We start from the raw sequence: 56,466 nt of genomic DNA on the forward strand, positions 1-56,466 counted from the left end.
CACCGTATTGCGGGAAGGCTACGGCCTTTCCAACTTCCGCTCCGACGCGCTCGCCGGGCTGACGGTCGCCATCGTCGCGCTGCCGCTGTCGATGGCGATCGCGATCGCCTCCGGCGCGAGCCCCGCCCAGGGGCTCTATACCGCGATCATCGGCGGCTTCTTCGTCTCCGCGCTCGGCGGTAGCCGCTTCCAGATCGGTGGCCCGGCCGGGGCCTTCATCGTCCTCGTCGGGGCGACGGTCGACGCGCACGGGATGGACGGGCTGATCCTCGCGACGCTGATCTCGGGCCTCGTTCTTGCTGCGATCGGCTTTTTGCGGCTCGGCACCTATATCAAGTTCATTCCCTATCCGGTCACGGTGGGCTTCACCGCCGGGATCGCGGTGATCATTTTCGCGAGCCAGATCGCGCCGCTTCTCGGCCTGTCGATCGCTGGGGAGGAGCCGCGCGCGCTCCTCGACAAGCTTCCCGTCCTCTTCGATGCGCTGCCGACCATCAATCTGCCGACGGTGGTCGTCTCGGTCGCGACGATCGCCATCATCGTCGGCCTCAAGCGCTATCAGCCGCGCTGGCCGGGGATGCTCGTCGCGGTCGGAGCGGGCGCGATCGCGATGGCGCTGTTCGACCTTCCGATCGCGACGATCGGCAGCCAGTTCGGCGGCATCCCGATGGGGCTGCCGGCCCCGCACCTACCGACTTTGTCGTTCGAGAAGGTAGTGGCGGTTCTGCCGAACGCGCTCGCCTTCGCGCTCCTCGGCTCGATCGAATCGCTCCTCTCCGCCGTCGTCGCCGACGGCATGACCGGCCGGCGGCACCGCTCGAATTGCGAGCTCGTCGCCCAGGGTGTCGCAAACGTCGCCTCGAGCCTCTTTCACGGCATCTGCGTCACCGGCACAATCGCCCGCACCGCCACCAATGTGCGCGCCGCCGCCCACGGTCCGATCGCCGGGATCCTGCATGCCGCCTTTCTCCTCGTCTTCATCGTCGCGGCGGCGCCGCTCGCGGCCTATATCCCCCTCGCATCGCTCGCCGGTGTCCTCGCCGTGGTCGCCTGGAACATGGTCGAGAAGCAGGCCTTCATCACCCTCGTGCGCGCCTCGTGGGGCGATGCCGCGGTACTCCTCGTAACCTTCGGGCTCACCGTCTTTCGCGACCTCACGGAGGCGATCGTGGTCGGCTTCGCGCTGGGATCGGTCCTCTTCATCCACCGCATGTCGAAGACGACGGCGGTGGAGACCGCACCTTTCGTGACCGAGGACCAGGCCGACGCCGAGGGGGGACGCACACCCTATCGCGAGGCGGAGGCGACCGACCCCGATATCGTCGTCTATCGGATCACGGGTGTTTTCTTCTTCGGCGCGGCGGCCTCGATCGGCTCGGTCCTCGACCGGATTTCCGACCGCAGACGCGCCTTGATCGTCGACTTCGCGGCGGTCCCGTTCGTCGATTCCACCGCGGCGAACACCATTGAGGGGCTTGCCCACAAGGCGAAGCGCCAAGGGGTCGCGCTCATCCTGACGGGCGCGTCGGCGGCGGTGCGCAAGGCGCTCGAGGCCCACGGGCTGACGCCGCCATTCGTGCGGTACGAGGCGAGCGTCGAGCTGGCGCTCGCGGCGCTTCATCCGCGAGCGGAAGCGGCCTGACGGCGGACGTGGCCGAGGGGGGTCTCGAGAAGGTGATGGGTGCGGGACGGCCGGAGCGCTCCGACGTCACCAAGAAACAGGGGGAGCGCCTGTTCCTCGGAGCCCGCCATCGCTGATCGATGCCCTGAGACGGATGGCGGCCGGGCGCAAGGCACGCGCCGCTGCGCGTCGCTCTTCGGCCTTGCCCCCGACCGCCATCCGCCTCTGATCGGGCATCAGCGATGGCGGGCTCCGAGGAACAGGCTAAGCGGCGCCCGTGTTTCCGGGGAGGGGGCGAGGCCGTGCCCCTCAGGGGGCGGCGGCGCCGTTAGACGAAGCCGCGCTCTGTGAACGCGTAGGTGACACCGTTCTCGGTGAAGGCGGGGACGCACATCGCGGCGACCAGCGGGGCGACGGCCTCGGGCGGCTCCAGCGTGTTCGGATCCTCGCCGGGGACGGCAGCGGCGCGCATCCGGGTGCGGAGCGGGCCGGGGCTGAACAGATTGGCGCGGATCGCGGTCGAGCCGGTTTCCGCGACATAGGTTTGCACCAGCGCGTTGAGCGCGGCCTTCGAGATCGAATAGGCGCCCCAATTGGCGCGCAGCTTGGTCGCGGCGCCGGAGGTGATGAAGACGCAGCGCGCAGCGTCGGAGCGGCGAAGCGCCGGGTCGAGCGTGCGGATGAGGCGCCAGTTCGCCGTGAGGTTCACGTCGATCGCCTCCTGCCAGACCTTCGCCGGAATATGGGCGAGGGGGGAGATGCGGCCGAGCACGCCGGCATTGCCGACGAAGACATCGAGCTTGCCCCAGCGTTCGAAGATGGAGGCGCCGAGACGGTCGATGCCTTGCCCGTCGGTGAGGTCGAGCGGGACGAGGGTGCCTTCGCCGCCGATCGCCTTCAGCTTGTCGTCGAGGGCTTCGAGATCCTCGATCTTGCGGCCGACGGCGATGACGTGCGCGCCATGGCGGCCGAGCTCGAGGGCGATCTGCTCGCCGATCCCGCGCGTTGCGCCGGTGACGAGGGCGATCCTGCCGCCCAGCGGCGACAGGTCGAAGGTCGCGAGCGGATCGCTCACTGCGCGTTTTCCAGGAAGGACAGCTGAGAGTGGGGGAGTTTTTCCATGCGGTCGGTCAATTGGGTCGGATAATCGCCGGTGAAGCAGGCGTCGCAATATTTCGGGCTTTCGAGGTCGCGCCGCTCTTCGCCGGCGGCGCGATAGAGGCCGTCGATCGACAGATAAGCGAGGCTGTCCACCCTGATATAGCGGGCGAGCTCCTCGACACTCATGCGTGAGGCGATGAGCTTCGACTTTTCCGGGGTGTCGACGCCGTAAAAGCAGGAATCGGTCGTTGGCGGGCTTGCGATGCGCATGTGCACCTCGGCGGCCCCCGCCTCGCGCACCATCTCCACGATCTTGAGCGAGGTGGTGCCGCGCACGATGGAATCGTCGACGAGGACGACGCGCTTGCCGGCGAGCACCGGCCGGTTCGCATTGTGCTTCAGCTTCACGCCCATATGGCGGATCTGGTCGGACGGCTCGATGAAGGTGCGGCCGACATAATGGTTGCGGATGATGCCGAGATCGAAGGGCATGGCCGAGGCTTCGGCGAAGCCGATCGCCGCCGGGGTGCCGGAGTCCGGCACGGGGACGACGACGTCGGCCACGGCGGGTGCCTCGCGGGCGAGTTCGGCGCCGATGCGCTTGCGGACCGAATAGACGTCGCGGCCGGCGACGGAGGAATCGGGCCGGGCGAAATAGACGTACTCGAAGACGCAGAAGCGGTCGGCGCTCGGCGGGAAGGGGCGGATCGATTCGAGGCCGCGATCGGACAGGATGACGAGTTCGCCCGGCTCGACATCGCGCACATAGCGCGCGCCGATGATGTCGAGGGCGCAGGTCTCCGAAGCGAGGACGAAGGCGCCCTCATAGTCACCGATGACGAGCGGGCGAATGCCGAGCGCGTCCCGGCAGCCGATCATCATCGACGGGGTCAGCGCGACGAGCGCGAAGGCGCCCTCCACCTGCCGCACGGCGTCGACGAAACGCTCGATGAAGGTGCCCTTGGTCGAAGTCGCGAGCAGATGGATGAGCACCTCGGTGTCCGAGGTGGATTGGAAGATCGAGCCGCGCTCGCGCAATTCCTTGCGCAGGCGATGGGCGTTGGTGAGGTTGCCGTTGTGCGCAACGGCGAAGCCCCCCATCGCGGTCTCGGCGAAGAGGGGCTGGACGTTGTGGAGCGCGGGCTCGCCGGTCGTCGAATATCGATTGTGTCCGATGGCACAATCACCCTTCAGACGAGCGATGACATCCTGGCTGGTGAAGTTGTCACCGACGAGGCCCATGTGGCGCTCGACCCGGAAGCTGCCGCGATCGCAGGCGACGATCCCGGCGGCCTCCTGGCCGCGATGCTGCAAGGCATGGAGGCCGAGCGCCGTGAGGGCGCTCGCACCTGGATTGCGGAAGACGCCGAAGACGCCGCACTCATCGTGGAAGCGGTCGCCCTCGCGAATATCGATGAGGCGGCGTATGGCCAAGTTAGTTCTGCACTCCGTTGCTGGTGGCGGGCGCTGTCGTCGTCCCGCTCGGAGCAGAGGTTTCCGGCGTCGTCGTGTCGGTCGGGGCGGGCGTCGTGGTCTCGCCGGTGGCGGGAGCCTCGGTGCTCGTTCCGGTCGCGCTGTCGTCTCCGTTATTGTTGGAGTCGATGAGCTGGTCGATCTGCTGCTGGTTGGTCTCGGTGCCCGGGGTCGGTTCCGTCGGCGTCGTCGGAGCGGGGCTCGTGGACGGGGCGGTCGTGGTGTCCGGAACGGTGGTCTCGGGGGTCGTCGTCTCGGGCGACGGCGTCGTGGTGCCCGGCGTCGTGACGGGGGACGGGGTCGACGTGGTCGGGGTCGAGGTGGCCGGGGTCGTCGCCGTGCCGTCTTCCTCGTCGAACGCGCCGCGGATTGCCGCTTCCGGGTCTTCGGGGATGGCCGCGATCAGCGTGTCGCCCCACTCGGACAGCTTTTCATAGCTGACGGCGGTCGTGACCCATGCCGGGCGGTTCTGCTCGTCGACGAGCCAGTTGAAGAAGATGACCGCCACGATCACCAGAAGAAGGCCGCGCGCCGCACCGAAGATGAAGCCGATCAGACGATCGAGCGCACCGACGGGGCTGTCCATCACGAAGTCGGAGATCTTCATGGTGATGAGGCTGACGATGATCAGCGACACCAGGAAGATCGCAGCGGCCGAGATGCCGACGGCAATCGTGCGATTGTCGACATATTCACTGATGAAGGGGAGGAGATCCTCGTAGAAGAGGTAGGCCAGGATCGCCGCGGCGACCCAAGCGGCTATGGACAAAACTTCGCGGACGAAGCCACGGAACATGGCGAGAAGTGCCGAAATGAGCACTACGGCAATTACCACGCCGTCCAGGATCGCGATATTCATCAATCGTCTCCAGAGAAGGTGCTCTGCCGCTCGTCGGCAAAGCCAGCCGGTGCGATCCGGTGGACCAAATTGACGAGCAATGCAACCTCGCTCGTGGCGCAACCGTCGACCTCGCCCGCAGCTTGTGGTGGCACGATCGCACCTTGAAAGCCGAGTTTGGCCGCTTCCTTTAAACGTCCCGTGGCGTGGGGCACGGCTCGAATGCGCCCCGAAAGACTGACTTCGCCGAAATATACCACGTCCGCCGGCAGCGCGACGCCCGCGCGCGAGGAAATCAGCGCTGCGGCGACGGCGAGATCGGCGGCGGGCTCGGCGATGCGAAGTCCTCCTGCCACCGCGAGGTAGATATCATGGGTCGATAAAGCAAGGCCACAGCGGGCTTCGAGCACCGCGAGCACCATCGAGAGGCGGGCCGAGTCCCATCCGATGACGGACCGTCTCGGGGTGCCGAGGCGGGAGGGGGTCACGAGAGCCTGGATTTCCACAAGAAGTGGTCGCGTCCCCTCCATTCCGGCGAAGACGGCCGCCCCCGGAGAGGAGACATCGCGCTCGCCGAGAAAAAGCTCGGACGGGTTCGCGACCTCCGACAGCCCGCCGCCGGTCATCTCGAAGACGCCGAGCTCGTCGGTCGGGCCGAATCGGTTCTTTGAGCCGCGCAGGAGGCGGAAGGCGTGGCTCGGGTCGCCCTCGAAGGTGAGGACGGCGTCGACCATGTGCTCGACGACGCGGGGGCCGGCGATCTGGCCGTCTTTGGTCACGTGGCCGACCAGGATGACGGCGGCGCCCGACAGCTTCGCGTAACGGATGAGCGCTTGGGCGGAGGCGCGGACCTGCGTCACCGTGCCTGGGGAGGCGTCGGCGATCGAGGTGTGGAGGGTCTGGATGGAATCGATGACGACGAGCGTCGGCGCCGGTCCCGCGCTGAGCGTTTCGAGGATCGTCTCGACGCTCGTCTCGGCCGCGAGCGCCACCGGGGCGGCGCCGGCGCCGAGACGGCGGGCGCGGAGCTGAACCTGTGCCGTCGCCTCTTCGCCGGTCACGTAGACGACGGCGTGCCCGGCGCGCGCCAAAGAGGCGGCGGTCTGGAGGAGGAGGGTCGACTTGCCGATGCCCGGATCGCCGCCGATCAGGATCGCCGAGCCGGGCACGATGCCGCCGCCCGTCACCCGGTCGAACTCGGCGATGCCGGTGACGATGCGCGGCTCCTCCGCGATCGGCGCGTCGAGGGTCGACAGTTCGAGGCGGCGGCCTTTGGTGCGTGAGGCCTTGCCGGTCGCGGCGGTCATGATGTCGGCCGTCGCGGCCTCTTCGACGATGGTGTTCCACTCCCCGCACGTGTCGCAGCGGCCGGCCCAGCGCGTCGTGACGGACCCGCAATTCTGGCAGACGAAACGGCCTTGTCGGCGGGCCATCGTCAGAGGGGGCCGTAGCGGCGCACCGCGCGTCGCGACAGGTCGGTGAGGAGCTCGTAGCCGATCGTGCCGTCCTTCTGCGCGACGGTCTCGAGCGGCACATTGCGGCCGATGAACTCGACATAGTCGCCGCGCTTTGCCGCGATGTCGGTCACGTCGAGCGCGACGAGATCCATCGAGACGCGGCCGACGAGGCGCGTGATATGGCCGTTGACGAAGACGGGGGCGCCGTTCGTCTCGTTCGTGCCGCCGGCGGCGCGCAGATATCCATCGGCATAGCCGAGCGAGGCGATCGCGATGCGCGAGGCTCGCCGCACCCGTTCCGCCGCTCCATAGCCGACGCTGTCGCCGGTCTCGACCTCGCGGACCTGGACGATGCGGGCTTCGAGCCGCACCGCGACTTCGAGGGGGGCGAGGTCGGGGGAGGCGGTGCCGCCATAAAGGGCGATGCCGGGCCGCACGAGGTCGTAATGGGATTGCGGCCGGGTGAGGAGGGCGGCGGAGTTCGCGAACGAGGCGGGCACGTCCTTGAAGGCCGAGCGGGCGGCGCGGAAGGCGCTTTCCTGAAGCGCATTCAAAGGGTGATGGGGCGTGTCGGCGCAAGCGAAATGGCTCGCGATCATCACCGGACGCCGCGTCACCTGAAGAGCGTCCGGCAGGGCGACGCCGAGCCGGTTCATGCCCGTGTCGATGTTGAGGACGAAGGGGAGATCGTCCGGCCACGCATCGAGCGCGTCGAGCGAGGAAATGAACGGGATGAGACCGGCCTCGCGCGCGGCGGGCGGGTCGAAGACGCCATTGAGGATGTAGATCGTCGCGTCGGGGAGGAGGCGGCGCAATGCGAGCCCTTCGCTGACGAGGGCGACGCAGAAGGTGCGGCAGCCGACTTTCGCGAGGTGAGGCGCGATCTCGGCCATCCCGAGACCGTAGGCGTCCGCCTTCACGGCCGCGCCGCATTCGGCCTTGGTAAGGGCGGCGAGGCGCTTGTAGTTGCGCGCGACCGCCTGCGGGTCGATCGCAAGGCGCGAGGGGGCGCCCTCGAAGTCTGTTTCGGCGAAGTCAGATGTGGCCACGGCCGCTCCCGTCTCCCAAGTGGTGACAGCGCGTCAATCGCGACGCTGCGTCAAGACGGCGCTGCCACCGCGCGGCGGACTTGTCCACCGATCCGGCGCGGCGACGACAGGGCCTTTCGCCACACCTCAGCCGACCAGTCCGAGGAACACCGCGCCCGCGAGGCTGACGCCCACGAACAGGCAGGTGATGAAGGCGAGATTGCTGCCGAGCACGAGCTGGTTGCGCGGCACGCGAAAGACCGCCGTGGCCGTGAGGAGCGCCAGCGAGCCGAGGCCCGTCACCGAACCGATATACCAGCCGAGCAGCACGAAGATCGCGAGCACGAGATCTTGCATCGGGTTGCCCGTGCCGATGTCCTGATAGATGGCGAGGACGATGGTCGCCGGGACGATCATGTGGATCCCGAACAGCGGGACGAGGCCGATGAGGAGCCCGCCGGCGACGATCAGCGGATAGATCGGAAGATGCTGCGCCTCTAGCCCGGCGAGCAGGCCTTCGAGCGCCGGAATGTCGAGGATCAGCGCGGCGAGGATCAGAGCGAGTGTGAAGAGGGTGAGCTCGCCCTTCAGCCGGTCGAGCGAGAAATAGGTGTTGGTGACGGTGGTCTTCAGCGTGCCGGGGCCCATGGTGAGGGCCCAGAGGGCGCAGAAAGGGAGGAGGACGAGCGTGGCGTTCGCGAGCGTCGGCTTGTCCCAGACCGCCCCCATCAGGACGATCGCGGCGGTGAGGCCGCAGATCGGCACCAAAATCGGCCGCACGGCGACGAGAATCGCCCCCATCGCCGACGGCCGCATCCGCACCTCGCCGAGTTGCAGGCTGCCGATGAAGGTGACGAGGGTGATCACGGCGCCGGCCAGCGCGATCTGCCAGAAGGGCAGCGCCGGCAGGTTGGTCGTCACGGTCGCCATGCCGATCGTGAACGGCGACCACAGGATGATGAGCGAGGAGCCGCGCACCGAAAGCTCCGCCGCCCGCCGCCGCTCACTCGTCGGCGCGTCGCCGACGAGGGGGGCGAAGAAGGACATCACCCCGACGAGCAGAACCGAGCCGAGAAGGTGATTGACGAGGAGGATGCCGCCGCTTCGATCCGTGACGTCGACGGCTGAGAATCGATTGCGCACCGTCTCCAGCGCCGGGTGCGCCGCGATGGTGCTCCTCAGGAAGAAGAGCATCACGAGGAAGGAGGCGATGAGGGTCGCCATCCACAGCCGGTCGAGCGCACGCGCCGGGTCGGCGCCCAGCGCCACCGCGCCGATGCCGAGGATGACGAGAAAGATCGCCCCGGCGCGCGTGAAGGCGTCGATCTCGAGGAAGGCGAAGACGAGGAAGACGAGAAGCGCGCCGATCGCGATCATCCCCGCCACGGACGAGCCCGTCAGAAGGTTGACGAGCTCGCAGGCCCAGACGAGCGCCGCGCAGACACGCATGAAGGCGCGTGCATGCGGACGCCGGCCGTGCCCGGCGGAAAGGGGGACGTTCATCGTCGAAGCCTCGGTGCGATGAGGGGCCGCCGGCGATCGGGCGGCTCGCGTGGTCCCCGATTATCGCGCGCCTCGGCCTTGGATGGGAAGGGGGGGAAGCAAAAATGCTTTGCCCCCGACCGTCATCTCCGCCTCAGGCGGCCGCCAGAAGATCGCGCAGATCGAGCCGCTGATTGCCCATCGCGACGGAGCCGTCCGCATCGACGGGCCACGCCTCGCGCGGCCGGTCCCAATAGAGTTCGACCCCGTTCTGATCGGGATCGCGCAGATAAAGTGCTTCGCTGACGCCATGGTCGCTCGCCCCGTCGAGCGGCACATTCGCGGCGGTGAGACGGCGCAGCGCGTCGCCGAGAGCGGCGCGCGTCGGATAGACGATGGCGACGTGGAAGAGGCCGGTCGTGCCGCGCGCGGGCGGTGATCCGCCTTTGCTGTCCCACGTGTTGAGACCGATATGATGGTGATAGCCGCCGGCGGAGAGAAAGGCCGCCTGATCGCCATAGCGTTGCATCAACTCGAATCCGAGAATGCCGCAATAAAAGTCGATCGACCGTTCGAGATCCGCCACCTTGAGGTGGACGTGACCGATCCTGACGCCGCCATCGACCGGCGTGGGCGTCCGGTCCGGGTCGATGGGTTTCAATCTGTCCACCATGACTGTCCTCTTCTCCGGTTGTGATCGTCTCCGCGAGCATGCAAAGCCGCCCGCCTAACATAAGATGCGAAAATCTGGCGTGAATGCACGACGCGCTGCGATTGTGCAGAGCCTATATTGCGTCTCTGCAATCGGGCCGGCCCATATGCGGATATGCTGCGATGCTCGGCCAGCGTGGGGGCGCTTGGCGCGCTGGGCGATCCATGCTCAACAGGGCGGGCCACTCTCAACTGGGAACGAGGCCCGTGAAGTCCGCAGACCGAACCACCTGAATGATCCCCGCGCCACGGCTCGGGGCATGGACGCGGTGCCCCCGGCATCCGCGAGTTTTCTGCGTGCGCGCAGACAGTCAACTCATTCAGAGATCTGCACATGGACAACCCCTTTGAAAGCCCCTTCCGGGGTGTGACCCTCGACAGGCAAGTCACCAATCCGAACATCGTGGTCGGCCGGTACAGCTATTATTCCGGCTATTATCACGGCCACGGCTTCGATGATTGCGCGCGCTATCTCCTTCCCGACGACGGGGTGGATCGGCTCGTGATCGGGAGCTTCTGCTCGATCGGATCGGGCGCGGCCTTCATCATGGCGGGCAATCAGGGCCACCGGGCCGACTGGATCAGCACCTTCCCCTTCTACTGGATGTCCGAGGAGCCGGCCTTCGCGGCGGCCGAAAACGGCTTCCGGCCCGCCGGCGACACGGTGATCGGCAACGATGTGTGGATCGGGTCGGAGGCGATCGTGATGCCCGGCGTGACGGTCGGGGACGGCGCGGTGATCGGAACCCGTGCGCTCGTCACCCGTGATGTCGAGCCGTACGCCATCGTCGGCGGCAATCCGGCGAAGACGATCCGCAAACGGTTCGATGACCGTGAGATCGGGTTGCTGCTCGAGATGAAGTGGTGGGACTGGCCGATCGATCGGCTGACGGCCGCGATGCCGCTCATGACCAGCGGCGACGTCGAGGCGCTTCATCGCCATTGGGCCGCGACGATCCGGGGCTAAACGAAAGCGCCCGCGTTCCGGTCGGAACGCGGGCGCGATCATGGTCGCTCGTCGCCGCGCCGCTCGGTCTGACCCGAACGGCGCAGCGGATCGCGGATCAGGCGGCGGCTTTGTTCGCGCCGTTGATCGTCTCCCAAAGAATCGCCGGCGTCGCCGGCATGTCGATCTGGTCGATGCCGACATTGCGATGAAGCGCATCGATGATCGCGTTCATCACCGCGCTGCACGAGCCGATCGAGCCGGCTTCGCCCGCGCCCTTGATGCCGAAATGATTGTGCGTCGACGGTACGTTGCGCGTCTCGAAATGGAAGGACGGCACGTCGTCGGCGCGCGGCAGGGCATAGTCGAGGAGGGAGGCGGTGAGGAGCTGGCCTTCCTCGTCATAGACGGTGTGCTCGAGGAGCGCCTGACCGATACCCTGAACGACACCGCCATGAACCTGACCCTCGAGGAGCATCGGGTTCACCGTCACGCCGAAATCGTCGACGATCGTGTAACGCTGAAAGGCGACTTTGCCGGTGTTCGGGTCGATCTCGACCTCGCAGATGTGCGAGCCGTTCGGGAAGGTGCATTCGGTCTGCACGATCTCGCCTTCGCCGGACAGGCCGCCGGCCTCCTTGGCGAGCTCGGCGAGCGTCACCGCACGGTCGGTGCCGACGACACGGACCGAGCCGCCCGAAAGTTCGAGGTCGCCCGAGGAGGCCTCGAGCTTGTCGGACGCGAGCGACTTCAGCTTTTCGGCGAGATCGCCTGAGGCGACGTCGACCGAGGGAAGGCCGAGCGGGATCGAGCGCGAGCCGCCGGTGCCGCCGCCGGTCTTCACCTTGTCGGTGTCGCCCTGGATCATCGAGATCTCGGAGGGGTCGACGCCGAGCTTGTCGGCGATCACCTGGGCGTAGGCCGTCGCGTGGCCCTGACCGTTGCTCTGGGTGCCGATGAGGAGGGTGAGCTTGCCGCTCTCATCGAGCTGGACCTCGGCGCGCTCCGAGCCGGGGAAGGCGCAGGCCTCGATATAGGTCGAGATGCCGATGCCGCGGAAGACGCCGCGGGCCTTGCTCTCCGCCTCGCGGGCGGCGAAGCCGTTCCAATCGGCCTGTTCGAGGGCGCGGGTCATGTGGCCGTCGAACTCGCCGGTGTCGTAGAGGCGGCCGGAGGCGGTGGTGTAGGGCATCTGTTCCGGCTTGATGAAGTTGCGGCGACGCAGCTCCAGCCGGTCGATCCCCGTCACCCGCGCGGCCTGATCGACGAGACGTTCGATCGTGTACGAGGCCTCGGGACGGCCGGCGCCGCGATAGGCGTCTGTCGGCAAGGTGTTGGTGTAGATGCCTTTGATGGTGACGTGCATCACCGGAATCGCGTAGACGCCCGGGCTCATCGTCGCCCCGCCCCAGGGAATGAAGGGGCCGAACTGGGCGAGATAGGCGCCCATCGCCGCCTTCAGCTCGACGCGGAGGGCGGTGAACTTGCCGTTCTCGTCGATCGCCACCTCGGCCGTCGTGACATTGTCGCGGCCCTGGCTGTCGGCCATGAAGGATTCGGTCCGCCCGCACACCCATTTGACGGGCTTGCCGAGGCGCTTGGCCGCGACGAGCACCAGCGGATACTCGGCATAGACGAAGATCTTGGTGCCGAAACCGCCGCCGACATCGGGCGTCACCACCTTGAGGGCGGCCTCGTCGATCTTCAGCACTTCGGAGATGACGTCGCGCATCCCGTGGCCGCCTTGCGTGCCGGCGGTCAGCGTATAGCGCCCCGATGCGGTGTCGAATTCACCGATCGCGCCGCGCGTTTCCATGTAGTTCGCGACGACGCGGTTGTTGATGAGCTCGACCTTCGCGGTCTTGTGCGCTTTCGCGAAGGCGGCGTCGGTCTCGGCCTGGTTGCCCTGGCCGTAGGTGAAGGCGAGGTTGGAGCCGTGATCGGGCCAGACCAGCGGCGCATCCGCGGCGAGCGCGGCGGCGGTGTCGGCGATGCTCGGCTCGCTGTTCCAATCGACGTCGATCAGCTCGACCGCGTCGTTCGCCGCCTCGACGCTGTCGGCCACCACGAACGCGACCGGGTCGCCCACATGATGCACCCGGTCCTTGGCGAGGACGTTGCGCGGCTTGATCGGCGTCGGCGAGCCGTCGACCTGCGGGTTGGTGAAACGGCAGGGAAGGGGGTTGAGATCGGCGATATCGTCCGCCGTCAGGACGAGGTGGACGCCCGGCGCCGACCGGGCCGCTTCGATGTCGTTGATCTTGAACGTACCGGCCGCGATCGGTGACCGCAGCAGGACGGCGTGGAGCGTTCCCTCGGGCTGAACGTCGTCGACATAGCAGCCGTGCCCAGTGATCAGTGCGTTGTCTTCGAGCCGCGTGATCCGTGCACCGATCCCGAACTTCGCCAACGTCATGTCGTTCATGGAGCTTATCCCGCTCGATTGGGTGATTATGATTTAGAAGGATCCTAGCCTGCGGTTGGCGTGGCCGCCACCCGCGGACAAGGTCTTTCGCCGCCGCGCGACGCACGCGCCGCGGTCGGGCGATGGGCGACCTTAACCTTTGGCTGTGAGATACGCCAGGAGCTGCATCGTCGACGCGTCGGCGTCGAGGGGCGCGTCGCCGGTGATCGCCGGGAGGAGCGCGCCCGCGAGCTCCTTGCCGAGCTCGACGCCCCATTGGTCATAGGAATTGATGTTCCATAGGACGCCTTCGACGAACACCTTGTGCTCGTAGAAGCCGAGAAGGAGGCCGAGCGTCGCGGGGTCGAGCGTCCGGTAGGCGAAGGTGTTCGAGGGGCGGTTGCCTGGAAAGACGCGGTGGGGGGCGATCCGGTCGGCTTCCGCCTCGTCGAGGCCCTTGTCGAGGAGCTGGGTCTTGGCCTCGTCGAGGGTGCGGCCGCGCATCAGCGCCTGGGTCTGCGCGAGGGCGTTCGCCATCAGCTTGGCGTGATGGTCGGACAGGGCCTCGTGCGGGTGGGCGGCGATCAGGAAGTCGCAGGGGATGACGTCGGTCCCCTGGTGGATGAGCTGGTAGAAGGCGTGCTGGCCGTTGGTGCCGGGTTCGCCGAACACCACGGGGCCGGTGGGGCCGGTGACGGGGGAGCCGTCGCGCTGGACCGATTTACCGTTCGATTCCATGTCCACCTGCTGGAGGTGGGCGGCGAACTCGATCAGCCGCTGGTCGTAGGGGAGCACGGCCTGGGCGGTATAGCCGAAATGGCGGCGATACCAGTGGCCGAGCAGGCCCATCATCACCGGGATGTTGTCGCCGAACGGGCGGGTGCGAAAATGCGTGTCCGCCGCCGCGCCGCCGGCGAGGAAAGCGCGAAAATGGCGCGAGCCGATCGCGATCGCCACCGAAAGGCCGATCGCCGACCACACCGAATAGCGCCCGCCGACCCAGTCCCAGAAGCCGAAGATCCGATCGGGCGAGATGCCGAACGCGGCGACCTTGTCGAGCGCGGTGGAGATCGCGGCGAAGTGGGCGCCGACGGCCTCCTCGCCGAGCGCGTCGACGATCCAGGCGCGGGCGGTGGCGGCGTTCGTCATCGTCTCCTGGGTGGTGAAGGTCTTCGAGGCGATCAGAAAGAGGGTGCGCGCCGGGTCGAGATCGGCCAGCGTGTCGGCGATATCGGCCCCGTCGACATTCGCGACGAAGTGCACCTTCGGTCCGCCGTCTCGGTAGGGCGACAGGGCACGAACCGCCATGCGCGGGCCGAGATCAGAGCCGCCGATGCCGATATTGACGATGTCGGTGAAGCCGCCGTCGTCGGCGGCGGTGACGGTCCCGTCGCGAACCCCGTCGGCGAAGGTGAGCATCGCCCGCAAGACACCCGCGACATCGCCGGAGACATCCCGCCCCTCGACGGTGAAGGGGCCGGGATTGCGCAGCGCCACATGAAGGACGGCACGGCCCTCGGTGAGGTTGATCGCCTCGCCGGAGAACATCTTGTCGCGCCACTCGGCGAGGCCCGCCTCCTCGGCCCGTGCGAGGAGGAGGCGTTTCGTCTCGTCGGTGATGAGGTTCTTGGAATAGTCGAAGAGGAGATCACCCTCGGTGATCGAGAAGCGCTTCGCGCGGTCGGGGTCGGACGCGAACGCCTCGCGAAGATGGAAGCCGGCAAGGCTCTCGCGATGGGCCGATAGGGTCTCGATCAGTGCCATTCTCGTCCTCCGGCAACCCGCTCCGCTCCGGGCGGACACGGGATCGACAATCTGGTCCGTGTCCTCCTCTCCCGGTCGGTGGCCGCTCCGGTCAGTTGGACGCGGCGATCACTTCCGGGGAGAGGCCGTTCGCCCGCTGAAGGTTCTCCCAGAACTGGCGCACGCTCGACTCCCAGGAGAATTCGAGGGCGTACTCGCGGCAAAATGCCGGCGAAATCTCCAGCGCGTCGAGCGAGGCCTGGCGCAGATCCTCGCTGAGGACACCCGCTCCCGAATCCCCGATCACGTCGATCGGCCCCATCGTCGGATACGCTGCGACGGGGACCCCGCATGCGAGCGCCTCCATCTGAACGAGGCCCAACGTGTCGGTGAGGCTCGGAAACACGAACACGTCGGCGGAAGTATAGTGCGCGGTCAGCTCACGTCCCGTCTTGTTGCCGGTGAAGACGACATCGGGATAGCGGGCCTTGAGCTGCGGCAAAGCCGGCCCGTCGCCGACGACGAGCTTGGTGCCCGGCAGATCGAGATCGAGAAAGGCCTCGATATTCTTCTCGACCGACACGCGGCCGACATTGATGAACACCGGCTTCGGCAGGTCCGGCAGCGCCGGCGGCACGCCCGGATTGAACGTCTCGGTGTCGACGCCGCGCACCCACCGCACGAGCCGCTTGAAGCCGCGATCGGCGAGGTCCTGCTCCAAGGTGGTGTTGGAGACCATGCAGCCGACACCGGCATTGTGGAAGGAGCGCACGAAGGCATAGGACCAGGACAGCGGCACCGGCGCGCGTGCCCGCACATATTCGGGAAAGCGCGTGTGATAGCTCGTCGTGTAGCCGATCTTGTGACGCTTGCACCAATAGCGCGCGATCATGCCGAGCGGGCCCTCGGTCGCGATGTGCACATAGTCCGGCTTGACGGCGCTGATCGCGCGATAGACGCGGCCCGGCCAGGACACGGTGAGGCGGATCTCAGGATAAGTGGGCATCGGCACCGTGCGATAGTCGCTCGGGGTGATCATCGTCACTTCGATGCCGAGTTTTTCGAGCTCGTGGCGCGTCGTGTCGAGCGTGCGCACCACGCCGTTGATCTGAGGGTGCCACGCGTCGGTGACGAGGGCGAGACGGGTCATGCGGCCTGCGGGCGCTCGTCCGCAACGATGCTGAGTTCGGCGCGCTGACGCACGCGCGTCCAGCGGATCAGCTCGAACGTTCCGTCTTCGTGCTCGCCGATGGCGGTACAGGATTCAACCCAGTCACCCGTATTCACGTAATGAGTTCCATGCATGTCGTGCATCACAGCATGATGGATGTGGCCGCAGATCACCCCGTCCGCACCGCGGCGCTTCGCCTCGGAGGCGAGGGCGGTCTCGAATTTGCCGATGAAGGAGACGGCGTTCTTCACCTTGAGCTTGGCCCAGGCCGACAGCGACCAATAGGTGAGGCCGAGCTTGCGGCGGACGATATTGACCCAGGTGTTCAGCGTCAGCGCGGTGACATAGGCCCAGTCCCCGAGGAGGGCGAGCCACTTGGCGTGCCGCACGACGACGTCGAACTGATCGCCATGGATGACGATGTAGCGTTTGCCGTCCGCCGTCACATGGACGATCGAATCGACGACTTCGACGCCGCCGAAATGGGTGCCGAGATAGTCGCGCAGGAACTCGTCGTGATTGCCGGGAAGATAGACGATGGAGGCACCTTTGCGCCCCTTGCGCAGGATTTTCTGCACGACGTCGTTGTGGCTTTGTGGCCAGTACCAGGTCTTTTTCAGACGCCAGCCGTCGATAATGTCGCCAACTAGGTAAATCTTGTCGGCATCGTGATGGCGGAGAAAATCGACGAGCAATTCAGCTTGGCAACCCCGGGTTCCGAGGTGGATATCCGACAGGAAAAGTGTGCGAAACTTGCGGACGTTGGGCTCGTCCGCTGTGTTGCTTTCCGCCATTGATTCGTGCCGCTTGCCGTTGCCGAGGGAGGGCTAGCACAGTTCGCCCCGCGTTGCACATGGTGTGGCACGAACGTCCTTCAATCAATAAAGGTCGTGTGGTCGTTAGGAGACTCCATGCCCACACGTCGCGTCCTCGTCCATATCGGTCTGCCCAAGGCGGCGAGCACGTCGCTCCAGGCGACGCTGGCCGCAAGTCGCCCCGCCTTCGGTGAAAACGGCATCGCCTATCCCGTGCTCGGCGGCGGTGGCACGAAGGACCAGCGCCCCTTGCGCGGGGCGATCGCGGGCGACCCGGTCGACCGCGCCGCGACTGTGGACGGAATCGCCCAGTGCGCCGACGCCCACACGCTGATCCTGAGCGGCGAAACCCTTTCAGGTGGCGATCCGGCCGGCCTTGCCTCCATTCTCGAGGAAGGGCCGTTCGCGGGCTGCGGTATCGAGGCCTTCGCGATCGTGCGCGATCCGGCGAGCTGGCTGAATTCGATGTACGCCTTCCGCGCCATCCAGTTTCTGGAGACGGCCGCCTTTCCCCATTTCGTCGCGGCCGCGCTCAAGGAAGGCCACGGCGATTTCGGCGCAACCTTCGCGAAATGGGCGGCCACGCGAGCGGCGGGCGGCACGGTCGCGTCCTTCACCCCGTTGCCGCTGCGCTCCAAGATCGACAATCGTTCGGTGATCACGCGCCTCGCCGAGCTCTGGGATTTCGGCCCGGATCTCCTCACGGAGGAGGAGCCCCGCAACGAAGCGGCCGATCCGCGCACCGTGGAGGCAGCGCGGCGCCTTGCTCGGCGCGGCCTCAAATCGCGCGACCTCCCGACACGCAGAAAGGCGCGGGCGCTCTTGCAGAAGGCGGCGCGCGCCTATGGCTGGGCGGAGCGCTTTTCCGGCCTCAACCCCGCCCTCACTGCGCGCATCGCCTCCCGTACCCGCGCCAACGACCTGTTCGCGCGCACCCATTGGGGCGAGAATTGGAACACGATTTACGCCATGCCCGACCCGGCGCGGCTCGCGCCGCAATTTGCCGAGTTGGGCGAGCGGACGGAGACCGAGATCGCCGAGGTGGTTGAAAGTCTCTCCGAGCAGTTGGCGCTCAAACGGCAAAGTGTGTTTGGTTGGCTTCGGTCCTGAGATCTTTGGAGACAGTCCGGTGTTCGAAAGCGTCTTGATCGCCAATCGGGGCGAAATCGCCGTTCGGATCATGCGCACCGCGAAGCGTCTTGGGATCCGAACGATCGCGGTCTATTCTGAGGCGGACAAGGGGGCGCTCCATGTCCGCGAGGCGGACGAGGCGATCCTCATCGGGCCAGCGGAGGCCCGCCGCTCCTATCTCGACAAGGATCGGCTGATCGCGGCCGCCAAGGAGGCGGGCGCGGCGGCGATCCACCCCGGCTACGGGTTCCTGTCGGAAAATGCCGAATTCGCCGAGGCGTGCGAGGCGAACGATCTCGTGTTCGTCGGCCCGCCGGCCGAGGCGATCCGGGCGATGGGGTCGAAATCGGGCGCGAAGCTCCTGATGGAGCGGGCGCGTGTTCCCGTCGTCCCCGGCTATCATGGCGAAATGCAGGATCCGGCCTTTCTGAAGCGCAAGGCCTATGAGACCGGCTATCCGGTGCTGATCAAGGCGGTCTCCGGCGGTGGCGGCAAGGGAATGCGCCGCGTCGACAAGGCGATCGACTTCGAGGAGGCGCTCGCCGCCGCAAAGCGCGAATCGGGCGCCTCGTTCGGCGATGAGCGCGTCCTCGTCGAGCGCTTCATCCATCGCCCGCGCCATGTGGAGATCCAGGTGTTCGCCGACCGGCACGGCAACGCCGTCTCCCTCCACGAGCGCGACTGTTCGGTTCAGCGCCGTCACCAGAAGGTGGTGGAGGAGGCGCCAGCCCCCGGCATGACGCCCGAATTGCGCGCCAAGATGGGCGAAGCGGCGGTGCGGGCGGCGAACGCCGTCGGTTATGTCGGCGCCGGAACGGTGGAGTTCATCGTCGAAGGGGGCGAGCAGCTCTCCGAAGAGCGCTTTTATTTCATGGAGATGAACACGCGCCTTCAGGTCGAGCATCCGGTGACCGAGATGGTCACGGGGTTCGATCTCGTCGAATGGCAATTGCGCGTCGCAGCGGGCGAACTTCTGCCGCTCGAGGAGGAGGTCGCCGCGCCGCCGAAGGGGCATGCGGTCGAGGTGCGGCTTTATGCCGAGGATCCCGACCAGGGCTTCCTGCCGTCCGCCGGCCGGCTCGCCGCCTTCCGGGTGCCCGGCGGGGTGCGCGTCGATAGCGGGGTCGAGACCGGCGACACGGTGAGCTCTTTTTACGACCCGATGATCGCCAAGCTCATCGTCCACGGTGAGGACCGGGCCGACGCGCTCGCCAAGATGGCGGACGCGCTCGACCGGTCGGTCGCGATCGGTCCGAAGACCAATCTCGCCTTCCTGCGCGCCGTCGTCACCCATCCCGAATTCGTCGCCGGACGGCACGATACCGGCTTCGTCGATCGCGAGATCGACAATCTGACCGGCGGCGCGGTGAGCGCGAAGGCGATCGCCGATGCGGCCGCCTCGCTGCTGACGCCGGCCGAGGCGCCGGCGGCGGGCTGGGCCGATCCGTTCACGATCGACGACGGCTTCCGGATCTCCGGCGAGGCGGCGGCGGGGATCGCGATCCTCGTCGATGGTGCCGAGCGGGTCGCGCATTTAAGGCCGGGAGAGGGCGGTCTCATCCTCAGCGTCGATGGGGTGGTCGGCGAGGCGGGGTCCGACCATGTGATCGAGGCGGACGGCGACGCCTTCGCCGTCCAGGGCGGACGCGCGGTGCGGGTGCGCATCGTCGATCAGCTCGCCCGTGTCGCCGAGGACGACGTCGCCGCCGACCGTGCCGTCGCGCCGATGCATGGGCGGATCGTCGCGCTGTTCGTCGCGCCCGGCGATCTCGTCGAGCGGGACACCAAGCTCTTTTCGATCGAAGCGATGAAGATGGAGCACACGGTGAAGGCGGGGTCGGACGCCCGGGTCGTCGAGGTGCGGTTCGCCCCCGGCGATCAGGTCGAGGAGGGGACGGAGGTCATCGTTCTCGGGTCGGCGGACGAGCCGGTCCCCGCAATAAGGCTGGCCGCGACGGATGCGGAGGCCGAGCCGGAGCCGTCGCCGGAGGAAGTCGCGGATATCGACGAAGACGTTGCCGGACCCACGACCGACGAGGGGTTCATGGATCCGGCCGAAGCCGGGCTCGCCGACGTCGATGCGGTCTATGCCGACGCCTATACCGATCCGGCCGGAGAGACGGGCACCGCCGGCCCCGACGATGGCGAGGCGCCCGCCGAGCCGTCGGACGAACCCTCTCGCTCGCTCTACGACGATCGGTGAGGCTGGCGCCGAACGGCGGCCCGGCGCACGCCGCGGTGGATGAGCCGGTGGATAGCCTCGCCCACCACCGGCGCCGATCTTGCCGCGGGCGGCGGAGAGAGGCATCTCGTCATCCATGACGGTGCATTTGCTCAAGCTCTGCGTTGGCGTCTCCTCGGTTGACGAACTGAAGGACATCGTCGCCGACCGGGCGGCCGAGCGTTTGGCCTCCGGGCTCGAGCCGGCATCCTGGGCGAAGACGCGCATGGCCCCCAAACGCGCCGACGAGGTGATCGACGGCGGCAGCCTTTATTGGGTGATCAAGGGCGCGATTCAGGCGCGTCAGCCGGTCCTGTCGATCGAGCCCTTCACCGATGCCTCGGGTATCGGCCGCTATCAAATCTTCCTCGCTCCTGTCGTCACCCCGGTGCGGCCGCGGCCGTGCCGTCCGTTCCAGGGCTGGCGGTATCTGCGCGAGGGCGATGCGCCGGCCGATTTCGTGATCGGTGAGCTCGACGATCAGATGCCCGCCCAGATGCGCCGCGAGCTGATGGAACTCTGCCTGATCTGAGTTCGCGGCGCGGCATTCTGCTCGGGCAAATCGTCATCTTCGATCTTCTCCCGTGGCGGCGATCGCATCCGGCCTTATCTTATGGGCTGTGAGCAAGAACCCCACATATCGGCCGCCTTCGGAGAAAACCGGAACAGCGGCCACGAATCGCTCGGAGCGCGGCGAAATCGACGCGTTTCTGGCACGTGCCCGGACCATGGCGCCCGCGACCGGCGGCGCGCGCGGCAGGCTGATGTTCGCGCTCGACGCGACGATGAGCCGCCAGCCCACATGGGACCGCGCCTGCGCGATCCAGGCGGACATGTTCAGCGAAGCCGGCTCCGTCGGCGGGCTCGACGTGCAACTCGTCTATTTTCGCGGTTTCGGCGAATGCCGCGCCTCCAAATGGGTGTCGGATGCCGGCACGCTCGGCGGCCTCATGACCCGGATCGAGTGTCGGGGCGGCCTCACCCAGATCGGCAAAGTCCTGTCGCGCGCGATCGATGAGACGCGCAAGGCGCCGGTGCAGGCGCTCGTCTATATCGGCGATGCGATGGAGGAGGATATCGACCGATTGTGCAAACGGGCGGGCGAGCTCGGGATGCTCAAAGTGCCGGTTTTCGTATTCCAGGAGCGGCGTGACCCGGTCGCGTCGCGCGCCTTCAAGGAAATCGCGCGGCTTTCCGGCGGGGCCCATCTCACGTTCGACGACAGTGCCGGCGCCGAACTCTCCCGCCTGTTGAAGGCCGTCGCGGTCTACGCCGCCGGGGGGCGCAAGGCGCTCGCCGATCGCAGCGCTGAGGGCGATGACGGGGCGCGTCTTCTTCTGGAGAAAATGTCGTGATCGTCTTGTTGCTGCCGCTCCTTCTCGGCGCGGCGGTGTTCGGCTCCGTCGTCCTCGCCGGACGCTGGTTCGCGAGCACCGATCCGCAAAAGCTCGCGGCGAAGATGCGATCGAGCGGCGGCTTGGCGATGATCGCGGTCGGTGCGCTGTTGTTGACGCGCGGGCAGGGGCTCGTCGGCATGAGCCTCATTACGGCCGGCCTCGCGCGGCTCGGCCTCTCCGGCGGCGGGGCGCGTTTCGGCGGCCCGTTCGCGGGCGGTCCCTTTTCCGGTGGGCCCTTCACCGGGGGGCCGTTCGGGGGAGGGCCCTTCGGTGCGCGCCGCGCCGACAAGCGCCCCGGCCAGAATTCGACGGTGCGGACCTCGAAGCTGGCGGCGACGCTCGATCATGATTCGGGCGAGATGGACATCACCCTTCTCGCGGGGCGCTTTCAGGGAAAGCGCCTTTCCGCGCTCGACGATGCGTCGGTTCTCATGGTCTGGCGCGAATGCGCCGGGGACGAGGAGAGCCGTCTAATCGTCGAAGCATATCTCGACCGCCGGGCCCCCGGATGGCGTGACGACGTCGAGGGTGATCGTCACGACGGGGCGGGCGGCGCGGGCGGCTCTGGCGGCGCGCACGGAGCCGGCGCGATGACGGAGCAGCAGGCTTATGAGGTTCTGGGTCTTCAGCCCGGCGCGAGCGAAGCCGAGGTCCGCGCAGCGCATCGCCGCCTCATGAAGCAGATGCACCCGGACAGGGGCGGCTCCGCTTACTTTGCGACCCAGATCAACCTGGCGAAAGACGTCCTTTTGCGTCGACGGTGACACAACGCTCATCGTTCAACTCACAACTGGCGCACATGAGCGCGCCAGTCATTGGGAGCGCCGGTGCGTTACATCGATACCGCCCAGCATGGCCGGTTATGGTTAGCGAACTGTTTGCAAGCGCGTTGAGCGTCTTCCATCGTTTGAAAACCGGCGAAGCGGGCTCGGTAGAGCGTGCCGTTTCTCGTCCGCACGGGCAGCATTACCTGCTCCTGCTGGCGCATGGCTGGCTCCTGCGAAGCCGCGGCCTCGAGAAGCCGGCGGGCCTCGTCGATGGTTCCGACGGCGCCGACCTGGATCTGCCAACCCGTTTGCGATTCGACTGATTCGACCGCCGCCGGCGCGCTCGCCACCGATTCGCGCGTCGCTGATTCGCGGGTCATTGATTCGGTGGTGGCGGCCGCGATCGTGTCCTCGATGCGGGGCGCGTCGGTCGTGGTCGCGCGGGGGGTGTGCGAGGCGAGGGCGATCTTGGCGGTGGCCGGCGTCGCCGGACGGGCCGAGCCCATTTCGATCGTCGTCACGCCGCCGGTCTCGGGGCGCGACCGCTCGATGGCGGCGACGATATCCTCACGGTCGAGCCGATCGTCGCCCGCTTCGCCGAAGATCGCGAAGGCGGTGACGAAACGCCCGTCCTGGATCCGCCCGGTCGCGGCGACGGCGGCGGTATCACCCTGCACGGAGCGTGCGAGAGCGGCCGGCGGCGGCGTCGGCGTGACGGCGGCGAGCTGCGAGCCGGAGGCGTCGTCGCCCGGATCGGCGAGCGCGATCACTGCGGTGAGGGCGTCGGTCGCGACGGCGGGGGAGGTGATCTTCGGCTCGTTCGCGTCCGAGCGCATCTCGGCGGCGAAGGCGACCACGGTGTCGGCGATCGGATCGTTCTCACGCGCCTTGAGGCGGGAGGCGTAGAGCGCGTTGAGGGAGGGCTTGCGGCCGGGGATCGGCGGCGGCCCGAAGTCGCTCCAAGCGGCGAAGACCATCGGCTGGCCGCGCGTCGCCTTCGGCAGATAACGCTCCACGAGCTCACGCATATGGCTGTCGCGCGAGGCGCCGGTGCGCCCGCCCATCACGACGGCGACGATATGACGACCATCGCGCCGCACGGACGTGACGAGGTTGAAGCCGGAGGCGCGGATATAGCCGGTCTTGATGCCGTCGACGCCTTCGACGCGGCCGAGAAGCTTGTTGTGGTTGCCGTAGCGACGGTTGGAGTACTCGAACACACGCGTCTGGAACACGCCGTAATACTGCGGAAAGTCGCGTTGGATGGCGATGCCGAGAAGCGCCATGTCGTGCGCCGACGTGTGCTGCTGGGGGTGGGGCAGGCCGTGCGCGTTGCGAAAGACCGTGTTCTGCATCCCGAGACGCTTTGCCGTGCGCGTCATCCGCTCGGCGAAGGCGCTTTCCGACCCGGCGATATTCTCGCCGACGGCGGTCGCCACGTCGTTGGCCGACTTGGTCACGAGGGCCTTGATGGCATCGCGAACGGCGATCGTCCCGCCCGGCTTGAAGCCGATCTTGGACGGCGGCCGCGCGGCGGCATAGGCCGACACGGTGAACTTGTCGTCGAGCGAGAGACGGCGCGCGGCGAGCTCCTCGAAGACGATGTAGAGCGTCATGATCTTCGTGAGCGAAGCAGGGTAACGCTGCTTGTCCGCATCATCCTGATAAAGGACTTTGCCGCCGATCACGTCATAGACGTAGCCGGCATATTTCTCGTTCGCGGCCGCTGGACCCGAGAGCATCACGAGCGGGAGGAAAACGAAACAGAAAGCGCGTGTCAGGCAGCGCATCCATGCGCTGTGACGTCGTTGGGAGGCGTGCATACGGTCCTTCGACGCTTCGGCTGCGGGATCATCGCCGCACCATGCCGACGGTTGGGGGACAAACACGACACCAGCATGTGGCTGGAAGGCGTTACGGCTCGGTCAACTGCCGTGGTTGAGAGAGGGTTTACAAAATCGGTCTGACTTCAGGCTTGTGCCATAAGAGCAGGGTTTGGTCCAATTTCGACAAGAGACAAAATTCCTCCTGCGGCAGAATCACCCTTTCGTGAAAGAGGATAGCACGATGGACAAGGCGCCGATCGACGAGGTCTCGGCAATCCACGAGGCCGCGATCAGCGCCGTCCGTCCCGATCTCGACGGGCTCGCGCGGACCGTCTGCCCGGACGGCTGGGACAGCCTCGCGATCGAGGTCGCCGGGGTGATCTTCCGCTTTCCGAGGAGCGAGGGGGCGGGCGCGCGGCTTCTCACCGAGCCGCCCGCGCTCGACTTTCTCGCCCCGCACGTTGCCCTGGCGGTTCCGCGCGTGCGGATCCACACGTCGCCGGTCCTGTTTTCCGAGCACGACAAGATCGACGGCGCGCCGATCGACCCCGGGGCCTACGCGCGCCTCGATGCGCCGAGCCGCGACCGACTGGCCGAGGATCTCGCGGCCTTCTATCGCGCGGCGCACACGCTTTCGACGGAGGCGGCGCTCGCCGCGGGGGTCGCGCGGGTGCGGATCTGGCCGTCTTATGAGGCGATCGCGGTGGCGGTGCGGCCCCATCTGTCGCCCGACCTCATGGCCTATGCGCGGGCCACGCTCGACCGGGCGGCGACCTACGGTCCCGACACCGCCGTCGTCGGTCACTTCGACACCCATGGCTGGAACATGGCTTACGATCATGCGGCCGGCCGCCTCGCCGGGTTGTTCGATTTCGCGGGGGCGGGGGTCGGCGATCTCCATAGAGATCTTTCCTATCCCGCCTTCGTCCACCCCGATCTCGTCGCCCGGATCGTCGCCCGTTATCGCGCGATCGGTCCCCATCCGGTCGACCTCACGCGAATTTTGAACAGCCATGCCACACTGCGGCTCCTCGATGTCATCGAGGCGGGAAGCGATCGCCTGCATGTCGTGAAGCTGTTGGAAGAATGGTGTGCGGTCGAGAGGGAGTGGCGCGAGGGGGGCGATCTGCGCTAGCCTTGCTCCACGCGCGGCAGGGCATTCTGTCCCAAGGCGCACTTGAACGACAATGTTGACTGCATCATCTAGGATTGGTGTGCTGGCTTCCCTTTGACTGCGGCGACAGAGCGTCTACCATCGGGGCCGCGGGCTGCCACATTATCCTCCATCGACAGTTGGGTGCGAATGACGCCTCGCCCGCTTGCGTGTTGATGATCGAAGACCCAGGATGGCGATCATGACGAGCCTTCCGGACCAATCGGCACCGCGTCGACCCGGCTGCGAGCCGGCGTGGACACGCTTGTCGGCGCCGATAGCCTCCGACCAAGGCAATGACGACGGCGGCGATGATGGCGGCAACACGGATGCTGGCACACTCGTCATCACGCGGCCCAAGCCGAAAACGAAGCGCCCGAACATGTATCGGGTGCTCCTGTTGAACGACGACTACACCCCGATGGAGTTCGTCGTTCACGTGCTGGAGCGTTTTTTCCAGAAGTCGCGGGAAGAGGCCACCCGTGTCATGCTTCACGTCCACCACCATGGCGTCGGCGAATGCGGCGTCTACACCTATGAGGTGGCGGAAACAAAGGTGACGCAGGTGATGGACTTTGCCCGCAAGCATCAGCATCCTCTCCAATGTGTCATGGAGAAGAAGTGAGGAGCGACCGTGCCGTCATTCTCTCGTAGCCTCGAAAAGGCACTGCATCAGGCGCTCGCCGCCGCCAACGAACGTCGCCAAGAGTACGCAACGCTCGAGCACCTTCTCCTCGCCCTTGTCGACGATCAGGACGCGGCGGCCGTCATGAAGGCCTGCAATGTCGACCTCGATCGGCTGAGACGCGATCTCAGCGACTATATCGATGCCGAACTCGACAATCTGGTCGTGGACGGGGACGACGATTCCAAACCCACCGCGAGCTTCCAGCGCGTCATCCAGCGCGCGGTGATCCATGTGCAATCGTCGGGACGCGAGGAGGTGACGGGCGCCAACGTCCTCGTCGCCATCTTCGCCGAACGTGAAAGCCACGCGGCATACTTCCTGCAGGAGCAGGAGATGACGCGGTACGATGCCGTGAACTACATCAGCCATGGAATCGCGAAACGCGCCGGTATGGGTGGCGAACGCGCACGTGATGCGGAGGACGATACGCCAGCCGAAGAGGGCGGCAGCGGCCCGAAGCGCAAGACCGATGCGCTCGAGGCGTACTGCATCAACCTGAACGAGAAGTCCAAGAAGGGGAAAGTCGATCCCCTCATCGGTCGCGAAAACGAGGTCCGCCGGACGATCCAGGTGCTCTGCCGGCGGCAGAAGAACAACCCGCTCTTCGTGGGTGATCCGGGCGTCGGCAAGACGGCGATCGCGGAAGGCCTCGCCAAGCGTATCGTCGACGGCGAAGTGCCCGAAGTCCTCGCCGGCTCGACGATCTTCGCGCTCGACATGGGCGCGCTGCTCGCCGGCACGCGCTATCGCGGCGACTTCGAGGAGCGGCTGAAACAGGTCGTCAAGGAGATCGAGGAGTATCCGGGCGCCATCATGTTCATCGACGAGATCCACACCGTGATCGGTGCCGGGGCGACGTCGGGCGGCGCGATGGACGCCTCGAACCTCCTGAAGCCGGCTCTGTCCTCGGGCGCCATCAAGTGCATCGGGTCGACGACCTACAAGGAATATCGCCAGTTCTTCGAGAAGGACCGCGCGCTTGTGCGGCGCTTCCAGAAGATCGACGTGGCCGAGCCGTCGGTCGACGACGCGATCGAGATCCTCAAGGGCCTCAAGCCCCATTATGAGGAATTCCACTCGATCAAGTACACGAACGACGCCATCAAGTCGGCCGTGGAGCTGTCGCACCGCTACATCAACGACCGCAAGCTCCCCGACAAGGCGATCGACGTGATCGACGAGACGGGCGCCTCGCAGATGCTCCTGCCGGTCAACAAGCGGCGCAAGCAGGTCGGTGTGCGCGAGATCGAAGCCACCATCGCGACGATGGCGCGGATCCCGCCGAAGACCGTCTCCAAGGACGATGCGGAGGTGCTGCAGACGATCGAGACCAACCTCAAGCGCGTGGTCTACGGTCAGGAAGCGGCGATCGACGTCCTGTCCTCGGCGATCAAGCTCGCCCGTGCGGGCCTTCGCGAGCCCAACAAGCCGATCGGCTCGTACCTCTTCTCCGGCCCGACCGGCGTCGGCAAGACGGAGGTGGCGCGCCAGCTCGCCGAGCTCCTCGGGGTGGAACTCCTGCGCTTCGATATGTCGGAGTACATGGAGCGCCACACGGTGAGCCGCCTGATCGGCGCGCCTCCGGGCTATGTCGGCTTCGACCAGGGTGGCCTGCTGACCGACGGTGTCGACCAGCACCCGCACTGCGTGCTCCTGCTCGATGAGATCGAAAAGGCCCATCCGGACCTCTTCAACATCCTCCTGCAGGTCATGGATCACGGCAAGCTGACCGACCACAACGGCAAGCAGGTCGACTTCCGCAACGTCATCTTGATCATGACGACGAATGCGGGCGCGGCCGATCTCGCCAAGGCCCCGATCGGCTTCAACCGTCAGCGCCGCGAGGGCGAGGACATGGACGCGATCAACAAGCTGTTCACGCCCGAGTTCCGCAACCGTCTCGACGCCGTCGTGCCGTTCGCGCCGCTGCCGCAGGACGTCGTGCATCGCGTGGTCGAAAAGTTCGTCATGCAGCTCGAGGCGCAGCTCGCCGATCGCAACGTCACCTTCGAATTGTCGGAGGACGCGGTCCAGTGGCTCGCCGCGGAAGGCTATGACGAGAAGATGGGTGCCCGCCCGCTCGGCCGGGTCATCCAGGAGCACATCAAGCGGCCGCTCGCCGACGAGGTGCTCTTCGGCGAACTCAAGAAGGGCGGCACCGTGAAGGTGACGGTCGGCGAAGACGAAGACGGCAAGAAGAAGCTCGTCCTCGAGGCGATCGCGGATCCGGCCGCCCCGTCTCACGCGACCTCCGACGAGGATCCGGACGAGTCCGACCCCGATGACGAAGGGGGGCCCGATCCCGAACCCACCGGCGGCAGCGCCGGCAACGGAGGCGCTTCGCGCATTCCGCGGATCCCGGCATCGAGCTGACCGGGGCGAATTGGAACTTGGGAGACGGGCGCGATTTTCGCGCCCGTTTTCTTTTGCGCTCAGAGAGCCGAGACCGAGCCCCGCGCGGCGAAGCCGAAGGGCGCTCCGATTTCACCAAAGAACAGAGGGAGCGCCTGTCCTTCGGAGCCAAACATCGCTGAATGAAGCCCTGCGCCGGACGGCGGCCGGGCGCAAGGCACGCGCCGCTGCGCGACGCTCTTCGGCCTTGCACCCGGCCGCCGTCCGGCGCTGATCGGGCTTCAGCGACGTTTGGCTCCGAAGAACAGGCTCGGCGACCCCCCGTGTCTTGCGCCGAGGGACGATAGGCCGTGCCGAGGACGCCGAGCACCAGCGTCGGCCAGTGTCGCGGCGCGTGCGGTAAGGGCCAGCCCAGCATGGGTGGCCTCCGGTCGGCGGCGAGTAATGGGGCGTGGGCAGGCCGGGGCGATGCGATTTTGAGATGGTGCGGACGCGATGATGGATGACGTTTCGCGCCCGTCTGCTTGCGCCGCGCGTCGGCGAGGTCTGGAGCCTTGCGCCGCCTATGGCGGGGCGGTGCGCGCTGACTAAAGGCCGCGCGTTGGCTGCTGCGTTGCAGCGCGAGGGCAGGCCTCGTGCCGCCGGCCGCGTGGGCTTGCGCAAGTTTGACGCTGCGGCCACTGGCCGTTCCGGCGCGCGTCGGCTAAGGCGAGATGATGGAGACCTCCGACACCGCGAACGTTCCGGCGCGGGCCTGGTTCTTGCGCGGCGCCTCGCACCTCTTTTCGCTGCCCGCCTTCGTGCTCATCGGCGCACAGATCGGTTTTGCCGCGCTTGCGCGGGAGGCGGGGTTTTCGCTTGGCCAGGCCCTCCTTCTGACGCTCGCCGTCTGGGCGTTGCCGAGCCAGGTGGTGTTCGTCGGGATCGTCGGATCGGGTGCGAGCCTGCCGGCGGTTATGCTCGCCGTGGGCCTCTCGGCGGTACGCTTCATGCCGATGGTGATGTCGTGGACGCCGGTGGTGCGGACGCCGCAGACGCCGCGATGGCTTCTTCTGTTCATGTCCTGGTTCGTCGCGGTGACGGCCTGGGTGTTCGCGATGGCGCACCTGCCGGACATGCCGCGAAAGGCACGGCTCCCCTTCTTCGCGGGCTTTGCGATCTGCCTCACGGTCATGAACGCGGCGGTGGTGGGGCTTGCCTATCTCGTCATCGGGGCCGTGCCGCCGATGATCGCGGCGATGCTCGTCTTTCTGACGCCGATCTATTTCCTGATGGCGCTCTGGGGCGCGGCCCGTGCCCACGCGGACCGTTTCGCCCTCGGGCTCGGCCTGGTCCTCGGTCCGGTCTTCACGATCCTCGCCCCGCAGATCGACCTCCTGGCGGCCGGGTTGATCGGCGGGACGCTCGCTTACGGGCTCGGCCGCCTCGTGCGGAAGCCGCTCCGATGAGTGCGGAGACGATGCGCACCTTCGCCGAGCTCGGGCCCTATCTCACGATCCTCGTGGGGGCGGCCCTGCCGACCCATATCTGGCGTTGGCTGGGGGTCCTCTTCGCCGGCAAGCTCGACGAGCAGTCGGAGCTCTTCACCTGGGTGAAGGCCGTCGCGACCGCGCTCGTCGCCGGCGTGATCGCGAAGCTGATCCTGTTCCCGACCGGGCCGCTCGCAACGCTCGACGTCACGATCCGCGCGCTCGCGGCGGCCGCCGGTTTCGGCGCCTATGTCGCGAGCGGTCGGCGGCTCGCGCTCGGTGTTCTCGTCGGGGAGCTCGTGATCCTCGGCGGGTGGCTCATGCTCCGCTGAGCGCGGCGCGCAGCTTCGCGGCGGCGGCCTGGATCTCCTCGGCGGGCGCCATTTCGCCCGAATGCGGGCGCAGCGCGACCCCCTCGAAGCGGGGAAGCACGTGCCAATGGGTGTGGAACACCATCTGCCCGCCGGCGCCTTCCACGAAATGCTGCACGGTGACGCCGTCCGCCTCATAGGCGGCCTTCGCGGCCTTTGCGACCTTCTGCACGGTCTTCACGCAAGCGGCGAGGGCCTCGGGCGAGATGTCGAGAATGTTGCGCGAGGCTTCCCGCGGCAGGACGAGGGCGTGGCCCGTGGTGCGGGGCATGATGTCCATGATCACCACCGTCGCGTCGTCCTCGTAGACCGTCTCGGACGGCAGGTCCCCCTTCAGGATTTTGGCGAAGATATTGTCCGGGTCGTAGGGCGTCATCGGGGTTCCTCTGGTTCGAGGGGGCGGGCGGGGGCGGCGATCCGCTCGGCGACCGGCCGGCCCACGAGCCCCTGCCACCGCCTGTACAGCGACTGGAGGCGGGTGTCACGGATGCCGAGGCGACGGATCGAGAGCTCGAGGGCGTAGGAGTAGAGGCCGACATCGTCGGTCATCTGCCGGGCGATGGCGGTGCGGGTATCGCGGTCGGCCATCGGCTTCTCCGCATTGACGTTCGACCAGCGTTGCTGATCCCTGAGGCCGATGAGCGGCAGCATTCGCGAGAACTGCTCCGTGACGCCGACGAAGCCGGCTTTCTCGAGCTGGAGCGGGCCGCAATATTGGGTCTGGACGTTGGTGATCTGCGGCAGCGTGACGAACTCGTCGAGCGAGATGCCTTGCTCCTGGACGGCCTGATAAAGCGGACCGCCGTCGCCCTTCGAGGTGCGCACGAAGTGGTAATAGGAGATCACTTGCTCGATCGGCTCGCGCAGCCAGACCCAGTAGCGCGAATGGTCCGGCACCGAGCGCATCAGAAGGTTCGCCCGCATATGGCCGTGCAGGATGCGCACGCCGCTCGCATGCAGCCGGTCGAAGAGGTCGGCGTCGAGATCCTTGGGGCGGACGCGGGCGAGCGGGTGGGTCTTCGGGTTGTTCGGCCCATAATAGTAGGCGAGGGCGTCGCCATAACGGGCCTTCAGGATCTCGCCGAAGCGGCTTCCGGCCGTCTTCGGCACATGGATCGAGATGATCAGCGGCCCGTCTTTGGCGACGCGGCGGACCGCCCCAGCCTCAGCCCGTGCTCTCTTTTCGGAAGGGGGCATGGGCATTCAGGACCTCGTTGTGGCGGTGGACGGCGCGGCGCTCGTCGGCGAGGAAGCGTTCGACGGCTTCGCTGAGGCCGGGATGGCAAAGATAGTGCGCCGATCGCGTCTCGCACGCCTCATAGCCCCGCGCAAGTTTATGCTCGCCTTGCGCGCCGGCCTCCACTCGGGCGAGGCCGCGGGCGATCGCGAAGTCGATCGCCTGATAATAGCAGACCTCGAAATGTAAGAACGGGTGATCCTCGACACAGCCCCAATAGCGTCCGAACAGCGTTTCGGAGCCGATGAGGTTGAGCGCACCGGCGATCCTCTCCCCGTTCCGCTCGGCGAAGACGAGAAGGACGCTGTGGGCAAGGCGCTCGCCGAGAAGGGAGAAGAAGGTGCGGTTGAGATAGGGCCGGCCCCATTTGCGCGAGCCGGTGTCCATATAGAACTCGTAGAAGGCGTCCCAATGGTCTTCGGTGATGTCCTCGCCCGTCACCCAGTGGATGGTGATGTCGTTGGCGAGCGCCTCGCGCCGCTCGCGCTTCACCTGTTTGCGCTTGCGCGAGGCGAGAGCGGTCAGAAAGTCCTCGGGCGACTGGTAGCCGCGATTGGTCCAGTGAAACTGGGTGTCGAGGCGGGCGAGATAGCCGGCGTTCGTCAGCGCGGCGAAGTCGTCCTCGGTGGCGAACGTCACGTGGACGGAGGAGGCGTTCGATTGCTCGGCGAGGGCGACGAGGGCGCGGGCGAGGAGATCGCGCCGATACGCCTCGTCCCGGTCACCGACGAGGAGGCGCGGGCCCTGTGCGGGGGTGAAGGGGACCGAGCTTTGGAGTTTCGGATAATAACGGCCCCCGGCGCGCTCGAACGCGTCGGCCCAGCCATAATCGAAGACGTATTCGCCTTGGCTGTGGGTCTTGAGATAGGCGGGGGCGGCGGCGATCGCCTCGCCGGCGGGATCGCGCACGACGAGATGGCGCGGAAACCAGCCGCTGCGCCCGCCGACGCAGCCGGCATCTTCGAGCGCGCTCAGGAAATCATAGGTCACGAAGGGATTGAAGGCGCGCGGTCCGCTGCCCGAGATCTGTCCGCGCGGGCCGACGGTCCACCCCGGATTGGCGAGCCCGTCCCACGCGGCGCGCCCGACATCCTTCAACGCTCCGACCGCCTCGATCGACAGTTGATCCATGCTGCACTCCTTCGGCGCGTCGCGCCGTCACACGCATCGGGCCCGCGTCGGACCCCGACCCTTTCAGGATCCGGGCGCCCATCCCACGCCGCGAGCGTCACGCGGTCGACGCTCGCTCGCCCCTCCGGCCAAAGGTGGTGTCGCGGGCCAGGTTCCAAGGGGATGGATTTGCACGGGCGTCATGCAAGGCGTGTGTCAGGCGAGAAAATCTTCAAAAATGATCTGGTCACTATAATGCGAGACCCGCTCCGCCTCGACGCGCGACCGTACGGTCCAGGTCAGGATGGGACGTTTGCGCCGGGCGAGCCGCACCGCCGGATGCGGCAAAGCGGTCGCATAATAGGACACGAAGTCGGGCTTCGTGCGCGGCATATGGAGGAGCATGTCGCGACCGAACCGGGAGACGAGCGAAGCGCTGCGCTCCTCGTCCCCCGCGAGGATGCCGAGCGGCGTGTTCGGCAGCGCCGTGCGCAGCATCGCGAGAAGGTCGGGATCGAACGTCATCACCGCGGCCGCGCCGCCATAGGTGTCGAGCGCCTTGGCGATGGCGGCGGTCATCCGCGCCTTCTGAGGCTGTTGATAGGGCGCTTTCAGCTCGATGAAGAGCGCCGAGCGGCCCGAGGTGAGGGCGAGGAGATCGGTGACGGAGGAGAGCGTCTCCTCCGAGCCGTTGATGCGGATCTCGCGCAACTCGTCGAGCGTATGGTCGATGACACGGCCGCGCTCGACCGTCATGCGGTCGAGCGTCGCGTCGTGTGTCATGACGAGGCCGCCATCGGCGGTGAGCTGCAAGTCGATTTCGACCGCATAATCGGCCTCGATCGCGGCCTCGACGGCCTCGAGCGTGTTCTCGACGATCACCTCGTCGTGAAGGCCGCGATGGGCGATCGGTCGCCGCAGCAGCCAGTCGGGGACGAGGCCCGTTATGGGGTGATCTCCACGATCGCTTCCACCTCGACGGCGACGCCGAAGGGAAGGTTGGCGACGCCGACGGCGGCGCGCGCGTGCTGGCCCTTCTCGCCGAAGACCTCCACGAAGAAGTCGGACGCGCCGTTGATCACCTTGGGGTGATCGGGAAAGTCGGGCGTCGAGTTGACGAAGCCGTTCAGCTTCACGATGCGGGCGACCTTGTCGAGGCTGCCGACGGCGCCCTTCACCTGGCCGAGAATGTTGAGGGCGCACATCTTGGCGGCGGCCTGCGCGTCTTCGACGCTCATCCCGGCGCCGCACTTGCCGATATATTGAAGACCGTCCGGCCCCATCGGGATCTGGCCGGAAATGAAGAGGAGGTTGCCGCTCTGCACGACCGGGACATACGAGCCGGCGGGCTTGGCCGCGGGCGGCAGGGACACGCCGAGTGATTTCAGTTTGTCTTCAACGGTGCCTGTCATGTCGATTTCCTTGTCGCGATGCGGATTCATTAGGTGCGATATGGGAAACGGGTCAACCCGGCCGCGGCGATCGGCTTGACGGAACCGCCTCGTCATGCGCAAAGCCCAGGCCGATCGGGGCGTGGCCGCGAGCTTGCCATCGCTAGCGATCCCGCCCACAACGAAGCCTGGGTCGTGTGTTGCCGGGCGCCTCGGAATGGCGCGCGGTACGGCCCGCGAGGAGTGCGCTCATGCCCATGAGAATTTCGGCAGGGTTCTCGACCCGGTCGTTCCTGGCGTCCGCCGCGGCCGCCGTCGTGGCGATCGCCGCCGTCGCCGCGCCGCGCCCGGTTTGGGCGGACGGTCTTTTGCCGCATCGCGCCGTCTACGACATCTCGCTGAAGCGGGCCGAGGCGGGGGCGAGCATGGTGTCCGTCAAGGGCCGTCTCGTCGTCGAGATTTCCGGCGGGGAGTGCGAGGGCTATGTCGTCAACTCCCGCTTCGTGACGCGCGTCATCGACCGGGAAGGCGGCCAGCGCACCACCGATCTCCGCTCGTCGACATTCGAGACGCTCGATCCGGCCGACTTCACCTTCTTGAACCAGACCTATGTCGAGGATCAGCTCGTCAGCCGCGTCAAAGGCAAGGCCGAGGCGAAGGCGGACGGGGTGATGGTGGACATCACCGAGCCGAAAGAGACCTCGATCTCGCTCGGACGCGCCGTTTTCCCGTCGATGCACACGCGCCTCATCCTGCAGGCGGCGAAGGCCGGCGATCGGGTCCTCGAGGCGCCCGTCTTCGATGGCGGGGATTCCGCGGACGAGATCTATGATACGACGACGCTGATCGGTCCGCAGATGACCGGCCTTCCGAACGCCTCATCGATGGAAAAGGAAGCGCTGAAGGTGCTCGCCGGCGCGGAGAATGCCGACACCTGGCATCTCGTGATCAGCTTCTTCTCCACCAATGGGATCACCGGCGAGAGCGTGCCGGATTATCAGCTCACCTTCACGATGCTCGACAACGGCGTCAGCTACGACGTGACGTTCGATCACGGCACATTCGCGCTGTCGGGTAAGTTGCGGGAGTTGGAGCTCCGCACCCCGCCCGACTGCTGAGCGACGGGATGGCCGCTCTGGCCGCGCTGGCCGGGGCGGACTAGTTGCGGTCTTCCGGCAGGATGGGGAGGGGAAGAACGTCGATCCCCTCTTCGACCAGCGCACGGGCTTCTTCGAGATCGGCCTGACCGTAGATGCCGCGCGGCTCGGCCTCGCCATAGTGGATCCGGCGCGCCTCTTCCGGGAAATTGCGGCCGACATCGACGCCATTTTCCTCGACCGCCTTGCGCAGCGCGGCGAATGCGGCGCGCAGCCGTTCGTCCCGCTCGGCGGTGAGGGCGACATTGGCGCCGGCGCTCGGCTCTTGCGGCGCGGTGGCTTCCGCGCCTTCCGCGTGAGCCGGCGCGGCCGCCTCGGCTCCGCCTTTGGCGATCGCGGGTGACATCAAAGCGCGATCCACATCGCTCGATCCGCACATCGGGCACGACAGATAGCCGCCCTCCTGCTGCCGGCCGAACGCCTCCGACGAGGCGAACCAGCCGTCGAATCGATGCCCTTCGGCGCAGCGCAACGTGTAGTGGATCATGAGGGAACCGGTATCATGGAGCGCCGCGCCGGCCGCGACCAAATCAGAACGGAAGAAACACCTAGCCCGATCGGTATCGCCGTCACAAGAGCGTCACGCCTGGCCTGAGGACGCACCCGCGACACCCGGCCGGTGCCGCGGGGCGCCTATATTGCGTTCTGCAGGACTGCGTCGAGCTTGCCGGAACGCTCGCACGCCATGAGATCGTCCGATCCGCCGATATGGATGTCACCGACGAAGATCTGCGGAAAGGTGCGTCGGCCACTCCGCTTGATCATCTCATCACGTGCGGAAGGTGTCTTCGAAGCGTTGTGCTCCGTGAACGTGATTCCCTTCGCCTCCAAAAGACGAATGGCCCGCGTGCAGTAGCCGCAAAAGTCCCGCGTGTAGATGTCCACCTGATTGGACATAGCGAATCCCCAGTCTTTCCTCGTTCGTTGATATGGGTTCAACCATGTCTAACGCAACTTGGTTCGCCCGTGCGCCCACGGCCGCGCCGTCGTCACGCGGTTTTCGGGCGATGCAAAACCCTTGCCAGGGCCGATATGGGGGCGGTCGAGCCTATGCGGGCTCGCGCACGTTGCCGACGACGCGGGCGAAGACGGCGACACCGACCGATCGCGCCCCCGCCGCCCGCAAGGTGAAGGCGAGCGCGTCGGCCGAGGCGCCGGTCGTCAACACGTCGTCGACGATGACGACGCGCCGGCCGGCGATCGCGTCGGGGTCGGCGATGCGGAAGGCGTTGTGCAGATTGTTCGCGCGCTCGTGCCGGCTGAGGCCGATCTGCTTGTTCGTATCGCGCACGCGCGCGACCAGGCGGCGGCGCACCGGAACGCCGACGAGCGGGGATAGAGCGTCGGCGAGGAGCACCGCTTGATTGAACCGCCGTTCGGCGAGGCGCCGGCGATGGAGCGGCATCGGAACGAGGAAATCCGCCTCATCCGTCACCTCACGAACGGAGCGGCTCATCAGCCGCGCCATCAGCGCGGCGACGCCCGGAACATCCTGATATTTGAGCTGGTGGACGAGGCGCTGGCTCAAGGGGCCGAACACCGCCGCCGCGCGCGCCCGATCATAAAGCGGGTGGTTCCACCGCAATTCCGGCGATCGCGCGGTGGGGCCGGCATCGAAGGCGAGCGGCGTTCCCATGATGTCGCAGATCGGCGGGGTGATGATTTCCATCTGGCTCCAGCACGGGCCGCAGAGCGACTGCGGTTCGGCAAGCGGCTTGCGGCAGACGAGGCAGAGCGGCGGAACGAGCCAGTCGACCAGCGCGTGAAGGGCGCGGCGGCCGCGCGCGCGGGAGGATCCGGCGGGCACGGTGGCGGACGAGGGAGCGGGCACGGGCTCGGGCAACGGGTCGGGCGAGGGGGCGGACAACAGCATCGTCGCGAGGCTCCATCGATCGAAGAATACAACTATAAGATGTTTTCCGGTGGTTCGCCAGACGCTGCCGGGCGGGAGGAGCAAAACGGCTGCCGGCACGCTCATCGCGACGGAATCCGTGACATCGCGCCGGGCGGCCTTATCTTGGCTCACAGGGGCCGCTGGATCTTGGCCCGCAGGGCCACAGGCCCAATTCAAAACCCCCGAATGATGCGATAGAACCCGCCGATGTTGTTCGACCGGACCAAGTTTCGCCGGCGCCCGCGCCTCGCTTCGGCGGATTTCCTGCACACGCTGCTCGCGCGGGAGATCCTCGACCGCCTCACCTTCGTGAGCCGCACCTTCGAGCGCGGCCTCGTCGTCGGGCCGCTGACGCCGGCGCTGCGCGAGATATGGTCGGAGGCGGCGATCGCGTGGACATTCGCCTCGCCCGCCGGCGACGATGGTGCGGATCTTGCGGCCGACATCGACATGCCGTTCCGCCGCGCCTTCCCGCTGACGATCTCGATCAACGAGCTGCACCTCGCCAACGATCCGGTGAAGGCCCTCGGCGAGTTGCGGGGAACGCTCCTTCCCGACGGGCTCTTTCTGGGGGCGGCGCTCTCCTCCGGGAGCCTTGCCGAGCTCGCCGATTCGCTCCTCCATGCCGAGGCGGAGCTTTCCGGCGGGGCGGCGATGCGGGTCGCGCCGTTCGGCGACGTGCGGCGGTGGGGGGACGGGCTGTCGCGCGCCGGCTTCGCGCTGCCGGTCGCCGACGAGTTCCGCATTACGGTCCGCTATGACGATCTCTTCGCGCTTCTCGGCGATCTCGGCGCGATGGGGTTGCGCGGCATCCTCACCGAGACGGCGCCCGCGCCGCGCCGCCTCTTCGAACGGGCGGATGCCTATTATCGGGCCCATCATGCCGACCCGGACGGCCGGCTGCGGGCAACGTTCGCATTCGCCTTCCTATCGGGCTGGGCGCCCGACGCGACGCAGCAGCGCCCGTCGAAGCGCGGTTCGGCGACAATGCGTCTGGAAGATGCGCTGAAAGCGATCGAAGACGAGACATAAGGGCCCCGCGAACGGGAGCCCTCGCGGCGGTGCGGCGCTCGCCGCCCACCCGTCGAGGCGCGGCTAGCGCAGCGCGGCGATCGCCTTGCGATAATCCTCCTGACCGAACACCGCCGAGCCGGCGACGAGGACATCCGCACCCGCCACGCGCGCGATCGGCGCGGTCTCGGCAGTGATCCCGCCATCGACCTCGATCCGGATCGGCCGGTCGCCGACAAGGCGCTTCACCGAGGCGATCTTGTCGGCGGAGTTCGGCAGGAATTTCTGTCCGCCGAAACCCGGATTGACGGTCATCACGCAGACGAGATCGATCCGGTGGAGGACGTTCTCGATCGCGCTCGCCGGCGTCGCCGGGTTGAGTGCGACGCCCGCCTTCACCCCGGTGGCGCGGATCGCTTCGAGGGCGCGGTCGAGATGCCGCGTCGCTTCGGCATGAACGGTGATCCCCGCCGCGCCGGCATCGACGAAGAGGTCGATATAGGGCTCGAACGGTTCGATCATCAGATGGACGTCGAAGGGGAGCCGCGTCGAGCCGCGCAGGGCCTTGATGACGGCCGGCCCAAACGAGATGTTCGGCACGAAATGGCCGTCCATCACATCGAGATGCAGCCAGTCGGCGCCGGCGCTTTCGATCGCGCCGGCCTCTTCGCCGAGGCGGGCGAAGTCGGCGGCGAGAAGCGACGGGGCGATCACGAGTTCAGGCGCGTTCCAGCTCATGCGTCGGTGTCCGGTTCGGCGAGGATGAGCACCCAGTAGGATTTGTAGATGCCCTCGTCGGTGAGGGCGAGACCGATTCCCATGTGTGTCATGTCGGGGTTGAGAAGGTTCCTGTTGTGGCCGCGCGAGTTCTCCCAACCGTCGACCGTCATGACGAGGGTGGGATAGCCGGAGCCGAGATTTTCCGCGGCGCGGAGGGCGGGGTAGCCTGCCGCATCGAGCCTGCGGGCGAGGCCGGGGCCGGAATGCATCCGCGTCTTCAGCCGGTCGCGGCGGGCGAGCTCGCGCGCGGTCTCGGCCGCGACGGCGTTCAGCGCCGGATCCACGGTGAGCGGCTGGCGGCCATGGGCGGCGCGGTGGGCGTTGATGAGCTGCGCCGCGGCGGCGGGGCTCACGCTCCGTTCGCGCGGCACGTTCGGGACGGTCATCCCGTCCTTGCCGGGTCCGCCGCAGCTCGCGAGCACGGTGACGACGAGGATCAAGAGAAGAGAACGCATTCGCATTGTCGCTCCATGCACGCTGGCGCGAATTTGCTCAAGCACAACTCGTCGCTCCATGCCGACGCGCCCCTGCGCGCAATGACGCGGCGACGAGTGGAACGGAAGGGCGCGCACGGGCGTAGATCGTCCATGGTGGAGCATAGCAATTATGGTTGATCGATCTGTCGCTGTCGCGATCATCGGTGCAGGGACCGCCGGTTTGGCAGCATTGCGTGCGGCGCGGCGTGAAACGCAGGACGTGCTCCTCATCGAGGGCGGCGCCTTTGGAACCACGTGCGCGCGGGTCGGCTGTATGCCATCCAAGCTGCTGATCGCGGCCGCGAACCGGGCGGAGGCGGTCCGCGACGCGGCCACCTTCGGGATCGATATTCCGGCCTGGTCGATCGACGGTGTGCGCGTCATGCAGCGCGTTCACGACCTGCGCAACGCGTTCGTCGATTCGGTGCTTCAGTCGATCGAGGCCTTGCCCGAGGGGATGATACTGCGCGGACGAGCGCGCTTCGTGAGCGACGACCGGCTCGACGTGGAAACGCAGACGGGCACCGTGACGGTGGAGGCGGAGCGGATCGTCATCGCGACGGGATCGCGACCCACGATCCCGGAAGAGTTCGCCAATCTCGGCACCCGGGCGACGAGCGAGGATGTCTTCGAATGGTCGAGCCTGCCGGCCTCGGTCGGCGTGTTCGGGGCGGGGGTGATCGGATTGGAGCTCGGCCAGGCGTTGTCGCGTCTCGGCGTGCGTGTCTCCCTCTTTACCAAGGATGGCATGGTCGGACCGCTCACCGATCCCGCCTTGATCGAAGAGGCGCACACCCTCGTCGATGAGGCGCTGGAGTTCGTCCCGGACTTTCGGATGATCGGCTTCAGTGAGACCGAAGACCACGTCACGATCGACTATAGCGCGGCCGGACGCGAGTTCTCGACGACGCTCGAGCGCGTGCTGATCGCGGTGGGGCGCACGCCGAATGTCGACGGGCTCGCCCTCGAAAACACCTCCCTCGCGCGCGACGAAGCCGGCATTCCGCTGTTCGACCGCGCGACCGGCCGATGCGGCGACAGCACGATCTTCATCGCGGGCGATGCGATGGACGAAGCGCCCCTCCTTCATGAGGCGACGCGGAGCGGCGTGATTGCCGGCACCAATGCCGGCCTTTATCCCTCGGCCCGCACGGGCACCCATGCCGTCCCGCTGACGATCGTCTTTTCCGAACCGCAGATCGCGCTCGTCGGCTCGACCTATCGCGCCCTCGACGAGACGGGGACGGAGCATGTGGTCGGCGCCGTCGATTTCGGCGAGCAGGGTCGTGCGCAGGTGATCGACCGGGCGAAGGGGCGGCTTCATCTCTATGTCGCGAAAGGCACGGCGCGGCTCCTGGGGGCAGAGATGATGGCCCCGGAGGCGGAGCATCTGGCCCACATCCTCGCCGTCGCCATCGATCGCGGGATGACGGTGCGGGAGATGCTCGATCTCCCGTTCTATCATCCGACGCTCGAGGAGGGGCTTCGCACCGCCTGTTGCGACGCGCTCGCCCGACTCGGTGAGCGCGAGGTGCCTCGCCCGAACGAGCTCGCCTTCGGGCCGGGCGGGTGAGGGCGGTCAGCTCAACAGATCGTCGAAATTGCTGACGAGGCGGAAGTCGCTCGGGTCGACCACGCCGTGATCCGTCTCGAAGGTGAAACCGAACAGCTTGGTCGCCTGGCCGGGGGCGAGGTCGGGCCGTGAGTCGCCCGCCCACGGTTCGACCGCGAAGGTCCGGCTATAATAGTCGGCGCCCCACACTTTATCGGTGACGGTGATGGAGCGATCGGTGAAGCGCAGCTCGATATTTTCGAGGTCGGTGAGCGTCGTGTTGCCGATATTGCGGATATAGACCTCGGCGGAGGCACCGCCGTCGAACGGATTGGTGATCTTGACGGTGATGCGGAAGCCGACCTCGTCGGTGATCGCCTTGCCGCCCGGATTTTCCGGCGTGTAGCCGACCGCCACGAAATCGTTCGCGTCGATCACGACATTGTCCGGCCGATCGCGCACGAAGAAGCCGAAAAGCTCGATCTCGCTGTCGGCGGGAATGGTGCGTTCGCCAGCGCTCGCGAGGTCGAAGACGCCGTCTTTGTAGGTCGCGTTGAAGGTGCGGTCACCCTGGATGTCGAGCTTGCCGGCCTCGGTCAGCTTCACGTCGAGATCGGCGATATTGGCGATCGTCTGCTTGCCCTCGTTCGACATGAACACCGAATAGATTTCGACCTTCGTGCCGTTCTCGGTGTACTCGCCGGTCTTGCGGACGGTGAAGTCGTAGACGTCGACCTTCTGGACGACGCGGTAGGGCCCGCCATCGGCGCCGGGCTTGGGCTTCTTGTAATTGTCGCCGATATCGTCCTGGGTCAGGAAGGCGTTCGCGACGAAGATCTGATCGTGCGTCTTGATGTTCTCGATCAAGGTGCCCTTGCCACCGAAGAGCTTGATCTGTCCGGTCGCGATCACCCGCAGGTCGCCGGTGAGGTCGACGATCTGATCGCCGCGCCCGAAGTCGCGGATGATGTCGCGGGTGCGGCCACCGGCAAAGTCGCTCGCCTCGAAGAAGAAGGCGTCTGCGCCACCCGAGCCGATCAACAGGTCGCTCCCGTTGCCGCCAAAGATCTTGTCGTTGCCGTCGCCGCCGATGATCGTGTCGGCTCCGGCGCCGCCCTTCAAGAAATCATCGCCCCGCCCGCCGAGGATCTTGTCGCGCCCCGGCCCGCCGTCGACGAAATCGTCGCCGGCGCCGGCGGCGATCCGGTCGTTGCCGCCGCGCCCGAGGATCACGTCGTCGAGGCGGGTGCCGTTGATGCGGCCGGAGGCGTTGTCGTCGATGATCCAGAACTCGCGAAAGCCGTCGTGCTTCTCGGTGTAGCGGACGAAGCCGCCGATGCCGCGAATGTCGATCTGTTTGACGCCGTTGTTGATCGGCTGCTCGCGAAGCTGGGACAGAAGGTCTTCGAGGGCGCCGGCCCGCACGTCGCGCGGCATGCCGAGATCGATGAGCTTGTTGGGTTGACGGGCCAGCTCGTCGAGATAGCGCTGGAATCCTGGGCGCGCCACATCGTCGTCGATATTGGAGATGACGTAGCCGTCTTTCCGCGTGAAGCGGACCGTCGAGAAAGAACCAATACGCGCCATATCGGACTCCGGGAGTCGCACACATGCGACTCGGGTGATTGTCTTGCAGCGGGCAGAAATAGCCGAGAGGCTAGGGAAAACGAACTCTTCAATTCATACAACTGTGTAATATTCGATATCGAGGAAATCAATCTTGAATTGTATATTGACCGCGTGTTGCTGTCGAGATGCGGAGGCGAGGGGGCAGGGAGCTTCGCGCCGCGGCATTCGCGCAACGGATCGGGCCAAAGTGGCGCGAGGGGGCTGGCGCAGCCGGGATGACCGGGGACAGCGCCTTGGTGGTGGGCCATAACGAGCGGCGCTGTAACGCGTTAGTTCGAGGGAGCCGGTATGCGCCGCCTACTCGCCGTCATGTTCGTGATCGTGCTCGCCGGGTGCAATACCACCCCGCCGCCGACCACCGACGGCACCAGTCTCGCCGCCGCTCCGGCGATGCCGCTTCAGCCGATTGCGGCGCCGACGGTCGCGACGCGGGCCTTCGCCTCGATCGTGGTCGACGCCAATTCCGGCAAGATCCTCGAGGAGGACGGCGCGCGAAGCCTGCGTTATCCGGCCTCGCTCACCAAGATGATGACGCTCTATCTCTTGTTCGAGGCGATCGAGACCGGCCAGCTCACGACGCGCAGCAATCTCCAGGTCAGCGAGGAGGCCGCCGGCCGCCCGCCCGCCAAGCTCGGCGTGAAGGCCGGGACGACCATCGACGTCGACACCGCCGCCCGCGCCCTCGCGGTGCGCTCGGCCAATGACGTCGCGGTGGTGATTGCGGAGAACCTCGCCGGCTCCGAAGAGGCGTTCGCGCAGAAGATGACGCAGAAGGCCCGCGCGCTCGGCATGATGCAGACGAATTTTCACAACGCGTCCGGTCTGCCCGACCCGCTCCAATATACGACCGCCATGGACATGGCGATCCTCGGCAAGGCGCTTTACGACCGTTACCCGCGCTACGTGAAATATTTCGAGACTGAGAAGATCACCTATAACGGCCGCACCTGGACCAACACGAACAAGTTGCTCAACAAGGTCGACGGGGTGAACGGGATCAAGACCGGCTATATCCGCGATTCCGGGTACAATCTTTGCACGTCGGTGCAGCGGGGCGGAAAGCATGTCATCGCCTGCGTGTTCGGCGGAAAGAGCGGAACGTCCCGCAACAGGCGGATGGAAGAGCTGATCGAGAGCAACATGCCGCAGGCATCGGGCGGCGGATTGTTCGGCGGATCGCTTTTCTGACAGTGCGTTCGGGACCACTCTCCGCCTCACGAGGCGGCCGCGCCGCGGCCGGGACGAAGGAGGCTATATGGATCTCTCAGTCACCGATCTCGAGGCCATTCGGGCCGAGATAAGGGGCGCGACGCTCGGCGACGAGGCTGTGCTTCTCGAGGGGCTCGCTGCCGCCTCGGGTCTCGATGCCGCGACGCGTGAGGCGAATGTTGCGCGCGCCGCTGCGCTGGTCGAGACGGTGCGCACCGCCGCCTCGCCAGGGCTGATGGAGACCTTCCTCGCCGAATATGGCCTGTCGACCGACGAGGGCATCGCCTTGATGTGCCTTGCCGAGGCGCTGTTGCGCGTTCCCGACGCGCAGACCATCGACGCGCTGATCGAGGATAAGATCGCCCCCGCCGATTGGGGCAAGCATCTCGGCCATTCCTCGTCCTCCCTCGTCAACGCCTCGACCTGGGCGCTTCTCCTCACCGGGCGTGTGCTCGACGAACGGGGGCGCGGCGTCGCGGGCGCTCTGCGCGGCGCCATCCGCCGCCTCGGGGAGCCGGTGATCCGCACCGCCGTCGCCGAAGCGATGCGCCGTCTCGGCCGGCAATTCGTCCTCGGCGAAACGATCGACGGGGCGTTGAAGCGCGCCGCCGCGATGGAGGCCAAGGGCTACACCTATTCCTACGACATGCTCGGCGAGGCGGCCCGCACCGCGGCGGACGCCGAGCGCTATCGCGTCGCCTATGCGAACGCCATCGCCGCCATCGCGGGCAAGGCGACGCACGACGATCCGCGCCTCAATCCGGGCATTTCGATCAAACTCTCCGCGCTTCATCCGCGGTACGAATGGGGCCAGCGCGAAAGCTGCGTCGCGGACCTCGTGCCGATCGTCACCGATCTCGCCCGGCAGGCCGCGTCGGCGAATATGGGCCTCAATATCGACGCGGAGGAGCAGGACCGGCTCGACCTCTCGCTCGACATCATCGCCGCGGTCGCCGCCGATCCGAGCCTTGAGGGCTGGGACGGGTTCGGCGTCGTCGTCCAAGCCTATGGCCGGCGGGCCTTCCCCGTCATCGAATGGCTCGACACGCTCGCCTCGACAACGCGCCGCCGCCTGATGGTGCGCCTCGTGAAGGGCGCCTATTGGGACTATGAGATCAAGCGCGCCCAGGTGACGGGAACGCCGTCTTTCCCGGTTTTCACCCGCAAGGCGGGAACGGACGTGTCCTATCTCGGCTGCGCCCGTGCGCTGCTCGACCGGGCGGACCGGCTCTATCCGCAATTCGCGACCCACAACGCGCACACGGTGGTGAGCGTCCTGTCGATGGCGAAGGGGGAACGGTTCGAGTTCCAGCGCCTGCACGGCATGGGCGAAGCGCTCCACGAGGCGATCCGCAAAGAGACGGGCATTCCCTCCCGGATCTACGCTCCGGTCGGGGCGCACGAGGATCTTCTCGCCTATCTGGTGCGCCGCCTTCTCGAGAACGGGGCGAACTCCTCGTTCGCGAACCAGATCGTCGATCACCGCGTGTCGCCCGAGACCGTCGCGGCCGATCCGTTCGCCAAGCTCGCCAAGGCGCCGGTGGTGAATGCCAAGCTGCGCCAGCCGCCCGCGCTGTTCGGTGCCTCGCGCCGGAATGCCCGCGGATGGGATCTCACCGATCCGCTCGGCGAACGCGAATACGATGCCGCCCGCGCCCCCTTCGCCGAGACGACGTGGACCGCCGAGCCGCTGACCGTGAGCCCGGCCGCCGTCGCCGAGGACACGCGGGCGACGAACCCCGCCCGGCCGGACGATATCGTCGGCACGGTCCGCGCGCTCGATCCGGCCGCCGCCTCTGAGGTCGTCGCCGACGCGGCCGCCGGCGTCGGCTGGGCCCCGCCGGCGGAACGCGCCGCGGCCCTGCGGCGCGCGGCCGACCTTTACGAGGCGCACGCCGGCGAGTTCTTCGCGCTTTGCGCACGTGAGGCGGGCAAGTCCGCCTTCGATGCCGTGGCGGAGCTGCGCGAGGCGGTGGACTTTCTGCGTTTCTACGCCGCCGAGGCCGAGCGGCTGTCGCCGGAGCCGGTCGGCGTCGTCATCGCGATCTCGCCGTGGAACTTTCCGCTCGCGATCTTCACCGGGCAGATCGCCGCCTCGCTCGCGGCGGGCAATGCCGTGATCGCCAAACCCGCCGAGCAAACGCCGCTGATCGCGATGCGCGCGGCGACCTTGATGCACGAGGCCGGCATTCCGAGGCGCGCCTTGCAGCTCGTGCCGGGCGCCGGTCCCGTCGGCGCGGCGCTCGTCGGGCAGGAGGGGATCGGCGGTGTCGCCTTCACCGGCTCGACGGCGACGGCGAAGGCGATCGACAAGCAACTCGCGAAGACCGCGCCGGAGGCGGTTCTCGTTGCCGAGACCGGCGGGCTCAACGCGATGATCGTCGATTCCACCGCGCTGCCCGAGCAGGCCGTGCGCGACATCGTCGCCTCCGCCTTCCAGAGCGCGGGGCAGCGCTGCTCGGCCTTGCGCATCCTCTATGTCCAGGAGGATGTGGTCGAGCGGGTGACGAAAATGCTGTGCGGGGCGATGGAAATCCTCGTCGTCGACGATCCATGGCGGCTGTCGACCGATATCGGTCCGGTGATCGACGACGAGGCGAAGGAGCGCATCGAGACCCATGTCGCCGGGGCGAGCCGAGACGGGCGCCTTGCCTTGCGAGTCGGGCCGGAGCGCGGCCTTTTCGTTCCGCCGAGCCTCATCCGGGTCGGGGGGATCGCCGATCTGAAGGAGGAGATTTTCGGCCCCGTCCTCCACCTCGCGACCTTCCGGGCGGACGAGATCGACGATGTGATCGCCGCGATCAACGCCAAGGGTTACGGCCTCACATTCGGCCTCCACACCCGGATCGACGACCGGGTCGACGAGGTGGTGCGGCAGATCCATGTCGGCAACATTTACGTGAACCGCAATCAGATCGGCGCGGTGGTCGGCTCGCAGCCGTTCGGCGGGGAGGGGCTCTCGGGCACCGGCCCCAAGGCGGGCGGGCCGCGCACCGTCGCGCGCATGGCGCGGCGCGAGAGCGCGCATCTGCCGGCCGACGAGGGGGCGAAGGCAACGCGGGCCGACGTGCAGGCTGCGCTCGACTCCCTCGCCCGGCCGACGGAGCCGCTCACCGTCGAGGATCTTCCCGGACCGACCGGCGAATCGAACCGCCTGTCCACCTTCCCCCGCGGCAAGGTGCTGTGCGCCGGGCCGAGCCTGGAGCAGGCGCGCCATCAGGCGGCCGCCGCGCGGGAAGGAGGCAACGCCGTCCTGATCGTCGCCCCCGGCGCGGTCGATGGCGGCGAGCCTCATTTGCGCGGGATCGACGGGGTGCTCGATCCGGCCGACCTCGCGGCCCTCCGCGGGCTCGACGCGCTCGCCTATGAGGGGGCCGATCTCGGCCCCGTCCGCCGCGCACTCGCCGAGCGTTTCGGGCCGATCGTCCCGGTCTTCAGCGCGCGGGATTCCTTCGTGATCGAGCGCCATCTGTGCATCGACACGGCGGCCGCTGGCGGCAACGCGAAACTTTTATCCTCGACCGAGGACGAAGCGGGCGCACCAAATTGAAACGGACGTGCAGATTTAATCTTTGGCGGCGGTAAGGCGTGTTACTGTCCATTTAAAGGCCCCGGTTGAGACAGGAGGAGCCAGCGGATGGATAAAACATCAAAGAAAACCGCTGAATTCCTGCGCTTTTTGATCACCCACGCGGTGATAGGGATCGTCGGAGCGGTCGCGATGGTGGGTCTCTGCCTCGCGACCGACTTCTTCAATCTTTGGACGCTCGTATCGTCCAACGATTCGGGGGTCCTTGCCGTCGTGGTGATGACCGCGTTCTTTGCTATCACCTTCGCCAGCGTTCAGATGGGATTTGCCATCATGCTGTCCGCAGAGGACGGCCATACCCCTCGGGCGCGGAAGCTTCGCGTCGCGGCCCTGCCGGCCGCGGCGCGCCCGGATTGGGCTCCGATCCCGGTCCGCGCCCGCACCGGGCGCGTCCGCTAGTCGGAGCATCGCGGCGCGGCACGACGCCGACAGCGAACCAACCAGCCTGAGCGCGTCCCGGCGCCAGCGCGGCCATCGTGCCGTGCCGACCGGCGGCGCGTCTTCGCGTCTTTTCACTTCTTGCCATTCAGACCGTCTGCCGCGATGCGCACCGCGGCGCGTGGCGTTCCGTGTTCTGGTTCGTTGTTGCAAATCGTTCGCAGTTGCATTAGTTAGGTTGGTGCACGCTTCGGCGAAAAGCAGCATTCGACCGGTCACGCGGTCGAACCCGCCCGAGCGCTGCGACGCGTATCGGAAAGGCGGACGATGCAAGGCCGATTGACCAGACGGAGCGTTCTCAATCTCACGATCGCGGCCGCCCTCGCCGGCATGATGCTGCCGGGGCCCGCAAGCGCTGCCGAACCCCTCGGCGTCGTCGCCACCACGGGGATGATCGCCGATGCCGCGCGCCGGATCGGCGGCGATCTCGTCGAAGTGCGCGCCCTCATGGGGCCCGGCGTCGACCCGCATTCCTACCGTCAGACCCGGTCCGACATCGTCGCGCTGATCCGCGCCGATCTCGTCCTGTCGCACGGCCTCTATCTCGAGGCGCAGATGGAGCAGTTTCTCGGCCAGCTCGGCGAGCGCAGCACCGTCGTCCCGGTCGCCGACACGTTGCCGCCGGATCGGCTGTTCGCCCACGCCACCTATCAGGACAAATACGACCCGCATGTGTGGATGAGCCCGGAGCTGTGGGCCGACGTCCTCCCGGCGATCCGTGACGCGCTGATTGCGGCGCGCCCGGATGGGGAGGCGACGTTCCGCGCCAATGCCGACGAGTATCGCGCCGAGATCGAGGCGCTCGCCGCCTACACCGCCGAGATCATGGCGAGCATTCCGGCCGAGCGGCGCGTGCTGGTCACCGCGCACGATGCATTCTCTTATTTCGGCCGCACCTTCGATGTGGAGGTGATGGGGATCCAGGGCATCTCGACGGAGAGCGAGGCGGGCCTCGCCCGCATCGAGGCGCTCGTCGATACGCTGGTCTCGCGGCAAATCCAGGCGGTCTTCGTCGAGACCTCGGTGTCGGATCGCAACATGCGCGCGCTCGTCGAAGGCGCGCGGGCGAGGGGCCACCGCGTGACCATCGGCGGCGAACTCTATTCCGATGCGATGGGCGAGCCCGGCACCTATGAAGGAACCTATCTCGGCATGATCGACCACAATGCGACGACGATCGCGCGTGCGCTCGGCGGGACGGCGCCGGAGCGCGGGCGGCTCGGCAAGCTCGGCGCGGCGAGCTGACGATGGCGAAGACGATGCCTCGTGTTCAACTCGCGGCCGCCGGTGGCGAAGCGGTCCGCGAAGACCTGTCGGCGAGCCCCCTCGCGGTCCGTGGCCTCACGGTCTCCTACGGCAACAAGCCGGCCGTCTTCTCGATCGACGCGACCTTCCGCGCCGAGGCGATGACGGCGATCATCGGTCCGAACGGCGCCGGCAAGTCGACGCTGCTCAAGGCGGCGCTCGGCATCGTGCCGCGCCTTTCGGGACGCGTCACCGTCTTCGGCGAGGCGCTCGACAAAGCGCGCGGGCGGATTGCCTATGTCCCGCAGCGCGCGAGCGTCGACTGGGACTTTCCGACCCGCGTCGTCGACGTCGTGATCATGGGAATGCAGCGTGAGCTCGGCCTGTTGCGCCTCGTGCGGCCGGCCCATCGCAAGCGGGCGTTCGAGTGTCTGGAGCGGGTCGGGATGGTCGATTTCGCCGATCGGCAGATCGGCCAGCTTTCGGGCGGACAGCAACAGCGCGTCTTCCTCGCTCGCGCCCTCGCGCAAAATGCCGACATCTACCTTCTCGACGAGCCGTTCGCGGGTGTCGACGCGGCGACCGAAAAGGCGATCATCGACGTCCTGAAGGCGCTCAAGGCGGACGGGCGGTCGGTCGTCTGCGTCCATCACGATCTCGCGACGGTCGCCGATTATTTCGACGATGCCTTCTTCATCAACGTGCGCAAGATCGCGGAGGGGCGGATCGCCTCGATCTTCAACGCCGAGACGTTGCAGGCGACCTATGGCGGACGCCTCGCGTCCACCCATATCGACCAGCTCCGGCTCGCCTGACGGGGCCGCGCGATGAACAATTTCCTCGCCGCACTCACCCTCGGTGCCGGTTACAACTCCGCCCTCGTCGCGATCGGGGCGACCTGCCTCGGGGTTGCGGCAGGGGTCGGCGGCACGTTCCTCTTTCTGCGCAAGCGCGCGCTCGTCAGCGACGCCGTCGCCCACTCGACGCTGCCGGGTGTCGGCCTCGCCTTCATCATCATGGTGATGCTGGGCGGGGAGGGGCGCAGCCTCGCCGGTCTTCTTCTCGGCTCGGCGGCGTCCGCCTTTGTCGGCCTTCTCGCGGTCTCTTGGATCACCGAGCGCACGCGCCTTGCCGAGGATGCCGCGATCGGGGCGGTCCTCTCGGTGTTTTTCGGTGTCGGCGTGGTCCTCCTCACCGTCATTCAGACGATGTCGTCGGGCCGGCAGGCGGGCCTCGAAAGCTTCCTTCTCGGTTCGACCGCCGGCATGCTTTTCTCCGACGCGGTGGTGATCGCGGTCGGCGGAGCGGCGACGGCGCTCGCAACCGTCCTGATGCGCCGCCCGATGACCATCGTCGCCTTCGACCCCGACTATGCCCGCTCGATCGGCATCGACGTTCCCCGCATCGACCTTTTGATGATGGCGCTCGTGATGGCGGTGACGGTGATCGGGCTCAAGATCGTCGGCCTCATTCTGATTGTCGCGATGCTGATCATCCCGCCCGTCGCTGCGCGCTTCTGGACCGACCGATCGAGCAACGTCATCTGGATCGCGGGGCTGATCGGCGGAAGTTCCGGCTTCGTCGGCTCGGCGATCTCGGCCTCGGCGCCGGCGCTGCCGACGGGGCCGATCGTCGTGCTCGTCTGCGCGGCGATCTTCTTCGTCTCGCTGCTCGCGGCGCCCGATCGCGGGGTGCTCGCCGCGGTCCTGCGGCACCGGGCCTTTCAGCGCCGCGTCCATCGCCGGCAAGGGCTTCTCGCGTTGTCGCGCGGCGAGCCGATCCACGACGTGATGACGCTGCGCGTTCTCAGCGGCGAAGGCCTCATCCGCGCCGACGGGGTGGCGACGGAGACGGGCCGCAGTGCCGCCGCCCGCGCCGCTCGCGATGAACGGCGGTGGGACGTCGCCCGCTCGCTCTATCAAGACACCTCATTGCCCGGCCGCTATGACGGCCTCACCGCGATCGACACCGTGCTCACGCGCGACGAGATCGCCGCGATCGATCGCGAGATCGGCGGGCCGGCCGCACTCGACATCAAAGGGGCCTCGTGATGGGCGCGGAGTTCGTCACCTTGAGTTTGACGCCGATCCTCATCGGCGTGTTCGCGGCGATCGCGTGCGCTTTACCGGGAAATTTCCTCATTCTTCGCCGTCAGGCGCTGATCGGGGATGCGATCAGCCATGTCGTCCTGCCGGGGATCGTGGTCGCCTTCCTCGTCACCGGTACGACGGCGAGCCTTGCGATGATGGTCGGTGCGGCGGTGGCCGCGGTGGTCGCGGTCGTCCTCATCGAGGCGATCAAGCGGCTCGGCCGGATCGAGCCGGGTGCGGCGATGGGGGTGACGTTCACCTCGCTGTTCGCCGGCGGTGTCCTCCTTCTCGAACAGACCGACACGAGCGCCGTCCATCTCGACGTGCAACATGCGCTGATGGGCAATCTCGAAAGCCTGATCTGGTTTTCGGGCGAGGGATGGGGCTCGCTCCTCGATCCCGTGGCGCTCGCCGATCTGCCGGTGGAGTTGCCACGCATGGCGGTGGTGTGCGCGCTCGTCATCGTCTTTACGATCGTGCTGTGGCGCCCGCTCGCCATCACCACCTTCGACGAGGGGTTCGCCCGCACGCTCGGGATGCCCGTCAACCTCATCGGGTTCACGCTCGTGGTGATGGCCGCGATAGCGGCCGTCGCCGCCTTCGACGCGGTCGGGTCGATCATCGTGATCGCGATGTTCATCTGTCCGCCCGCCGCGGCGCGGCTGATGACGAACCGTTTGTCCCATCAGGTTCTGTGGAGTGCGGCGTTCGCGGCTTTGTCGGCGGTGCTGGGCTATGTTGCCGCAGGCTACGGGCCGATCTGGCTCGGCGGCGACTATGCGGTGAGCGCTGCCGGGATGATCGCCGCCGTGTCTGGAATCGTTCTCGGCCTTGCCGTCTTGTTCGGGCCGCATCGCGCCCGCGTCGGAGAAGCGGTCGGCGAGGGTTGATCGCCGATTATATTAGAGCCGTTATAGACTGAATGCGCCTCGGCGGCCGCTACTGGGTGCGGGCGTCGGCCTCCAAATTGCGCGCCGGCGGCAGATCGAGCGTCGAGGCCGTCTCCTCCTGCAGGAGGTCGAGCACGGTCATCTGATCGAGCGCGGTGAGGAATGCGCGAAAGCCGTGCCCGAGCGCGCGGTTGAGGTTTCGGTCGACGACATCGGATTCGACGGCCTCGACGGTGAGGAGCTCGGCCGGGGCACAGTCTCTGAAACGGGGCTCGAACGTGCGAACAACGCAGCCCAGCGTGGTTTTTTCCGGCGCCCGTGCGAGACGGATGCCGCCATTGCGGCCACGGACCGTCACGATGAGGTCCGCCCGAGTCGCCGTCTTCAAGAGCTTGAAGATGGTGTACTCGGTAAGCTGCGTCTCCTGGGCGATCGCGCTTACTTGGACGAGGTCCGGATGGCGCGCGGCGCACTCGGCGAGAACGCGAAGGGCATGGCGGGTCTGTTCAGTCAAACGCATGGAGCATACGTACCAGTTTTTTCAATTAGTCTAGATAGAAAATACGGTCCAGGCGCCCGGATATTCCCGACCCGGTGCATCTTTTTGAATTTGACCAGCTCTGCGGAACAATCCGAGGGTCGCAATTTGGTCGAATGGTGGCTTGCATTTATCCACTTGTGGCATGGGAGCGATCACCATCTGCTGCGTTCAGGTATTCTTGCCACGATAACCGAACTCCGATAGTCCACTTTCCGGCTCGCGACCGCGACCCCTCACCGACAATGCGCGGAGATTTCGGAATGCGCTCCTTCATGTTGCCTTTGATCACGGCTGCCGCTCTGGCTGGCGCGGTGCACGTCAACGCCCAAGAGGCGGTGACGGGACCGAACGGTGACGCTCCCGTCACCGCGGTGAGCGAGGCGACGGCGACGGGCGACGCGGCGGCGGGGGCGCTGTTCCTCGAACTCAACAACCTCGCGGCGGCGCAAAACGGGTGCCGTGTCTCCTTCCTGGTGCGCAACGAGATGGGCGGCGAGATCGACGACCTGTCCCTCGAGGTTGCCGTTTTCGGCAAAAGCGGCGCGCTCGACCGGCTCCTGCGCCTCAATTTCGGCCTCTTGCTCGAAGGCAAGACGCGCGTGCGGCAGTTCGATCTTGACGCGACCCCGTGCGATGGGATCGGTAACGTCCTCGTCAACGACGTCGCGAGTTGCGACGGCGACGGGCTGACGCCGCTTTCCTGCCTTCGCGCTGTGGAAACGCGGTCGGCGCTCGACATAACGTTCGGTCTCTAACGGCGCGCGGGCGTTTCGGCCCGCCGACGTTCGACCCAATTGAAATCGCGTCGATGCGCGGGGAGGGGTTCTCTTCCGGCGGCACGGCGCTCAAGCGACAGGATGCCGGTACGTCATGGACATGAACTCCGTCGTGGCCACCCTGAGATCCGTGGATTTTGACGGGCTGTTCGGGATACTCGCCCTCGGCGGTCCCGTGGTGGTCCTCCTCCTCGTCCTTTCCGTGGTGGTCATCGCGGTGGCGATCGCCAAGGCCTGGCAATTCAGCCTCGCGCGGGTCGGACGGCACGGACGCGCGAGCGAGGCGGTGCGCCTGTGGCGCGCCGGGCGCACCAAGGCCGCGCGCGAGGCGTTGCGGGGGCGGGCGCTCAGCGTCGAAGTCGTCGAGCGGGCGATGGACCTCTTCGAGGATGTCAGCATCGATGCCGCGCGGGAGGGGGCGGAGAGCTACGCGGCCGTTCGCCTTCACGAATTGCGCCGCATGACGGGCGTTTTGGAGACGATCGCGCAGGTCGCCCCGCTTCTCGGCCTGTTCGGCACGGTTCTCGGCATGATCGAGGCGTTCCAAGCTCTCGAAGGCGCGGGGTCCGCGGTCGACCCGTCGATCCTCGCCGGCGGCATCTGGGTTGCGCTGTTGACGACGGCGGTCGGTCTCGCCGTCGCGATGCCCGCCTCCGTGATCGCGGCGTGGTTCGACGGCCGGCTCGAGAACGAGCGGATCGTCCTCGACGCGCTGCTGACGGACATGTTCACCGGCACCGTCGAGCTCGATATTCCGCTCGACGCGCCGATCGGCGCGGCCGCGCCCCAGCCGCTGCGCTGACGCCGCACGTCGAGCGGAGCGCCGGGGTGAGCGTGGGCATGAATTCGTGGGTCGACTGGCGGGCGCCGGATCCGGTGGTCTCGGGCTGCTCGGTGCCGCGCGCGCGGCGCGATGGCGCGCGTTCGGGCGGGAGGTGAGCAATGGCCATCTCGTATCCCCGTCGTCCCCGTAAGCGGCTGCCGTTGACGCCGCTGATCGACGTCATCTTCCTCCTCCTCCTCTTCTTCATGCTGTCATCGACCTTCCTTCGCTATGCCGCGGTCGACATCGCGACCTCGCCGCCCTCGGCCGCCCAAGGGGCGAGCGCCGGCCCGTCGAAGACGGCGCTGTTGAAGCTGCGCCATGACGGCACGCTTTCCTTGAACGGGACCGACGTTGCCGCGGACGGCCTCATCGAGGCGCTCGAGGGCCTCAAGGAGACCGGCATCGCCCAGGTCATGCTGTCGAGCGAGACGGGCGCTTCCGTGCAGAATCTCGTGACGCTGATGGAACGGCTCGAAGCGGGCCCGATGCCGGTGGCCTTGTCCGCCGGACGGCAGAGGCAGGTGCCCTGATGGCGCGCAAGCGGCACAATCCGCTCGCCGTGCGGCCGCGCCGACGCGATGCGGGGGAGAGCACGATTCCCCTGATCAACGTGGTGTTCCTGCTGCTCGTCTTCTTTCTCGTCGCCGGCACGCTGTCCGCGCCGCGCGATGAGGAGGTGGAGCTTGCGACGGCGGAGGAGTTCACCCCGTCCGGTCTTCAGGCCGACGCGCTCTATATCGCGGCCGACGGCTCGGTCCGCGTCGGCGGCGCGGTGATGGAAACCCGTGCAGCCATCGAGGCGATCGGCGCGATCCACGAGGAGAGCGGCGAGCCGCTCGTGGAGATCGCCGTCATTCCCGACCGCAATCTCGACGCGCCGGCTCTTCTTGACCTCCTCGCCGAAGTGCGCACGATTACCGAGATCCCGTTGCGGATCGTCGTGCGCCGGCCGATGGGCGGGGAGAGCGGCGAATGATGCCGATCACCCGCCGCGCCTGGTTTGTCGCCTTCGCCCTGTCGATCGTGGCGCATGCCGGCTTTGCCGCTTGGCTCTTCCTGCGCGATCCCGACGAGGCGGAGGAAGAGACGTTCAACAATCCGATGCCCGTCTACGTCACCCCGTCGACCTTCGATGAGGTGGAGACGGCGGACGTGTCGGAGGCGGAGGTGGAAACGCCGGAGGCTGTCGCCGCCGCCGCCGACATGACCGACATGGAGGATGCCGAAGCGCCGGAGACGCCCGATGTCGTCCCGCCCTCGCAGGAGGAAGCGGCCGCGTCCGAGGCGGAGGCGGTCGAGGCCGAGACGGTCGAGGCGGAGGCCGCCCCGGCGGAAGACGTGCCCGGGATCGAGGCGACCGGCATCGAGGTGGCGGCGGACCCCGCCGAGCCCTCCGAGAGCGAGACGGCGGAGACCGACGCCGAGCCGATCGATACGCCCGAGACGGCGGCGTCCGAGCCCGTCGAGCCCGCGCCGTCCGAGCCGGTTGAGACTGAGACCGTAACCGCCCCTGCCGAGCCGTCGGACCCGGTCGAGGCTCCGGCGACGGCCGAGGCGCCCGCGCCGGTGGTCGAGGCGGCGCCGCAGGTGGGTGTCGCCCTCGCCGAGCCGGACGAAGTGACCGAACCCGCCGAGCCCGAGCCCGCCCCCGCCGAGCCGGCCGAGAGCGAGGCCGTCGAAGAGAGCGTCGCCGAGCTCGGGATCGAGACCGTGCCCGTTCCGGTGCGCTCGCCTTTCGCAGCGCCCGCGCAAGAGCCTGTCGAGGAAGAGGCCGTCGAAGAGGAGGTCGCGGCGATCGATCCGGAGACGCCGCCGCAGGAGGCGCCTGCCGCGAGCACGCCCGACGTGTCCCTCGACGCGCGGCCGAGCGAGGACTGGGTCCCGTTCCCGAACCGCCGCCCGTCGCCCGACGCCCCGAACACGATCACCGATCCAGAGGCGCTCGCCGCGCTGGAGACGATGCCGGTGCCTCGTCTCAATCCCGTCCCGGACGATGTGCGCGAGACGGCCGAGCTCAGCGAAGTCGCCCAGCGCAGCGCCCAGCGGCGCGAAGCGGAAGCGGCGGCGGCCGCAGCGCGCCGGGCCAACGCGGCCCGCGCGGCACAGGAGGCCCGCTCGCAGCCGAACAGCAGCGGCACCGGTGGGACCGCCTCGAACCAGAGGCAGCAGCGCGCGTCGACGGATTCGAGCTCCCGCGCCGAGGCGAATTATGGCCGCGTCGTCCGTTCGCGGATCGCCGGTTCCTTCCGCGGCCGCGCGCAGCTTTCGGCGGCCGTCGCGACGGTGAGCGTCACGATCTCGAGCGCGGGCCGCATCACGGGCGTGAGCCTGTTGCGCAGCTCCGGCGACCGGGAGGTCGACGCCGCCGCGCTCGATGCGGTGCGGTCGGCGCGTTATCCGTCGTTCCCGCCGGACATCAGCCGTCCGAGCCTCACATTCACGGTGCCGCTCCGCGTCCAG

General features: G+C 67.2%; 51 protein-coding genes (2 of these 51 cut by a window edge). 27 read left to right on the plus strand and 24 right to left on the minus strand.

Annotated features, from left to right (window positions below; translation table 11 throughout):
- Positions 1 to 1,642, plus strand: partial view of a SulP family inorganic anion transporter gene (locus L1787_RS20255; protein WP_235710919.1) — the 3' portion only. Its footprint begins 53 nt before the window's first position; the window shows 1,642 of its 1,695 coding nt (coding positions 54-1,695); its start codon lies off the left edge, out of view; its stop codon occupies positions 1,640 to 1,642.
- Between the two features lie 307 nt (positions 1,643 to 1,949).
- Here the strand turns inward: L1787_RS20255 and L1787_RS20260 are convergent, their stop codons facing one another.
- From L1787_RS20260 to L1787_RS20290, 7 genes are all read right to left on the minus strand, one after another.
- Positions 1,950 to 2,696 carry an SDR family NAD(P)-dependent oxidoreductase gene (locus tag L1787_RS20260; RefSeq protein ID WP_235710920.1) on the minus strand — a complete coding sequence of 249 codons (747 nt, stop codon included), beginning with the start codon at positions 2,694 to 2,696 and terminating at the stop codon, positions 1,950 to 1,952.
- Positions 2,693 to 4,156: an amidophosphoribosyltransferase gene (purF, locus tag L1787_RS20265; RefSeq protein WP_235710921.1), complete on the minus strand. Its 1,464-nt coding sequence runs from the start codon at positions 4,154 to 4,156 to the stop codon at positions 2,693 to 2,695. Before purF ends, L1787_RS20260 begins: the two co-directional genes overlap by 4 nt.
- A gap of 1 nt (position 4,157) precedes the next feature.
- Complete coding sequence (locus tag L1787_RS20270; protein ID WP_235710922.1) at positions 4,158 to 5,054, minus strand: CvpA family protein; 897 nt, start codon at positions 5,052 to 5,054, stop codon at positions 4,158 to 4,160.
- Positions 5,054 to 6,466, minus strand: coding sequence for a DNA repair protein RadA (gene radA, locus L1787_RS20275; protein ID WP_235710923.1), 1,413 nt, complete (start codon positions 6,464 to 6,466; stop codon positions 5,054 to 5,056). The genes L1787_RS20270 and radA overlap by 1 nt, the downstream gene beginning before the upstream one ends.
- 2 nt (positions 6,467 to 6,468) lie before the next feature.
- Positions 6,469 to 7,539: an alanine racemase gene (gene alr / locus L1787_RS20280; protein WP_235710924.1), complete on the minus strand. Its 1,071-nt coding sequence runs from the start codon at positions 7,537 to 7,539 to the stop codon at positions 6,469 to 6,471.
- Positions 7,540 to 7,665: 126 nt separating this feature from the next.
- Complete coding sequence (locus L1787_RS20285; RefSeq protein ID WP_235710925.1) at positions 7,666 to 9,021, minus strand: hypothetical protein; 1,356 nt, start codon at positions 9,019 to 9,021, stop codon at positions 7,666 to 7,668.
- Between the two features lie 133 nt (positions 9,022 to 9,154).
- Complete coding sequence (locus L1787_RS20290; protein WP_235710926.1) at positions 9,155 to 9,673, minus strand: VOC family protein; 519 nt, start codon at positions 9,671 to 9,673, stop codon at positions 9,155 to 9,157.
- Between the two features lie 372 nt (positions 9,674 to 10,045).
- Between L1787_RS20290 and catB the strand changes: the two genes are divergently transcribed.
- A complete protein-coding gene (gene catB / locus L1787_RS20295; RefSeq protein ID WP_235710927.1) occupies positions 10,046 to 10,678 on the plus strand; it encodes a type B chloramphenicol O-acetyltransferase in 633 nt (210 codons plus the stop codon).
- A gap of 97 nt (positions 10,679 to 10,775) precedes the next feature.
- On the opposite strand, the gene L1787_RS20300 is transcribed toward catB, so the two are convergent.
- From L1787_RS20300 to L1787_RS20315, 4 genes are all read right to left on the minus strand, one after another.
- Positions 10,776 to 13,082, minus strand: a complete 2,307-nt coding sequence (locus tag L1787_RS20300) for a xanthine dehydrogenase family protein molybdopterin-binding subunit (RefSeq protein ID WP_235710928.1) — start codon at positions 13,080 to 13,082, stop codon at positions 10,776 to 10,778.
- A 132-nt stretch (positions 13,083 to 13,214) separates the two neighbouring features.
- Positions 13,215 to 14,825 carry a glucose-6-phosphate isomerase gene (gene pgi / locus L1787_RS20305; RefSeq protein ID WP_235710929.1) on the minus strand — a complete coding sequence of 537 codons (1,611 nt, stop codon included), beginning with the start codon at positions 14,823 to 14,825 and terminating at the stop codon, positions 13,215 to 13,217.
- A 91-nt stretch (positions 14,826 to 14,916) separates the two neighbouring features.
- On the minus strand, positions 14,917 to 15,954 hold the full coding sequence (locus L1787_RS20310; RefSeq protein WP_235710930.1) for a glycosyltransferase family 4 protein: 1,038 nt from the start codon (positions 15,952 to 15,954) through the stop codon (positions 14,917 to 14,919).
- Positions 15,951 to 16,769 carry a UDP-2,3-diacylglucosamine diphosphatase gene (locus L1787_RS20315; protein WP_235710931.1) on the minus strand — a complete coding sequence of 273 codons (819 nt, stop codon included), beginning with the start codon at positions 16,767 to 16,769 and terminating at the stop codon, positions 15,951 to 15,953. Before L1787_RS20315 ends, L1787_RS20310 begins: the two co-directional genes overlap by 4 nt.
- 117 nt (positions 16,770 to 16,886) lie before the next feature.
- Here L1787_RS20315 and L1787_RS20320 point away from each other — a divergent pair, with 117 nt between their 5' ends.
- The 5 genes from L1787_RS20320 (at position 16,887) to L1787_RS20340 (ending at position 22,303) form a co-directional block, all read left to right on the plus strand.
- The gene (locus tag L1787_RS20320) at positions 16,887 to 17,900 is read left to right on the plus strand and encodes a lysozyme family protein (RefSeq protein ID WP_235710932.1); all 1,014 of its coding nucleotides are present in this window, start codon (positions 16,887 to 16,889) and stop codon (positions 17,898 to 17,900) included.
- A gap of 19 nt (positions 17,901 to 17,919) precedes the next feature.
- The gene (locus tag L1787_RS20325) at positions 17,920 to 20,124 is read left to right on the plus strand and encodes an acetyl/propionyl/methylcrotonyl-CoA carboxylase subunit alpha (protein WP_369415119.1); all 2,205 of its coding nucleotides are present in this window, start codon (positions 17,920 to 17,922) and stop codon (positions 20,122 to 20,124) included.
- 115 nt (positions 20,125 to 20,239) lie between these two features.
- On the plus strand, positions 20,240 to 20,674 hold the full coding sequence (locus L1787_RS20330; RefSeq protein WP_235710933.1) for a DUF1489 family protein: 435 nt from the start codon (positions 20,240 to 20,242) through the stop codon (positions 20,672 to 20,674).
- A gap of 88 nt (positions 20,675 to 20,762) precedes the next feature.
- Positions 20,763 to 21,497 (plus strand): VWA domain-containing protein, encoded by a 735-nt coding sequence (locus L1787_RS20335; RefSeq protein WP_439648306.1) that lies wholly within the window; start codon positions 20,763 to 20,765, stop codon positions 21,495 to 21,497.
- Positions 21,494 to 22,303, plus strand: a complete 810-nt coding sequence (locus L1787_RS20340) for a DnaJ domain-containing protein (protein WP_235710934.1) — start codon at positions 21,494 to 21,496, stop codon at positions 22,301 to 22,303. The genes L1787_RS20335 and L1787_RS20340 overlap by 4 nt, the downstream gene beginning before the upstream one ends.
- Positions 22,304 to 22,371: 68 nt before the next feature.
- Here the strand turns inward: L1787_RS20340 and L1787_RS20345 are convergent, their stop codons facing one another.
- Positions 22,372 to 24,096, minus strand: a complete 1,725-nt coding sequence (locus tag L1787_RS20345) for a D-alanyl-D-alanine carboxypeptidase (protein WP_235710935.1) — start codon at positions 24,094 to 24,096, stop codon at positions 22,372 to 22,374.
- Between the two features lie 277 nt (positions 24,097 to 24,373).
- Between L1787_RS20345 and L1787_RS20350 the strand changes: the two genes are divergently transcribed.
- The 5 genes from L1787_RS20350 to L1787_RS20370 all read left to right on the plus strand — a co-directional run bounded on the left by L1787_RS20350 (position 24,374) and on the right by L1787_RS20370 (position 30,126).
- On the plus strand, positions 24,374 to 25,267 hold the full coding sequence (locus tag L1787_RS20350; RefSeq protein WP_235710936.1) for a phosphotransferase family protein: 894 nt from the start codon (positions 24,374 to 24,376) through the stop codon (positions 25,265 to 25,267).
- Between the two features lie 220 nt (positions 25,268 to 25,487).
- Complete coding sequence (gene clpS, locus L1787_RS20355; protein ID WP_369415120.1) at positions 25,488 to 25,910, plus strand: ATP-dependent Clp protease adapter ClpS; 423 nt, start codon at positions 25,488 to 25,490, stop codon at positions 25,908 to 25,910.
- 9 nt (positions 25,911 to 25,919) lie between these two features.
- Positions 25,920 to 28,346, plus strand: a complete 2,427-nt coding sequence (gene clpA / locus L1787_RS20360) for an ATP-dependent Clp protease ATP-binding subunit ClpA (protein WP_235710937.1) — start codon at positions 25,920 to 25,922, stop codon at positions 28,344 to 28,346.
- A gap of 695 nt (positions 28,347 to 29,041) precedes the next feature.
- Positions 29,042 to 29,773: an AzlC family ABC transporter permease gene (locus L1787_RS20365; protein WP_235710938.1), complete on the plus strand. Its 732-nt coding sequence runs from the start codon at positions 29,042 to 29,044 to the stop codon at positions 29,771 to 29,773.
- Positions 29,770 to 30,126: an AzlD domain-containing protein gene (locus L1787_RS20370; RefSeq protein ID WP_235710939.1), complete on the plus strand. Its 357-nt coding sequence runs from the start codon at positions 29,770 to 29,772 to the stop codon at positions 30,124 to 30,126. Before L1787_RS20365 ends, L1787_RS20370 begins: the two co-directional genes overlap by 4 nt.
- Here the strand turns inward: L1787_RS20370 and L1787_RS20375 are convergent.
- From L1787_RS20375 to L1787_RS20395, 5 genes are all read right to left on the minus strand, one after another.
- Positions 30,113 to 30,541 carry an HIT family protein gene (locus tag L1787_RS20375; protein ID WP_235710940.1) on the minus strand — a complete coding sequence of 143 codons (429 nt, stop codon included), beginning with the start codon at positions 30,539 to 30,541 and terminating at the stop codon, positions 30,113 to 30,115. The two genes, L1787_RS20370 and L1787_RS20375, sit on opposite strands and share 14 nt — an antisense overlap.
- The gene (locus tag L1787_RS20380) at positions 30,538 to 31,368 is read right to left on the minus strand and encodes a sulfotransferase family protein (RefSeq protein WP_235710941.1); all 831 of its coding nucleotides are present in this window, start codon (positions 31,366 to 31,368) and stop codon (positions 30,538 to 30,540) included. The genes L1787_RS20375 and L1787_RS20380 overlap by 4 nt, the downstream gene beginning before the upstream one ends.
- Positions 31,331 to 32,533, minus strand: a complete 1,203-nt coding sequence (locus L1787_RS20385) for a GNAT family N-acetyltransferase (protein WP_235710942.1) — start codon at positions 32,531 to 32,533, stop codon at positions 31,331 to 31,333. Before L1787_RS20385 ends, L1787_RS20380 begins: the two co-directional genes overlap by 38 nt.
- A 195-nt stretch (positions 32,534 to 32,728) precedes the next feature.
- Positions 32,729 to 33,460 carry a glycerophosphodiester phosphodiesterase family protein gene (locus L1787_RS20390; RefSeq protein ID WP_369415121.1) on the minus strand — a complete coding sequence of 244 codons (732 nt, stop codon included), beginning with the start codon at positions 33,458 to 33,460 and terminating at the stop codon, positions 32,729 to 32,731.
- Positions 33,457 to 33,924, minus strand: a complete 468-nt coding sequence (locus L1787_RS20395; protein ID WP_235710944.1) for a RidA family protein — start codon at positions 33,922 to 33,924, stop codon at positions 33,457 to 33,459. The genes L1787_RS20390 and L1787_RS20395 overlap by 4 nt, the downstream gene beginning before the upstream one ends.
- A 230-nt stretch (positions 33,925 to 34,154) precedes the next feature.
- On the opposite strand from L1787_RS20395, the gene L1787_RS20400 reads away from it, so the two are divergent.
- The gene (locus tag L1787_RS20400) at positions 34,155 to 35,021 is read left to right on the plus strand and encodes an EipB family protein (protein ID WP_235710945.1); all 867 of its coding nucleotides are present in this window, start codon (positions 34,155 to 34,157) and stop codon (positions 35,019 to 35,021) included.
- A gap of 40 nt (positions 35,022 to 35,061) precedes the next feature.
- Here the strand turns inward: L1787_RS20400 and L1787_RS20405 are convergent, their stop codons facing one another.
- From L1787_RS20405 to L1787_RS20415, 3 genes are all read right to left on the minus strand, one after another.
- Entirely contained in the window at positions 35,062 to 35,547 is a 486-nt protein-coding gene (locus L1787_RS20405) for a DUF1178 family protein (RefSeq protein WP_235710946.1), read from the minus strand.
- 146 nt (positions 35,548 to 35,693) lie between these two features.
- Entirely contained in the window at positions 35,694 to 35,957 is a 264-nt protein-coding gene (gene grxC / locus L1787_RS20410; protein ID WP_235710947.1) for a glutaredoxin 3, read from the minus strand.
- Between the two features lie 151 nt (positions 35,958 to 36,108).
- The gene (locus tag L1787_RS20415; RefSeq protein ID WP_235710948.1) at positions 36,109 to 36,933 is read right to left on the minus strand and encodes a ComF family protein; all 825 of its coding nucleotides are present in this window, start codon (positions 36,931 to 36,933) and stop codon (positions 36,109 to 36,111) included.
- Positions 36,934 to 37,161: 228 nt separating this feature from the next.
- Between L1787_RS20415 and L1787_RS20420 the strand changes: the two genes are divergently transcribed.
- Entirely contained in the window at positions 37,162 to 37,986 is an 825-nt protein-coding gene (locus L1787_RS20420) for an SAM-dependent methyltransferase (RefSeq protein WP_235710949.1), read from the plus strand.
- 63 nt (positions 37,987 to 38,049) lie between these two features.
- Here L1787_RS20420 and rpe read toward each other — a convergent pair whose 3' ends face one another.
- Both rpe and L1787_RS20430 read right to left on the minus strand, forming a co-directional pair.
- Positions 38,050 to 38,703, minus strand: coding sequence for a ribulose-phosphate 3-epimerase (gene rpe, locus L1787_RS20425; RefSeq protein ID WP_235710950.1), 654 nt, complete (start codon positions 38,701 to 38,703; stop codon positions 38,050 to 38,052).
- A complete protein-coding gene (locus L1787_RS20430) occupies positions 38,700 to 39,200 on the minus strand; it encodes a CAP domain-containing protein (protein WP_235710951.1) in 501 nt (166 codons plus the stop codon). Before L1787_RS20430 ends, rpe begins: the two co-directional genes overlap by 4 nt.
- A 151-nt stretch (positions 39,201 to 39,351) precedes the next feature.
- On the opposite strand from L1787_RS20430, the gene L1787_RS20435 reads away from it, so the two are divergent.
- Positions 39,352 to 40,794 (plus strand): dihydrolipoyl dehydrogenase, encoded by a 1,443-nt coding sequence (locus tag L1787_RS20435; RefSeq protein WP_255720663.1) that lies wholly within the window; start codon positions 39,352 to 39,354, stop codon positions 40,792 to 40,794.
- Positions 40,795 to 40,800: 6 nt separating this feature from the next.
- Here L1787_RS20435 and L1787_RS20440 read toward each other — a convergent pair whose 3' ends face one another.
- The gene (locus L1787_RS20440; RefSeq protein WP_235710953.1) at positions 40,801 to 42,360 is read right to left on the minus strand and encodes a calcium-binding protein; all 1,560 of its coding nucleotides are present in this window, start codon (positions 42,358 to 42,360) and stop codon (positions 40,801 to 40,803) included.
- Between the two features lie 330 nt (positions 42,361 to 42,690).
- On the opposite strand from L1787_RS20440, the gene L1787_RS20445 reads away from it, so the two are divergent.
- From L1787_RS20445 to L1787_RS20475, 7 genes are all read left to right on the plus strand, one after another.
- Entirely contained in the window at positions 42,691 to 43,590 is a 900-nt protein-coding gene (locus L1787_RS20445) for a D-alanyl-D-alanine carboxypeptidase family protein (protein WP_235710954.1), read from the plus strand.
- Positions 43,591 to 43,657: 67 nt separating this feature from the next.
- A complete protein-coding gene (putA, locus tag L1787_RS20450) occupies positions 43,658 to 47,161 on the plus strand; it encodes a bifunctional proline dehydrogenase/L-glutamate gamma-semialdehyde dehydrogenase PutA (protein WP_235710955.1) in 3,504 nt (1,167 codons plus the stop codon).
- 87 nt (positions 47,162 to 47,248) lie between these two features.
- Complete coding sequence (locus tag L1787_RS20455) at positions 47,249 to 47,599, plus strand: hypothetical protein (protein WP_235710956.1); 351 nt, start codon at positions 47,249 to 47,251, stop codon at positions 47,597 to 47,599.
- 318 nt (positions 47,600 to 47,917) lie between these two features.
- Positions 47,918 to 48,883 carry a metal ABC transporter solute-binding protein, Zn/Mn family gene (locus L1787_RS20460; protein WP_235710957.1) on the plus strand — a complete coding sequence of 322 codons (966 nt, stop codon included), beginning with the start codon at positions 47,918 to 47,920 and terminating at the stop codon, positions 48,881 to 48,883.
- A 14-nt stretch (positions 48,884 to 48,897) separates the two neighbouring features.
- Positions 48,898 to 49,698, plus strand: a complete 801-nt coding sequence (locus tag L1787_RS20465) for a metal ABC transporter ATP-binding protein (protein WP_235710958.1) — start codon at positions 48,898 to 48,900, stop codon at positions 49,696 to 49,698.
- Positions 49,699 to 49,710: 12 nt separating this feature from the next.
- Positions 49,711 to 50,934 (plus strand): metal ABC transporter permease, encoded by a 1,224-nt coding sequence (locus L1787_RS20470; protein WP_235710959.1) that lies wholly within the window; start codon positions 49,711 to 49,713, stop codon positions 50,932 to 50,934.
- Positions 50,934 to 51,863, plus strand: a complete 930-nt coding sequence (locus L1787_RS20475; RefSeq protein ID WP_235710960.1) for a metal ABC transporter permease — start codon at positions 50,934 to 50,936, stop codon at positions 51,861 to 51,863. The genes L1787_RS20470 and L1787_RS20475 overlap by 1 nt, the downstream gene beginning before the upstream one ends.
- A gap of 49 nt (positions 51,864 to 51,912) precedes the next feature.
- Here L1787_RS20475 and L1787_RS20480 read toward each other — a convergent pair whose 3' ends face one another.
- Positions 51,913 to 52,383 (minus strand): Rrf2 family transcriptional regulator, encoded by a 471-nt coding sequence (locus L1787_RS20480; protein WP_235710961.1) that lies wholly within the window; start codon positions 52,381 to 52,383, stop codon positions 51,913 to 51,915.
- 293 nt (positions 52,384 to 52,676) lie between these two features.
- Between L1787_RS20480 and L1787_RS20485 the strand changes: the two genes are divergently transcribed.
- The 5 genes from L1787_RS20485 to L1787_RS25835 all read left to right on the plus strand — a co-directional run.
- Positions 52,677 to 53,159, plus strand: a complete 483-nt coding sequence (locus tag L1787_RS20485) for a hypothetical protein (RefSeq protein WP_235710962.1) — start codon at positions 52,677 to 52,679, stop codon at positions 53,157 to 53,159.
- A 133-nt stretch (positions 53,160 to 53,292) separates the two neighbouring features.
- Entirely contained in the window at positions 53,293 to 53,982 is a 690-nt protein-coding gene (locus L1787_RS20490; protein WP_235710963.1) for a MotA/TolQ/ExbB proton channel family protein, read from the plus strand.
- Positions 53,983 to 54,122: 140 nt separating this feature from the next.
- On the plus strand, positions 54,123 to 54,536 hold the full coding sequence (locus L1787_RS20495; protein WP_235710964.1) for an ExbD/TolR family protein: 414 nt from the start codon (positions 54,123 to 54,125) through the stop codon (positions 54,534 to 54,536).
- Positions 54,536 to 54,982, plus strand: a complete 447-nt coding sequence (locus L1787_RS20500; RefSeq protein ID WP_235710965.1) for a biopolymer transporter ExbD — start codon at positions 54,536 to 54,538, stop codon at positions 54,980 to 54,982. The genes L1787_RS20495 and L1787_RS20500 overlap by 1 nt, the downstream gene beginning before the upstream one ends.
- A protein-coding gene (locus L1787_RS25835) for an energy transducer TonB family protein (protein WP_255720664.1) crosses the window boundary here: on the plus strand, positions 54,979 to 56,466 show its 5' portion. Its footprint extends 3 nt past the window's final position; only the first 1,488 of its 1,491 coding nucleotides appear in the window; the start codon lies at positions 54,979 to 54,981; its stop codon lies beyond the right edge, outside the window. Before L1787_RS20500 ends, L1787_RS25835 begins: the two co-directional genes overlap by 4 nt.

The organism is Acuticoccus kalidii, assembly GCF_021556395.1.
In the GTDB taxonomy this organism is placed as follows: Bacteria; Pseudomonadota; Alphaproteobacteria; order Rhizobiales; family Amorphaceae; genus Acuticoccus; species Acuticoccus kalidii.

Excerpts from the sequence above, each read along its gene's own strand:
- L1787_RS20300 (WP_235710928.1), bottom strand. The coding sequence starts at position 13,082 with ATGAACGACATGACGTTGGCGAAGTTCGGGATCGGTGCACGGATCACG.
- L1787_RS20395 (WP_235710944.1), bottom strand. The coding sequence starts at position 33,924 with ATGACAGGCACCGTTGAAGACAAACTGAAATCACTCGGCGTGTCCCTG.
- L1787_RS20420 (WP_235710949.1), top strand. The coding sequence starts at position 37,162 with ATGTTGTTCGACCGGACCAAGTTTCGCCGGCGCCCGCGCCTCGCTTCG.
- L1787_RS20385 (WP_235710942.1), bottom strand. The coding sequence starts at position 32,533 with ATGGATCAACTGTCGATCGAGGCGGTCGGAGCGTTGAAGGATGTCGGG.
- L1787_RS20375 (WP_235710940.1), bottom strand. The coding sequence starts at position 30,541 with ATGACGCCCTACGACCCGGACAATATCTTCGCCAAAATCCTGAAGGGG.
- L1787_RS20345 (WP_235710935.1), bottom strand. The coding sequence starts at position 24,096 with ATGCGCTGCCTGACACGCGCTTTCTGTTTCGTTTTCCTCCCGCTCGTG.
- L1787_RS20290 (WP_235710926.1), bottom strand. The coding sequence starts at position 9,673 with ATGGTGGACAGATTGAAACCCATCGACCCGGACCGGACGCCCACGCCG.
- L1787_RS20445 (WP_235710954.1), top strand. The coding sequence starts at position 42,691 with ATGCGCCGCCTACTCGCCGTCATGTTCGTGATCGTGCTCGCCGGGTGC.
- L1787_RS20380 (WP_235710941.1), bottom strand. The coding sequence starts at position 31,368 with ATGCCCATGCCCCCTTCCGAAAAGAGAGCACGGGCTGAGGCTGGGGCG.
- grxC (WP_235710947.1), bottom strand. The coding sequence starts at position 35,957 with ATGTCCAATCAGGTGGACATCTACACGCGGGACTTTTGCGGCTACTGC.
- L1787_RS20470 (WP_235710959.1), top strand. The coding sequence starts at position 49,711 with ATGAACAATTTCCTCGCCGCACTCACCCTCGGTGCCGGTTACAACTCC.
- radA (WP_235710923.1), bottom strand. The coding sequence starts at position 6,466 with ATGGCCCGCCGACAAGGCCGTTTCGTCTGCCAGAATTGCGGGTCCGTC.
- L1787_RS20370 (WP_235710939.1), top strand. The coding sequence starts at position 29,770 with ATGAGTGCGGAGACGATGCGCACCTTCGCCGAGCTCGGGCCCTATCTC.
- L1787_RS20320 (WP_235710932.1), top strand. The coding sequence starts at position 16,887 with ATGCCCACACGTCGCGTCCTCGTCCATATCGGTCTGCCCAAGGCGGCG.
- L1787_RS20435 (WP_255720663.1), top strand. The coding sequence starts at position 39,352 with ATGGTTGATCGATCTGTCGCTGTCGCGATCATCGGTGCAGGGACCGCC.
- L1787_RS20485 (WP_235710962.1), top strand. The coding sequence starts at position 52,677 with ATGTTGCCTTTGATCACGGCTGCCGCTCTGGCTGGCGCGGTGCACGTC.
- L1787_RS20315 (WP_235710931.1), bottom strand. The coding sequence starts at position 16,769 with ATGGCGGAAAGCAACACAGCGGACGAGCCCAACGTCCGCAAGTTTCGC.
- L1787_RS20285 (WP_235710925.1), bottom strand. The coding sequence starts at position 9,021 with ATGAACGTCCCCCTTTCCGCCGGGCACGGCCGGCGTCCGCATGCACGC.
- L1787_RS20500 (WP_235710965.1), top strand. The coding sequence starts at position 54,536 with ATGGCGCGCAAGCGGCACAATCCGCTCGCCGTGCGGCCGCGCCGACGC.
- catB (WP_235710927.1), top strand. The coding sequence starts at position 10,046 with ATGGACAACCCCTTTGAAAGCCCCTTCCGGGGTGTGACCCTCGACAGG.
- L1787_RS20480 (WP_235710961.1), bottom strand. The coding sequence starts at position 52,383 with ATGCGTTTGACTGAACAGACCCGCCATGCCCTTCGCGTTCTCGCCGAG.
- rpe (WP_235710950.1), bottom strand. The coding sequence starts at position 38,703 with ATGAGCTGGAACGCGCCTGAACTCGTGATCGCCCCGTCGCTTCTCGCC.
- L1787_RS20495 (WP_235710964.1), top strand. The coding sequence starts at position 54,123 with ATGGCCATCTCGTATCCCCGTCGTCCCCGTAAGCGGCTGCCGTTGACG.
- L1787_RS20430 (WP_235710951.1), bottom strand. The coding sequence starts at position 39,200 with ATGCGTTCTCTTCTCTTGATCCTCGTCGTCACCGTGCTCGCGAGCTGC.
- L1787_RS20270 (WP_235710922.1), bottom strand. The coding sequence starts at position 5,054 with ATGAATATCGCGATCCTGGACGGCGTGGTAATTGCCGTAGTGCTCATT.
- L1787_RS20465 (WP_235710958.1), top strand. The coding sequence starts at position 48,898 with ATGCCTCGTGTTCAACTCGCGGCCGCCGGTGGCGAAGCGGTCCGCGAA.
- putA (WP_235710955.1), top strand. The coding sequence starts at position 43,658 with ATGGATCTCTCAGTCACCGATCTCGAGGCCATTCGGGCCGAGATAAGG.
- L1787_RS20330 (WP_235710933.1), top strand. The coding sequence starts at position 20,240 with ATGACGGTGCATTTGCTCAAGCTCTGCGTTGGCGTCTCCTCGGTTGAC.
- L1787_RS20455 (WP_235710956.1), top strand. The coding sequence starts at position 47,249 with ATGGATAAAACATCAAAGAAAACCGCTGAATTCCTGCGCTTTTTGATC.
- L1787_RS20440 (WP_235710953.1), bottom strand. The coding sequence starts at position 42,360 with ATGGCGCGTATTGGTTCTTTCTCGACGGTCCGCTTCACGCGGAAAGAC.
- L1787_RS20475 (WP_235710960.1), top strand. The coding sequence starts at position 50,934 with ATGGGCGCGGAGTTCGTCACCTTGAGTTTGACGCCGATCCTCATCGGC.
- clpS (WP_369415120.1), top strand. The coding sequence starts at position 25,488 with ATGACGAGCCTTCCGGACCAATCGGCACCGCGTCGACCCGGCTGCGAG.
- L1787_RS20350 (WP_235710936.1), top strand. The coding sequence starts at position 24,374 with ATGGACAAGGCGCCGATCGACGAGGTCTCGGCAATCCACGAGGCCGCG.
- L1787_RS20400 (WP_235710945.1), top strand. The coding sequence starts at position 34,155 with ATGCCCATGAGAATTTCGGCAGGGTTCTCGACCCGGTCGTTCCTGGCG.
- pgi (WP_235710929.1), bottom strand. The coding sequence starts at position 14,825 with ATGGCACTGATCGAGACCCTATCGGCCCATCGCGAGAGCCTTGCCGGC.
- L1787_RS20365 (WP_235710938.1), top strand. The coding sequence starts at position 29,042 with ATGGAGACCTCCGACACCGCGAACGTTCCGGCGCGGGCCTGGTTCTTG.
- L1787_RS20405 (WP_235710946.1), bottom strand. The coding sequence starts at position 35,547 with ATGATCCACTACACGTTGCGCTGCGCCGAAGGGCATCGATTCGACGGC.
- L1787_RS20310 (WP_235710930.1), bottom strand. The coding sequence starts at position 15,954 with ATGACCCGTCTCGCCCTCGTCACCGACGCGTGGCACCCTCAGATCAAC.
- L1787_RS20415 (WP_235710948.1), bottom strand. The coding sequence starts at position 36,933 with ATGCTGTTGTCCGCCCCCTCGCCCGACCCGTTGCCCGAGCCCGTGCCC.